Source organism: Niveispirillum sp. FG156, from assembly GCF_057809555.1.
This window is the reverse complement of the sequence record NZ_JBMDKE010000045.1, coordinates 1-56,958: the sequence shown is the minus strand read 5'-3', so window position 1 is coordinate 56,958 and position 56,958 is coordinate 1. Positions and strand designations below refer to the sequence as shown.

The 56,958-nt window shown below is 64.0% G+C and carries 48 protein-coding genes; 35 read left to right on the top strand and 13 right to left on the bottom strand.

The annotated features are described in order from the left end of the window. From ACODSP_RS23620 to ACODSP_RS23595, 6 genes are all read left to right on the top strand, one after another. A partial coding sequence (locus tag ACODSP_RS23620) for a sensor histidine kinase (RefSeq protein ID WP_488967993.1) occupies positions 1-1,110 on the top strand: 1,110 nt, incomplete at its 5' end. Further along, positions 1,103-1,762: a LuxR C-terminal-related transcriptional regulator gene (locus ACODSP_RS23615; RefSeq protein WP_488967992.1), complete on the top strand. Its 660-nt coding sequence runs from the start codon at positions 1,103-1,105 to the stop codon at positions 1,760-1,762. The genes ACODSP_RS23620 and ACODSP_RS23615, both read left to right, overlap by 8 nt. 357 nt (positions 1,763-2,119) lie before the next feature. Then, positions 2,120-3,160, top strand: coding sequence for an efflux RND transporter periplasmic adaptor subunit (locus ACODSP_RS23610; RefSeq protein WP_488967991.1), 1,041 nt, complete (start codon positions 2,120-2,122; stop codon positions 3,158-3,160). Next, positions 3,157-4,434 (top strand): efflux RND transporter permease subunit, encoded by a 1,278-nt coding sequence (locus tag ACODSP_RS23605; protein ID WP_488967990.1) that lies wholly within the window; start codon positions 3,157-3,159, stop codon positions 4,432-4,434. Before ACODSP_RS23610 ends, ACODSP_RS23605 begins: the two co-directional genes overlap by 4 nt. Continuing rightward, positions 4,370-6,241: an efflux RND transporter permease subunit gene (locus tag ACODSP_RS23600; RefSeq protein ID WP_488967989.1), complete on the top strand. Its 1,872-nt coding sequence runs from the start codon at positions 4,370-4,372 to the stop codon at positions 6,239-6,241. Before ACODSP_RS23605 ends, ACODSP_RS23600 begins: the two co-directional genes overlap by 65 nt. Before the next feature lie 65 nt (positions 6,242-6,306). After that, positions 6,307-6,624: a GlcG/HbpS family heme-binding protein gene (locus tag ACODSP_RS23595; protein WP_488967988.1), complete on the top strand. Its 318-nt coding sequence runs from the start codon at positions 6,307-6,309 to the stop codon at positions 6,622-6,624. 35 nt (positions 6,625-6,659) lie between these two features. Here ACODSP_RS23595 and ACODSP_RS23590 read toward each other — a convergent pair whose 3' ends face one another. After that, a complete protein-coding gene (locus ACODSP_RS23590; RefSeq protein ID WP_488967987.1) occupies positions 6,660-7,271 on the bottom strand; it encodes a TetR/AcrR family transcriptional regulator in 612 nt (203 codons plus the stop codon). Between the two features lie 60 nt (positions 7,272-7,331). Here ACODSP_RS23590 and ACODSP_RS23585 point away from each other — a divergent pair, with 60 nt between their 5' ends. Together ACODSP_RS23585 and ACODSP_RS23580 are read left to right on the top strand one after the other, a co-directional pair. Next, positions 7,332-8,120, top strand: a complete 789-nt coding sequence (locus ACODSP_RS23585; protein ID WP_488967986.1) for an SDR family NAD(P)-dependent oxidoreductase — start codon at positions 7,332-7,334, stop codon at positions 8,118-8,120. 80 nt (positions 8,121-8,200) lie between these two features. Continuing rightward, a complete protein-coding gene (locus tag ACODSP_RS23580; RefSeq protein ID WP_488967985.1) occupies positions 8,201-9,202 on the top strand; it encodes an NADP-dependent oxidoreductase in 1,002 nt (333 codons plus the stop codon). Between the two features lie 290 nt (positions 9,203-9,492). On the opposite strand, the gene ACODSP_RS23575 is transcribed toward ACODSP_RS23580, so the two are convergent. The 3 genes from ACODSP_RS23575 to ACODSP_RS23565 form a co-directional block, all read right to left on the bottom strand. Continuing rightward, on the bottom strand, positions 9,493-9,975 hold the full coding sequence (locus tag ACODSP_RS23575) for a MaoC family dehydratase (RefSeq protein WP_488967984.1): 483 nt from the start codon (positions 9,973-9,975) through the stop codon (positions 9,493-9,495). A gap of 30 nt (positions 9,976-10,005) precedes the next feature. Continuing rightward, positions 10,006-10,569, bottom strand: coding sequence for a MaoC family dehydratase (locus ACODSP_RS23570; RefSeq protein ID WP_488967983.1), 564 nt, complete (start codon positions 10,567-10,569; stop codon positions 10,006-10,008). Between the two features lie 88 nt (positions 10,570-10,657). Then, positions 10,658-12,478 (bottom strand): AMP-dependent synthetase/ligase, encoded by a 1,821-nt coding sequence (locus ACODSP_RS23565; protein WP_488967982.1) that lies wholly within the window; start codon positions 12,476-12,478, stop codon positions 10,658-10,660. Positions 12,479-12,694: 216 nt separating this feature from the next. Here ACODSP_RS23565 and ACODSP_RS23560 point away from each other — a divergent pair, with 216 nt between their 5' ends. Together ACODSP_RS23560 and ACODSP_RS23555 are read left to right on the top strand one after the other, a co-directional pair. Then, positions 12,695-13,378, top strand: a complete 684-nt coding sequence (locus ACODSP_RS23560; RefSeq protein WP_488967981.1) for a TetR/AcrR family transcriptional regulator — start codon at positions 12,695-12,697, stop codon at positions 13,376-13,378. 278 nt (positions 13,379-13,656) lie between these two features. Further along, a complete protein-coding gene (locus ACODSP_RS23555; RefSeq protein ID WP_488967980.1) occupies positions 13,657-16,422 on the top strand; it encodes an ATP-binding protein in 2,766 nt (921 codons plus the stop codon). Between the two features lie 22 nt (positions 16,423-16,444). On the opposite strand, the gene ACODSP_RS23550 is transcribed toward ACODSP_RS23555, so the two are convergent. From ACODSP_RS23550 to ACODSP_RS23535, 4 genes are all read right to left on the bottom strand, one after another. Then, positions 16,445-17,236, bottom strand: coding sequence for a hypothetical protein (locus ACODSP_RS23550; RefSeq protein WP_488967979.1), 792 nt, complete (start codon positions 17,234-17,236; stop codon positions 16,445-16,447). 184 nt (positions 17,237-17,420) lie between these two features. Beyond that, positions 17,421-18,551, bottom strand: coding sequence for an ABC transporter permease (locus ACODSP_RS23545; RefSeq protein ID WP_488967978.1), 1,131 nt, complete (start codon positions 18,549-18,551; stop codon positions 17,421-17,423). Between the two features lies 1 nt (position 18,552). After that, positions 18,553-19,740: an ABC transporter permease gene (locus ACODSP_RS23540; protein WP_488967977.1), complete on the bottom strand. Its 1,188-nt coding sequence runs from the start codon at positions 19,738-19,740 to the stop codon at positions 18,553-18,555. Between the two features lies 1 nt (position 19,741). Beyond that, the gene (locus ACODSP_RS23535) at positions 19,742-20,710 is read right to left on the bottom strand and encodes an HlyD family secretion protein (RefSeq protein ID WP_488967976.1); all 969 of its coding nucleotides are present in this window, start codon (positions 20,708-20,710) and stop codon (positions 19,742-19,744) included. A gap of 234 nt (positions 20,711-20,944) precedes the next feature. Between ACODSP_RS23535 and dld the strand changes: the two genes are divergently transcribed. Together dld and ACODSP_RS23525 are read left to right on the top strand one after the other, a co-directional pair. Next, a complete protein-coding gene (dld, locus tag ACODSP_RS23530; protein ID WP_488967975.1) occupies positions 20,945-22,708 on the top strand; it encodes a D-lactate dehydrogenase in 1,764 nt (587 codons plus the stop codon). 47 nt (positions 22,709-22,755) lie between these two features. Then, complete coding sequence (locus tag ACODSP_RS23525; RefSeq protein WP_488967974.1) at positions 22,756-24,399, top strand: aspartate:alanine exchanger family transporter; 1,644 nt, start codon at positions 22,756-22,758, stop codon at positions 24,397-24,399. Positions 24,400-24,666: 267 nt separating this feature from the next. Here the strand turns inward: ACODSP_RS23525 and ACODSP_RS23520 are convergent, their stop codons facing one another. Beyond that, positions 24,667-25,311, bottom strand: coding sequence for a TetR/AcrR family transcriptional regulator (locus tag ACODSP_RS23520; protein WP_488967973.1), 645 nt, complete (start codon positions 25,309-25,311; stop codon positions 24,667-24,669). A gap of 72 nt (positions 25,312-25,383) precedes the next feature. Further along, a complete protein-coding gene (locus tag ACODSP_RS23515) occupies positions 25,384-25,857 on the bottom strand; it encodes an antibiotic biosynthesis monooxygenase family protein (protein ID WP_488967972.1) in 474 nt (157 codons plus the stop codon). 215 nt (positions 25,858-26,072) lie between these two features. Here ACODSP_RS23515 and ACODSP_RS23510 point away from each other — a divergent pair, with 215 nt between their 5' ends. The 3 genes from ACODSP_RS23510 to ACODSP_RS23500 are packed head-to-tail and all read left to right on the top strand — an operon-like array spanning position 26,073 to position 28,153. Further along, complete coding sequence (locus ACODSP_RS23510; RefSeq protein ID WP_488967971.1) at positions 26,073-26,537, top strand: hypothetical protein; 465 nt, start codon at positions 26,073-26,075, stop codon at positions 26,535-26,537. Between the two features lie 42 nt (positions 26,538-26,579). Continuing rightward, entirely contained in the window at positions 26,580-26,951 is a 372-nt protein-coding gene (locus tag ACODSP_RS23505; protein ID WP_488967970.1) for a YciI family protein, read from the top strand. Beyond that, a complete protein-coding gene (locus ACODSP_RS23500) occupies positions 26,948-28,153 on the top strand; it encodes an RNA polymerase sigma factor (protein ID WP_488967969.1) in 1,206 nt (401 codons plus the stop codon). Before ACODSP_RS23505 ends, ACODSP_RS23500 begins: the two co-directional genes overlap by 4 nt. A 44-nt stretch (positions 28,154-28,197) precedes the next feature. Here the strand turns inward: ACODSP_RS23500 and ACODSP_RS23495 are convergent, their stop codons facing one another. Next, positions 28,198-30,162, bottom strand: a complete 1,965-nt coding sequence (locus ACODSP_RS23495) for a putative bifunctional diguanylate cyclase/phosphodiesterase (protein WP_488967968.1) — start codon at positions 30,160-30,162, stop codon at positions 28,198-28,200. A gap of 516 nt (positions 30,163-30,678) precedes the next feature. After that, on the bottom strand, positions 30,679-32,748 hold the full coding sequence (locus ACODSP_RS23490) for a PhoX family protein (RefSeq protein ID WP_488967967.1): 2,070 nt from the start codon (positions 32,746-32,748) through the stop codon (positions 30,679-30,681). A gap of 360 nt (positions 32,749-33,108) precedes the next feature. On the opposite strand from ACODSP_RS23490, the gene ACODSP_RS23485 reads away from it, so the two are divergent. Together ACODSP_RS23485 and ACODSP_RS23480 are read left to right on the top strand one after the other, a co-directional pair. Continuing rightward, entirely contained in the window at positions 33,109-34,815 is a 1,707-nt protein-coding gene (locus ACODSP_RS23485) for a ShlB/FhaC/HecB family hemolysin secretion/activation protein (RefSeq protein ID WP_488967966.1), read from the top strand. Positions 34,816-34,848: 33 nt separating this feature from the next. Further along, positions 34,849-38,940 (top strand): beta strand repeat-containing protein, encoded by a 4,092-nt coding sequence (locus ACODSP_RS23480; protein ID WP_488967965.1) that lies wholly within the window; start codon positions 34,849-34,851, stop codon positions 38,938-38,940. A gap of 61 nt (positions 38,941-39,001) precedes the next feature. Here the strand turns inward: ACODSP_RS23480 and gspD are convergent, their stop codons facing one another. Continuing rightward, complete coding sequence (gene gspD, locus ACODSP_RS23475) at positions 39,002-41,110, bottom strand: type II secretion system secretin GspD (RefSeq protein ID WP_488967964.1); 2,109 nt, start codon at positions 41,108-41,110, stop codon at positions 39,002-39,004. A 198-nt stretch (positions 41,111-41,308) separates the two neighbouring features. Between gspD and ACODSP_RS23470 the strand changes: the two genes are divergently transcribed. The 18 genes from ACODSP_RS23470 (at position 41,309) to ACODSP_RS23385 (ending at position 56,925) form a co-directional block, all read left to right on the top strand. Next, positions 41,309-42,994: a GspE/PulE family protein gene (locus tag ACODSP_RS23470; RefSeq protein WP_488967963.1), complete on the top strand. Its 1,686-nt coding sequence runs from the start codon at positions 41,309-41,311 to the stop codon at positions 42,992-42,994. Between the two features lie 7 nt (positions 42,995-43,001). Next, positions 43,002-44,192 (top strand): type II secretion system F family protein, encoded by a 1,191-nt coding sequence (locus ACODSP_RS23465; RefSeq protein ID WP_488967962.1) that lies wholly within the window; start codon positions 43,002-43,004, stop codon positions 44,190-44,192. Further along, positions 44,176-44,619: a GspH/FimT family pseudopilin gene (locus ACODSP_RS23460; protein ID WP_488967961.1), complete on the top strand. Its 444-nt coding sequence runs from the start codon at positions 44,176-44,178 to the stop codon at positions 44,617-44,619. Before ACODSP_RS23465 ends, ACODSP_RS23460 begins: the two co-directional genes overlap by 17 nt. After that, entirely contained in the window at positions 44,606-45,004 is a 399-nt protein-coding gene (locus ACODSP_RS23455; protein ID WP_488967960.1) for a prepilin-type N-terminal cleavage/methylation domain-containing protein, read from the top strand. The genes ACODSP_RS23460 and ACODSP_RS23455 overlap by 14 nt, the downstream gene beginning before the upstream one ends. Next, entirely contained in the window at positions 45,001-45,621 is a 621-nt protein-coding gene (locus ACODSP_RS23450) for a prepilin-type N-terminal cleavage/methylation domain-containing protein (RefSeq protein ID WP_488967959.1), read from the top strand. Before ACODSP_RS23455 ends, ACODSP_RS23450 begins: the two co-directional genes overlap by 4 nt. After that, positions 45,605-46,411, top strand: a complete 807-nt coding sequence (locus tag ACODSP_RS23445) for a hypothetical protein (RefSeq protein ID WP_488967958.1) — start codon at positions 45,605-45,607, stop codon at positions 46,409-46,411. Before ACODSP_RS23450 ends, ACODSP_RS23445 begins: the two co-directional genes overlap by 17 nt. Further along, a complete protein-coding gene (locus ACODSP_RS23440) occupies positions 46,408-47,343 on the top strand; it encodes a PilN domain-containing protein (RefSeq protein WP_488967957.1) in 936 nt (311 codons plus the stop codon). Before ACODSP_RS23445 ends, ACODSP_RS23440 begins: the two co-directional genes overlap by 4 nt. Beyond that, positions 47,330-47,902, top strand: coding sequence for a type II secretion system protein GspM (gene gspM / locus ACODSP_RS23435; RefSeq protein ID WP_488967956.1), 573 nt, complete (start codon positions 47,330-47,332; stop codon positions 47,900-47,902). The genes ACODSP_RS23440 and gspM overlap by 14 nt, the downstream gene beginning before the upstream one ends. Continuing rightward, entirely contained in the window at positions 47,899-48,300 is a 402-nt protein-coding gene (locus ACODSP_RS23430; protein ID WP_488967955.1) for a hypothetical protein, read from the top strand. Before gspM ends, ACODSP_RS23430 begins: the two co-directional genes overlap by 4 nt. 20 nt (positions 48,301-48,320) lie before the next feature. Further along, positions 48,321-48,782: a type II secretion system major pseudopilin GspG gene (gene gspG, locus ACODSP_RS23425; RefSeq protein WP_488967954.1), complete on the top strand. Its 462-nt coding sequence runs from the start codon at positions 48,321-48,323 to the stop codon at positions 48,780-48,782. A 24-nt stretch (positions 48,783-48,806) separates the two neighbouring features. Next, the gene (locus ACODSP_RS23420; protein WP_488967953.1) at positions 48,807-49,550 is read left to right on the top strand and encodes a prepilin peptidase; all 744 of its coding nucleotides are present in this window, start codon (positions 48,807-48,809) and stop codon (positions 49,548-49,550) included. A gap of 428 nt (positions 49,551-49,978) precedes the next feature. Beyond that, positions 49,979-50,611: a hypothetical protein gene (locus ACODSP_RS23415; protein WP_488967952.1), complete on the top strand. Its 633-nt coding sequence runs from the start codon at positions 49,979-49,981 to the stop codon at positions 50,609-50,611. Positions 50,612-51,149: 538 nt separating this feature from the next. After that, on the top strand, positions 51,150-51,611 hold the full coding sequence (locus ACODSP_RS23410) for a nucleotidyl cyclase domain-containing protein (protein ID WP_488967951.1): 462 nt from the start codon (positions 51,150-51,152) through the stop codon (positions 51,609-51,611). A gap of 596 nt (positions 51,612-52,207) precedes the next feature. Further along, positions 52,208-52,546 carry a DUF736 domain-containing protein gene (locus ACODSP_RS23405; RefSeq protein ID WP_102114266.1) on the top strand — a complete coding sequence of 113 codons (339 nt, stop codon included), beginning with the start codon at positions 52,208-52,210 and terminating at the stop codon, positions 52,544-52,546. A gap of 747 nt (positions 52,547-53,293) precedes the next feature. Next, entirely contained in the window at positions 53,294-53,536 is a 243-nt protein-coding gene (locus ACODSP_RS23400; RefSeq protein WP_488967950.1) for a S26 family signal peptidase, read from the top strand. Then, positions 53,524-54,078, top strand: a complete 555-nt coding sequence (locus ACODSP_RS23395; protein WP_488967949.1) for a lytic transglycosylase domain-containing protein — start codon at positions 53,524-53,526, stop codon at positions 54,076-54,078. Before ACODSP_RS23400 ends, ACODSP_RS23395 begins: the two co-directional genes overlap by 13 nt. Before the next feature lie 706 nt (positions 54,079-54,784). After that, positions 54,785-55,150, top strand: a complete 366-nt coding sequence (locus tag ACODSP_RS23390) for a hypothetical protein (protein WP_488967948.1) — start codon at positions 54,785-54,787, stop codon at positions 55,148-55,150. A 263-nt stretch (positions 55,151-55,413) separates the two neighbouring features. Continuing rightward, complete coding sequence (locus ACODSP_RS23385; protein ID WP_488967947.1) at positions 55,414-56,925, top strand: DUF3363 domain-containing protein; 1,512 nt, start codon at positions 55,414-55,416, stop codon at positions 56,923-56,925. Positions 56,926-56,958 lie beyond the last annotated feature (33 nt).

Here is a 56,958-nt window from a genome sequence, read left to right as displayed (position 1 = left end):
TTCAATAAGGGCAAACCAAGCTTACCAAACTGTCCGCTCACCGGGGACCAGCTCTCGGATGAGGTGGCCCCCCTGTTCGAGGCGCTGAAGAAATCGGCGCCCCCCAAACCGGGGGCCAGATGGCTGGCGGAGAAGGGGCCGATCTGGGTGGATATGCCGGTCATGGACGGCAATGGCGTGATCGTGGGGCATCTGCACCTGCTGTTCGTCGCCGAATTCAATCTTTGGATACAAATAAAGACCATCGTGGAATTCCTGCTCAGTTTCATGAGCGCCGTCATCCTGCTGTCCATTCCCATCGGCCTTGCCTGCGGGCTTGTGGCGTCCCGCTATGTGAAGAACCAGCTGCGGAAAATGAACGAGGTCACGGAAAGCTGGCGACAGGGCAGCTTCGCGGCCCGCATCGCCTTGCCGAATGACGATGTCCTCACCCTGCACAGCCGGCATCTGAACGACATGGCGCAGGACCTGGAACTGTATCTGGGCCTGAAGCAGAACCTGGCGGTCAGCGAGGAACGCAACCGCATGGCGCGGGAACTGCACGATACGGTGAAGCAGAAACTGTTCGCGCTGGGCCTGCAATTGGCGGCGGCCAAATCCCGGCCCGCCGTGCTGGCGGCGGCGGGCGAGCATATCCGGGAAGCGGAAGCCATCAACCGCGAGGCACAATATGATCTGATCGAAATCATCACCCAGCTGCGCCCGGCGGAAACGGACGCCATTGCATTCCATGATCGCATCAACGTGATCGCCGGTGATTTCCGGCGGCGCTTCGATCTGGGCATCGAGGTGAACTGGCCTGAAACAGTCCGGTTCAATGCGCGGGTCGACCATCATGTCCTGCGGATCGTCCAGGAAGCGTTGATGAATGCGGTACGTCATGGCGGCGCGCAAAGGATCGTCGTCACCGGCAAGGCGGATGGCGACAGGGTGGTGTTGACGATCGCCGATGATGGAAGCGGTTTTGATACGGGCCGGAAAACGGGAGGGTTCGGCATCATTTCGATGCGGGACCGGGTGCGGGATTTGCCGGGCGGCACCTTGGAGATCGAAAGCGCTGTCGGCGTCGGGACCCTGATCACGCTTGCATGGGAAAAGCAGCATGACTGAGAAGATCACCCTGGTCCTGGCCGATGATCACCCCATGGTGCGCAAGGGCCTGACCGCCTTCCTGGCCACGGCTGCGGATATCGAGGTGACGGCCGTGGCCACCTGCGGTGTGGAAGCGGTGTCCGCCGCCCGGAAATTCGCGCCCGACGTGGTGCTGCTGGACCTGTTCATGCCCGACCAGCCCGCCGTCGACACCGTGCGCCAGATCAAAAGGGTCAGCCCGCGCAGCCAGATCATCATGGTCACCTCGCATGAAGGCGACGAATATGTCGTGCCCACGACGCAGGCCGACGCCATCTCCTATATCCTGAAGGACACGATGCCGGAGGACCTTGTCCGTGCCGTACGCAAGGCGGCGGCAGGGGAAAGCGTGTTCAGTCCGCGCATCGCCAAGGCGCTGGTGACGATCATGTCCCGCACGCGGGGCGCCCGGGGGCGGGAGGATCAGCTGCATGCCGACCTGACCGAGCGGGAGATGGAAGTGCTGCACTGTCTGGCCGAAGGGCTGTCCAACATGGACATCGCGGCGCGCCTGTCGATATCGGAAAAGACCGTGAAATCCCATGTCAGCAATATCCTGGGCAAGCTCTACCTGACCGATCGCACGCAGGCCGCCGTCTATGCCTGGCGCGAGGGCATCGTCAAGGAATAGCGCTGCCATCATCCTTAAGGCCGATGTGGGCCAGGAGCGCCTGATTACACTGGATATATCGCGGTGCCGCCCGTCCTCGCACGATGTGGGAACGGGCATTGCCGCGCCCATGTCGGTGGAGGGATCAGATGCCCGGCTTTCCCTGTTCGCTTCCACGGTTCCAGCACCAGGCCGGCCATGCACCCCCAACGGCGGACGCGTGCGCCGGCGACCGAAAGGACCTATGTCCGACCTACGGCTGGCCGGCGAAGCCGCCGCACCGGCATGTTCCGGCGGATGGTCCGGTCCCGCCACGGGTGCCGTTCGACTGGGGATGAACCACCCGGAAACCATGCGTTCCTTGAATTGGGAAGACCCATGAACAAGCGTGTCCTGCTTCCGGCAATGGCCGGAATGCTGCTTTGTGGCCTTGTCGCCCTGACCGGGGGGAAGGATGTACCCGCCCCCAGCACCGGTACCGCCCTCAGTGTCACCGTCACCAGGCCGTGGCAAGGCCGCATCGCGCAGACCGTTGCCGCCACGGGCATGACCATCCCGCGGGAAGAAATCCAGATCATGACGGAACTGGTGGGCGTGCGGGTCCGCGACGTGCTGGCCGATGTCGGCGACACGGTGGAGAAGGGGCAGGTACTGGCCCGGCTGGACGGCCAGTCCATCGCCAACCAGGTGGAGCAATTGCACAGCGAGCATGAGCGGACGCTCGATGCCTTCAACCGCGTGGACGCGATCAAGGACAGCGGCGCGGTGAGCCGCCAGTTGGTCGTGGAAAGACGCACCCAGATGCAGGCGGCCAAGGCCAGGCTGGACGATGCGGCGCTGAGCCTGAAACGTACGGCCATCCTGGCGCCAGAGGCCGGGATGCTGTTCGAGCGCAAGGCGGTGATCGGCGGTCTGGTCAGTGCCAGCGAACCGCTGTTCCGCATCGCCCGGCATCAGGAGATCGAGGTGGAGGCGCTGGTGCCGGAAGCCGCCCTGTCCGGGCTGCGGCCGGGCCAGTCGGCCACCGTCACGCTGACGGGCAATGACGGGACCATCGAGGGGGCGGTCCGCCTTGTCGCCCCGCGCGTCGATGCCGCGACCCGCATGGCGGCGGTCCGCATCCGGCTTTCGGGCGCGGACCCGGTCCCCGTCGGCCTGTTCGCCATGGTCCGCATCGTGCAATCCCACCGCGAAGGCACGATCCTGCCCCGGACCGCCCTTCAGCAGGACAGTATCGGCACCTTCGTCTGGGACCTGGGTGCCGGGAACAGGGCGGTGCGGCTGCCCGTGATTGTGGTCCTGTCCGATGACGAACAGGTGATGGTGGATGCCGTTCCATCGGATGCGAGCGTGGTCGCCCGTGCCGGTGCCTTCGTCAGGGAAGGCGATATTGTGCGCGTGGTGGGGGCCAATCGATGACCGGTTCCCCGCGTTTCAGCTTTTCCACCTGGGCCATCGGCAACCCGACCCCACCCATCGTGCTTTTCCTGCTGCTGACGGTCGCCGGGTTGTTCGCCTATGGCAAGCTGCCGGTCAACAGCATGCCCGCCATCGTCGTGCCGGTGGTCAGCGTCCAGGTCAGCCAGCCGGGCGCCACCGCCACGGAGATGGAAACGCAGGTCACTCAACGGGTGGAAGGCGCGCTGGCGGGCCTGCAGGGGGTGAAGCACATCACCTCGTCCATCTCCGAGGGCGTGTCCAGCAGCACGGTCGAATTCGACCTGGAAACCGATTTCGACCGTGCCGTCAACGATGCGCGCGATGCCGTCGCCAGCATCCGTGACCAGTTGCCGCGATCGATCCGTGATCCGCAGGTACAGCGGCAGGGCATGGATGGTGGTGCCATCCTGGTCTATGCGCTGGAGGCCCCGGAACTGCGCCCGGAAGAGGCAAGCTGGTACATCGACGATGTCCTGAACCGCGAGTTGATGGGCATCCGGGGCGTGGCCGCCGTGCGGCGCCAAGGCGGTATCGACCATGAGATTACCTTGACGCTGGACCTGGCCCGGTTGATGGCGCTGGGCGTTTCCGCCGCCGATATCAGCCTGGCCCTGGCGCGGACCAATATCGATATGCCCGGCGGACGCATCACCCTGTCCGGCACCGAATATGCCCTGCGGACATTGGGCAGCGCCGGAACGGTGGCACGGCTGGCCGAAACCCGCGTCGCGCTGGCGGCCGGACGCGAGGTGCGGTTGGGCGATCTCGGCACCATCACCGATGGCGGTGCCGAAGCGCGCACCATCACGACATTGGATGGAAAACCGGCTGTCACCTTCCAGATATTCCGCGCCAAAGGGGCCAGCGAGGTCGATGTGGCCCGCCGGGTGGAGGACAGGTTGGCGGCGCTGGAGGGGAGCCGCGACGATCTGCGGTTCCGCCTGATCTTTTCCCTCGTCACCTTCACCGAGAACAGCTTTCACGCCACCCTTTCCAATTTTGTCGAAAGGGCGGCGCTGACGATCCTGGTGGTCTTCCTGTTCATGCGCGACGGGCGGGCGACGCTGATCGCGGCCATCGCCATTCCGCTATCGATCATTCCCACCTTCCTGGTGATGGTTTGGTTGGGCTTTTCCCTGAACAGGGTCACCCTGCTGGCCATCTCGCTGGTCACCGGGGTGCTGGTGGATGACGCGATCGTGGAGATCGAGAATATCCACCGGCACATGCGGGCAGGACGCCCCCCCCCGTGACGCGGCCCTTGTCGCCGCCGAGGAGATCGGGCTGGCGGTGATCGCCACGACGCTGGTGATCTGCGGCGTCTTCGTGCCGGTCAGCTTCATGCCGGGGATGGCGGGGCAGTTCTTCCTTCAGTTCGGCCTGACCGTGGCTATCGCCGCCTTCTTCTCGCTGGTCGTCGCCCGGCTGCTGACGCCCATGCTGGCAGCCTATCTGCTGCAGCCGCCCGCCAGGCATGAAGCCCCGTCGCCATGGATCGCATCCTATCGCCGCCTCATCGGCTGGACGCTGGACAACCGGTTGAAGACCATGGGGCTGGCATTGCTCAGCCTGGTCCTGTCCTTCGGGTTGATCCCGTTCCTTTCCCCCGACTTCATCCCCTATGAGGACGTGTCCCAGTCCCGCCTGACGCTGGAAATGCCCCGCGGCACCACGCTGGCCCGGATGGGGGAGGCGGCCCGGCAGGCGGAGGCGATCCTCATGAAGCGGCCGGAGGTGGCGTATATCCTGACCTCGGTCGGCGGTGCTGCGATCAGCGTGGAGGATCCCCACGGGCCGGAGGGTGTTGCCCCGAGTGGTGTCAATGTGGCCGTCCTGGATATCAAACTGGTGCCGCCGGCCCGGCGCGACCTTGACCAGCGGTCCTTCGAAAGGCACCTGCTGCTGGAATTGCTGGCGTTACCGGACATGCGGATCGGCTTCGGGAATTCCGCCCGGGGAAAGGATGTGTCCATCGTCCTGGTAAGCGACAATGGCGACGCCCTGGTCCGGACGGCCGAAGCGCTGGAACGCCAGATGCGCGCCCTTCCCGAACTGAACAGCGTCAGCAGTTCAGCCCCGCTCAGCCAACCCGAACTGATCATCACCCCCGACGTCGCCAAGGCAGCCCTATTGGGCATTTCGGTGCAGACGATCAGCGGGGCGGTGACCATCGGCACCATCGGGGATATCGAGGCGAACCTGGCCCGATTCAATTACGGAAACCGGCAGATACCGATCCGCGTGCGTTTGCCGGCAGCGCCCCTCCATTCCCTGGACCTGCTGCGGAACCTGCCTTTGCCAACCGGCAGCGGCGGCAGCGTGCCGCTTTCCGCTGTGGCCGATATCCAATTCACCAGCGGCCCGACCAGTATCCAGCGCCATGATTGGCAACGCCAGATCGCACTGGAAGCCAATCTCAACGGCGTGGCGCTGGGCATGGCGCTGGAGAAGGTCCACGCGCTTCCGGCCCTGCGGCAGATGCCGGCCGATGTCCGGATGCAGAGTACGGGGGATGCCGAGATCATGGAGGAACTGTTCGCCAGTTTCGGGCAGGCCATGGGGGCGGGCCTGCTGATGGTCTATGCCATCCAGGTCCTGCTGTACCGGGACTGGATACAGCCCTTTACGCGGATGGCGGCCTTGCCGCTGTCCATTGGCGGGGCGTTCGTGCTGCTGCTCCTCACCGGCACTTCCTTTTCGATGCCGGCCCTGATCGGCATGCTGATGCTGATGGGCATCGCCGACAAGAACGCCATCCTGCTGGTGGATCATATGCTGGAACTGATCAAGCAAGGCCGTCCCCGGCGCGATGCCATCGTCGATGCCTGCATGGTGCGCGCCCGCCCCATCGTGATGACCTCGCTCGCCATGCTGGCCGGCATGCTGCCGGTCGCGCTGCAGCTGGGCTATGACACGGCCTTCCGCGCGCCGATGGCCATTGCGGTGATGGGGGGACTGATCTCTTCCACCGCCCTCAGCCTGATCTTCGTGCCGGTCATGTTCAGCTATGTGCGGGATATTGAGGATTGGCTGCTGCCGAAATTGAGGCGCCTCGTCTGACATCGCCACCGCGGCGACATGCCACCATGCTGAACCGGATCTGATCTTAAGCTATCTGCGTTCCTATGGTCTATGATGACGGCGCCAACCTGAGGGCCTTCACCCGCATGGACGGGGCGCTGCTCGGCTCCGCCGACATCGCCATGACCAAGGCTTGGACCGCCGCTCTGTTCGGCTTCAACACGGAGGTGATCGGCGAGTTCGCCAAGCCCGGCGGCACGTCGCCCGGACTGGAGAATACCAACCGCGGCGACCTGCTCCAGCCGTCCAAGGCCATGGTGTGGCGCGATGCGACCACGAAGAGAACCGTGAGCCCGGCGGAGATGTCTCTCAGGGAAAACGCTTTCGTCCAGAATCTCACCCCGTGGAAAAGCCGCCCTTGATATCACCAATTAGAGAACCGCCAGGGACGTGATCATCAAGAGATCGGCACTTGGTTTATCCCGGTATCGATCCATGCCCGCGTCTGGTCCAGGATTTCGTCAGAAAGGACGGGGTCATCAATCGCGCGGGCCAGGATGACGGCTCCTATCATCGCGGCCCAACTTCCTATGGCCGTGCGCCGGCTTTCGGCCGGGTCCAGAGCCGGCAAAGCCTGTTGGATACGGGCGATCTGCGAGCGAAGGCCTTCCGTCATGGCAGCACGCGCCACGGGCGTCTGGTGGCGGACAGAGGCGGCCAGTCCCGCTGTCGGACACCCACTGGCTGGGTTGTCGCGATGGCGTGGCGACAGATAGGCATCGACATAGTGCCGGAAGTCGCCGCCTTCACTTGAGTTTGCCCCAAGGACATGTGCCAGAGTCTTCGCGACCAGATCGTCCTTCGAGTTGAAATGACCATAGAAGCCGCCATGCGTCAGGCCGGCTGCCTTCATCACTTCAGACACGCTGACGGCATCGAACCCCTTCTCGCGGAACAGCCGGCTGGCAACGTCCAGAATCCGACGACGGTTTTCCGCCATCTGCTCTCGGCTGACATTCATTCCAAATTTCTCCACGAGCCACATTGACATAATCATGACGATCATCATATTTAGTCAATCATGATGGTCGTCATGATTATAGACATCAACAGAGCAGAGAGCAATCCCATGGCTGCCCTTCCTTCAGTGCTGGTTACCGGCGCTTCCACCGGCATTGGTGCCACCTATGCCGACCGCTTCGCACGCCGTGGCCATGACCTTGTGCTGGTGGCGCGGGACCGCAAGCGCATGGAGGCGGTTGCTGATCGCCTGCGGCAGGAGACTGGTGTGGCGGTCGATATCATCCAGACCGATCTGACGCAGGCCGCCGATCTGGCGGTGGTGGAAGCGCGGCTGCGCGACGATGCGCGCATCGGCATCCTGATCAATAATGCCGGCACGGCCCTGGGGGGCAGCTTCATCGAGCAGTCGACGGATGATGTGGCGCGGCTGGTTGCGCTGAACACCACGGCCCCGCTGCGGCTGGCCAGCGCCGTTGCACCGCGTTTCGCCGCGACGGGTGAAGGGGCCATCATCAATATCGGCTCCGTGGTCGGGCTGGCTCCTGAATTCGCCATGACGGTCTATGGTGCGACCAAGGCGTTCGTGCTGTTCCTGTCGCAGGGCCTCCATCTGGAACTGGGGCCGAAGGGCGTCTATGTCCAGGCCGTACTCCCCGCTGCCACGCGCACCGAAATCTGGGGTCATGCCGGCGCCGACGTCAGCACCATGAGCGGCGTGATGGAGGTTGATGAACTGGTTGACGCAGCACTGGTCGGGTTTGACCGCCGCGAGGCCGTCACGATCCCGCCGCTGCCCGATGTGGAACAGTGGAACGCCTTTCAGGCTGCGCGTCAGGCCATGCTGCCCAACGTGGGCCAGGAACATGCCGCAGCGCGCTATCGGCAGGCCGTCTGACCCTGCGCGCCAACATTGTCCGGCCGGATGGCCGCCATTGTACGGCAGGTCGCTAACAATCATCTGAAGGGCAGATCATCATGAAGGCCTTCATCGTCGATAAATACAAGAAGGGTCGCGCTCTTCGCCTGGGCGAGATGCCGGACCCCGTGTTGACGGATAAGGATGTCCTGGTCCAGATCCACGCGGCCGGGCTCAACCCCCTGGATGCAAAAATCCGCGATGGGGCCTTCAAACCCCTGCTGCCCTATCGACCGCCGTTCATCCTGGGACATGACATGTCAGGGGTCGTCACCCGTGTCGGGTCCAAAGTCCACGGTTTCAAGGTGGGGGATGCGGTCTTTGCCCGCCCGCGCGATGGCCGCATCGGAACCCTGGCGGAAGCGATCGCCATTCATGAGGCCGATCTTGCCCTGAAGCCGAAGAACCTGAGCATGGCCGAAGCCGCCGCCATTCCCCTGGTGGGGCTGACGGCCTGGCAGGCATTGGTCGAGCGTGCCGGCCTGCAAAAAGGGCAGAAAATTCTCATCCATGCAGGCTCGGGCGGCGTCGGGACATTCGCCATTCAACTGGCCAAGCATCTGGGCGCAACAGTGGCCACGACGACCGGCACAGCCAATGTCCAACTCGTCACCAGCCTCGGCGCTGATGTCGTGATCGACTACAAGAAGCAGGATTTCGCGAAGGTCCTGTCGGGTTACGATGTCGTCTTGAACAGCCTGGAAGGCGACACGCTTGAAAAGTCCCTGGACGTGTTGAAGCCGGGTGGCAAGCTGATCTCCATCTCCGGTCCGCCCGACCCGGATTTCGCCCGGCAACAAGGGCTGAACTGGCTGTTCCATCAACTGATGCGCCTGCTGAGTTTCAGCATTCGACGCAAGGCGAAGAGCCGGGGGATCGACTATTCCTTTCTGTTCATGCGGGCCGATGGCGGCCAGTTGCACCAGATCGCATCGCTGATCGAAGCCGGGATCATCCGCCCGGTCATGGATCAGGTCTTCCCGTTTGGCGCGACCAATGAAGCCCTAGCCTATATTGAAACGGGGCGATCAAAGGGCAAGGTCGTCGTCGCCTTGCGCTGACAACGGTGACGCGCTTACGCCGCCACGGCACCGCGCCAACAATTGCGCTATCCCGTCGGCAAAGTGTGGCAAAGCAGGTCAGCCTGCTGCGCCGCCTCACGCCCGCACGGATGTTCGACAAGACCTTGCGCCAGGAGTTTGGATTGCCGGGCTGTCGGTCGCTCCAGCTCCGTATTTAAGGCTTATCGCCCAAGCCCCGGCAAGATTGAATCTTGCTGGGGTTTTCGTTTTGGCAGTAAGGCAAATATTGATAATGTTACCAGTGAAGACAACAACTCTTCGTCGCTGGTTCAAATTGGGCTTCCCGGTCGGCGCGGCAGACGGACCTGGATGTCGCTGACGCCGACCACGTCGCCATCCTGGTCCATGGCCTCCACGGTTACGGTGGCGTAATCCTTGCCATTACCTAGCACGTGGAGGTCACGGACCTTGCCCCGGCAGGTGATGGTGGCGCCTACGGGGCCGATCTTGGTGAATTTGGAATCGATGCTGACGATCTCCGCCAGCGGCCCGAAGCCGCGCAGCACCACCGAACTCATGTAGGACATGCTCATCATCCCGTGCTGCACGGGTTTCGGCGTGCCGAAGACCTGAGCCCGTTCGCACCAGTCCGGGTTCATATGCACCGGGTTCAGGTCCAGGCTGGCCACGCCATAGGCGTCGATCACATCCTGCGTGACGTTATAGGTGATGGGGGCCAGGGCATCGCCGGTGCGCAGATCATCCAGATAGGGCAGGGGCGGCATGATGGCTTCAACGGTCGTGTTCGTCATGGGGCGGTTCCTTTGGCTGGGTATATGGCGTCAGGCGATGGCGAAGGCACGGACGGCATCCTTTGTGGGCGGCAGGATCAGGGTGCCCAGGCACGATGCCTTTTCCCGGTCGTCGGCGTCCAGCAAGGTCAGGCGGGTGGTGACATAGGCCTTGCCCCGCCGCCAGAACCGGTCGTGATTCTCCTGAACCAGGGACAGCCGGTCACCGACATGGATACGTTCCTTGTAGTCGATGCGCTGGAACGGGTTGCGCGAACCCGGCGTGCGGATCCAGGAACCTTGCGTGTCGGGCTGGGCGAACCAGAAGCCGATGGTGGTGGTGAAGACCGGATGGACCAGAATAGTGCCGCGCGGCGCGTGCCGGCGGGCGAATTCCCGGTCGATGAACAAAGGATGCGTCTCACCGACGGCGAGATTGTAGCTCAGTACATCCTCTTCCTCGACCAGGAAAGTCGCGGGATGCCGCCGCTTCTCGCCCACCATCAGGCTGTCCCAGAATTCTATGGCATCCCAACGGGCCAGGAAATCCCGGTCATAGGCTTTCTGTTTTGCAGTGGTCAGCAGGTGCTCGAACCGTTGTGTATCGTCTGTCATCAGTTCCTCCTTATATTTTCTCCGAACGGAGAATATTTTGAGCGCAGTTATCCGCCCGGTCCTTCGCCCCGGGTAGTGCACCCTCACATCACATCGCCGGTGTCAGGCAGGGATGTACGGGCTGTTCCTCATAGAGATTGTCGATCACGGCGGCATATTTCGCGGCGATGCGGGTACGCCTGATCTTCAACGTCTGGGTCAGTTCCTCCCCGCCGGGCTGCCACTCTTCGGCCAGGATGACGAAGCGTTTGATCTGCTCCACCCGTGCCAGCCGGACATTGCCGGCAGCCACGCCGCGTGCCACTTCCATTTCCAGGAATGGATGGCGTGCCAGCAGGATCGGATCGGGGGGCAGCCCGTACCGGACAGCCAAGGCACGGGCATGGTCGCCATCAAGGCTGATCAGGGCGGTGTTGAAAGGTCGTGCCTCCCCGATCACACAGACATGGCCGATGAGGGGGCTGCCGGATTTGATCATCGCCTCGATATAGGCAGGCGCCATGTTCTGGCCGCTGGCATTGATCATCAACTCTTTCTTGCGGCCGGTGATCCACAGATAGCCATCGGCATCCAGCCGGCCCAGGTCACCGGTGCGGTACCAGCCATCGGCGGTGAAGACCTCGGCGTCCTTCTCCGGCTCCTTGTGATAGCCCTGCATGATGGCGTCGCCACGCAGCAAAACCTCGCCATCGGCCGCCACGGCCAGTTCCAGGCCCGGCACGCTTGTGCCTGTGCTTCCCGGGCGGATACCATCGGGCGCTGTCAACGCGCCGTAGGTGCAGGTTTCCGACGCGCCATACATTTCCGACAGCGGCAGGCCGATGGCGGCGAAGAATTGCAGCGTGGGCAGGGGCGTGGGCGCCGATCCGGTGATCAGCGACTTGGCGCGGTGCAGGCCCAACGAATGCCGGATGGGGGCGAACAGGGCCGTGTCGGCCGCCGCGATCCTTGCCGTCAGGGCAGCGGGGACGGGCTTGTCGTCCGCTGTCAAATCGGCCTGTTCCAGTGCATCGGCCACGGCCTGTTTCGCCGCCGGGTGGGCAGCAAGACGCGCCTCGACCATTTGCTTCAGTTTCTCCCATAGGCGTGGAAATCCGCCGAACCAGGCAGGCTGCACCTTGGGCAGCAGTTCCGGCAGGTCCTTGGCGTCGCGGCAGATGGTGATGTCCAGACCGAACAGCAGGCCGCAGGCATAATGGCAGGTGCGTTCGGCCACATGCGCGTGCGGCAGCCAGGAGATGATCCGGTCCCCCTCCGCCAGCCCCACCCGTTCCCCGATGCCCCGGGCCGCGGTCAGGAAGTTGCGGTGGGTCAGGCGCACACCCTTGGGATTGCCCGTGGTGCCGGACGTGTAGATGAGGGTCATCAGATCGTCCGGGCTGGTCCGGGCGGCGACCGCCGCGATGGAGGGCCCGTCACTCCTGGGTAGATCAGCAAGTGCGATGACGGGAATGTCGCTGCCCACACTCTCCGGCAGGCCAGCCTCCGGCGGGTCAACGATGATGACCGCCACGACCCGGTAACCGTCCATCAGGGCCGTCGCCAGGGCGGGCAGTCGCGCCATCTCCACGAATAGCAATGAGATGTCGGCATGATTGATGACATAGCGCAACTGCTCGGCGGAGGCCGTGGGATAAAGCGACACCGGCACGCCGCCTGACAGCAGGACCGCTGCGTCGGTGACGAAGAATTCCGGCCGGTTGCCCATCAGCAGGCCCGCCTGATACGGGCCGTCGACAATGTCCAGCAACGCACCGGCCAATTGCCGGACCTCCTGTCCGAATGCGGCGCGCGTCCAGGTGCCGCTCGTAGCCGGGTCGCGCAGAAGCACCTGTTCCGGATTTCTGCCAACCAGCCGGTCGAGCACCGTCAGGAAATTGTCAGGCCGTGTCGGGTCGGCAGGTTTCATGGTGCTTCCTCCCGTGACGCTTGTAGCGCTTTATTTTCTCCGATTGGAGAAATATGTGATCATATATGGTGCTGTCAATGCCGGTTTTGTGGCGGAGGTCCGGGACGTCGCCGTCTGCTGCCGGTTGGCGTGGTGGTTAAAGTTCTTGACCCGCATCAGGGGGCCTTGCGTGATGCAGCCCATGTTCGGGTTGAACGAGGGAACGGGGCGGGGCAGATGACGGGAAACGTCAAGGACGATGGAGTATCGGCAAAGCCGGTGGGCGACCTGACGGCGCGCGGCACCCGGCGGCGTGAAGCCCTGCTGGATGCTGCCTTGCGGATTATCGTTCGGGACGGGCCGGGTGCCGTCACCCTGCGTTCCGTCGTTACCGAGGCGAAGGCCAGCCACGGATCCATCGTCTACTATTTTGGCACGCGGGAAGAACTGGTCCGCGAGGCGCTGACGCTGGTCGCCAACAAGAATATCGAGGCCCTGGCGGCGGCGTGGAACGGGTTCGAGCGCCACGCCGGCGATCCACGCCGGCTGGCGGAACTGATTGCCCGGCATTCGGTGCGGCAGATGGTCGATGATCCCCAGATGGGCATCACCATCATAGAGTTCCACCTGGCCGCCGCCCGCTATCCGGAACTGGCCCCATCGCTGCGGGAATGGGGGCGCGCCTATGCGCGGATCACCCACGAGACCTTCAGACGTATGGGTTCGGCTAATCCCGAGGCTGACGCCGCACTGCTGACCAACATGATCAGCGGTCTGGTGATGCGGCAACTGGCCCTGCATCGGCCCGATTTCGAGACGGCGGTACTGCGCCCAGCGATCGAGCGGGTGCTGCGCTCCATCGCGGCCGCTCCGACCACGGTCGATGGCGCCTCTATTGACAGGGTGAGGGGTGTGATATAATTCTCCAATTGGATATAATTTAGTGCTGTGAGCCGCATCGGAAAGCATCGTGGGGCCAAGTCCACACAGGGGGAAAGGCGATGAGGCCGCAGGAAGGGACCATGATGCGGGACATGGGGCTTGTGCAGGCAGTGAGGAGGCGTGAGGCGCAGGTTCGGCCGTGCCGCTAACGTCGCCCTTCGCCTGGAATGTGGGGACAGGGAAGGAACCCAAGGGTGGCTTCAGGCGCGCAAAGGGGACGGCCCCGGCTCCCGGATCTGGCGTTCGGCTCCTTCACCTTGTTGCAACAGGGTGAAGCGCTCTACCGCGACGGGCTGCTGGTGAAGCTGGGCAGCCGCGCCCGCCATATCCTGATCGTCCTGCTGGCGCAGGCCGGGGAAGTGGTCAGCCGGGCGGACCTGATGCGGGCCGTCTGGCCCGACACCAATGTGGTCGAGGCCAACCTGACCGTGCATGTCGCCGCATTGCGTCAGGCATTGGGCAAGGGGGTCGACGGACGGGACTATATCGTCAATGTCACCGGGCGCGGCTACCTGTTCGCCGAGACGCCACGCCCCCTTCTCCAGCCAGCGGCCCCGCTGCCGGTCGCGCGAGCGAGCGCCGGTAATCTGCCGGCCCGTCTGACCAGCCCGGTGGGGCGCGAACAGGCGGGACGGGAGATCGACGCCCGTCTGGCAGGCCGGCATCGTCTGGTGACGCTCACCGGCTCGGCCGGCGTGGGCAAGACCACCATGGCCTTGACGGTGGCGGAGATGCGACAGGGCCGCTACGACGACGGCATCTGGTTCGTGGACCTGTCGCCCATCGCGGAGGCCGAGCATGTGCCAACGACGTTGGCTGCGATCCTGGGGCTGGAACTGGGGGGCGATGATCCGCTGAATGCGGTGGTGACGGCGCTGCGGCCTTATGAAGCGCTGTTCATCATCGATAATTGCGAACATCAGGCCGAGGCGGTGGCAGCCCTGGTCACCGCCATCTGCGCCGCCTGCCCGAAGGTTGCGATCATGGCGACCAGCCGTGAGCCGCTGAACCTGGTGGGTGAACTGGTCTACCAGTTGCCTCCCCTGCCGGTGCCGCCGACCGCAGCCCAGACGACGGGCGCTGCGGCCGCCCTGGCCTATCCGTCCGTTCAGCTTCTGGCCGAACGGGCCATGGCTTGCGTGTCCGACTTCGTGCTGACGGACCAGGACGCGGCCAGCGCCGTGGAAATATGCCGTCGGCTGGACGGGCTGCCTTTGGCCATCGAGTTCGCGGCTGCCCTGGTCGGTACCTTCGGCTTAGGCGGCATTGCCCGGCTCCTGGACGAGCATCTGCATCTGCTGGACAGAAGCCGCCGCCGGGGCATCGCCCGGCACCGCACGCTGGAGGCCGCCCTGGGCTGGAGCTACCGCCTGCTGGATGAGGATGAGCGCACGGTGCTGCGCCGCCTGTCCATCTTCGCCGGCGGCTTCACCATGGAGGCGGCGCAGGCCGTTGTGGCGGACGCGGGTGATGCGACGGATATCGGCGCCGTCCTGGCGGCACTGACAGCCAAGTCGCTGGTGATCAGCGACATTTCCGGCCCCGACCTGCGTTTCCGCCTGCTGGAGACGACGCGTGCCTTCGCGCTGGGGCGGCTTGAGGAGGCGGGGGAACGGCACCGGCTGGCCGACGGCCACGCCCGCCATTACCGCGACTATCTGCGTGCCCAGCACCTGACCTTGGAGCAGCGACACGTGGCTGCCGACGAGCTGGAACTGGACAATATCCGGGCCGCCCTGCGCCATGCCCTGGGGCCGGACGGCGATATCGAGGTGGCGCTAGGTCTGGCGGCGGGCGCGCTGCCCCTCTGGTTCGGCCTGTCGCTGCTGCGCGAATGCCATGCCAAGCTGAAGGAGGTCGGCACAAGGCTGACGCCCGAGCAGTGGGCCACGACGGAGGGCTGGAACATCGCCGTGGCCGTCCGGACGGCTGAGATGTTTACGCGCGGCACCACCCGCCCCGCCGTTTCGACCTGGACCCCGCCACCGGCCGGCGCGGGAAGCCGGGCGAATTCCGTACCCTCGGTGGCCGATCTCCTGACCAATTGGACATGGAATCTGCGCCTGCCGAATTATGCGGAGATGATGCGGCTGGCGACCATCCACGCCTCCATCGCGCGGCGCAGCGGGGAGTTGCATGACCGGACCATGTCGGCCTGGGTCCTGGGGCTCAGTTTGCACCATATCGGCGATCTGGTGGCCGCCCGCGGGCATCTGGCGCAGTTCCTGGCCATCGAGACAGTGGAGGACCGGCGCCTGTTCCTGGGTCATACCGGTTTCGACCGCACGCCGGGGGCACAGGCCATGCTGGGTGCCACGCTTTGCCAGTTGGGATCGCTGCGCGAGGGACTGCGGCAAGCTGCATTGGCAGAGGCCGAAGCGCGGGCGGCGGCCAAGTCGCTGCCCCTGTGCGAGGCGCTGATATGGGTTTGCGCGGCGAGATTGATCGCGCGAATGCCGGCAGTGGAGGAGACGCTGGACGAACTGATCCGTGTGGCCGGGGAGCATGCGCTGGAAAGCCATCTGGGCGTCGCCACCGGGCTGCGGGGCATCTGCGATGCCCGCGCCGGTCGGTTCGAGGCGGCGGAGGCGCGGTTGGCAGGTGCCATCGGCAAGCTGACCGCCAGCCATTACGGGCCCTTCATCCCCTGGTTCACCGGTGTGCGCGCGGCGTCCCTGGCCCGGCTGGGTCATCCGTCGGTCGGGCGCGACGTGATCGCCCTGTTCCGGCAGCACGACATCAATGGGGATTGCTGGTGTTCACCGGAATTACTGCGCCATGAGGCGCTGGTGGAGGAGTTGGCCGGCGCATCGGTCGAGGCTGTGCTGTGCAAGCTGGATGCCGCCGCCGATCTGGCCCGTGGACAATCGTCGCTCACTTGGGAGGTCATGGTGGAAGGGGTGCGCGCCCGGCTCTCGCACAATGGTGGCCGGCTGCGGCATCTGCTCGCTCATCTGGGAAGCCGGGAACTGGAGGTCGCGCCCGACCGCCTGCCGCGCGAGGCGGCCCGTCTTGTGTCGTGAGGAAAAGCCCGACCTGTCTCGGTCAAGGTGCGGGTGCCGCCACGGGTGCAGCGAGCAGCCAGGAGGGCATGCGGGTGACGATCTCGTCCGCGATCCGTTCCTGCAAGCCCATGGGTTCGCCCCTGCTGTCGCCGTCGAACCGGGCTGACCAGGTGACGAAGCCCTGCGGATCGGAAAGCTCCACCGTCACGCGGCTGCGGTTGCCTTCCCGCCGCAGCGTTCCGTGCAGCATGGCCGAGACGCCCAGGTCGCGTGCCGCGTCGCGCAGCGTGTAGGCACGGTTCTTGTACTGGAACACCACCAGTCTGGGGGCGAGGCGCAGGGCCGACTTGATCCCCAAGGCAAAGATCACCTCATCGGTCAGCCCGTCGGCGAAGCGGTCATGGCCCTCGTCCGCTGAAAGGGCGCGGAAGGGCATGATGGCCAGGTCGATCAGCCGTGCTTGCGGGACGTGAGGGGACGGGGGTGAGGCGCTCCTTGTGAAAACCGGGCGGTAGGTGCCGACGGGCAGGTCGATATGGACGGGATCATGGCGCCCCGGTCCTTCGTAATAGGCGGACAGCTTGCGGCGCAGACGCCTTGCCTCGACCCGCACGGTACTGTCGATACGCGGGTCATAAGGAGCGCCACCGCTGTACAGCATGTCGCCGATGATCAGTTCCTTCAGCGTATCGCCTTGGCCAGCCAGGGTTTCCCCCACCAGATAACGCAAAAGCGCGAACAGTTTCGTGCTGCGGCTGAAGCTGGGGCTTTGCCCCAGCCGTTCCAATTGCGCGACGATGACGTCGTGCCCGAGCTGTCCATGCCCGCCCATGGGATCCTCCCGAACTTATGCGCCCCTCAATCGCCGGCGCCAGCATCCGCTGGCTTGGCTACGCCGCATGTGCGGCGCGGCGGCAGTCGCCGCCGATATCAACGGTCAAACATTCGACCGTTGATATTACATCCCTTTTATTCGGATGCGGGGCAGGGCAGGTGTTAAGAGATGCAAAGCGTTACTAAATGTTAGCCGGTCGCCTGGCGGCCAGAAGCATGGCGGCCGCGCCGTAAGCCAGGGCCAAGGCCCAGAGGATGGCTAAGTGCCAGCGGATATCGGCAAGCGGTGCCCCCATCTGGGCTACCGCCACCAGCGCTTCGATCGCCGTGCTGCTGGGGACAAGGCGGCCCGGCAGGCGCACGATGTTTGGGATGGCTTCCTGCGGCCAGGCGAAGCCGGCCATGAAGAAGAAGGGCAGGCCCACGGCGGCCGTGACCAACTGTACCGTCAGTGGCTTGCGGAACAGGGCGGCGATCACCTGTCCCAGCCCCGCCACCGCCAGCACGAACGGCAGGGCAGTGAACAGGATCAGCCACCATGAGCCCAGGCGCGGGATGTCCAGCAGCCAGGGCATGGCGACCAGATAGAAGCTGATGGTCAAGGCCTGCAGCGGCAGCACGGCCAGCAGCCGACCCAGCACCAGGACAGCGGGTCTTGCTGCCATTGCAACGGGTCCGCGCGGCAGGGTGCAGAGCAGGCTGGTGCCGATCAGCAGAATTTGCTGGAGGATCAGCACGAAGGCGGCCGGCAACAGGTATGTGGCGTAGCCGCTCTGCGGGTTGAACAAGGGCACGGCGGTCAGCGGCAGGGGATCGGTCGCCGCCGCCGCCAAGGCGGGATCGACACCTGTGGCCACCAGCCGGCTCGCCTCCACCTCGGCCCCGAAGGCGCGGGCCACGCCCGTGACGCCGCCCGACAGGCGCGAATATATCAGGAAATAGGAGGCGTCGGCATATAGAGCGACGGGCGACGCCCGTCCGTGCAGCAGGTCGCGCTCGAAATTGCGCGGGATCAACAGCACACCGTTCAACTGCCGGGCCAGTACCTCGCGTTCCGCCATTGCCAGATCGGGCAGGACGGCCGCCACGGCCACGTCGGCCGACGCATCGACCCGGCGGGTGAATTCCCGGCTTGCCACGCTGCCATCCTGGTCCACCACGGCCAGCGGCACGTCGCGCAGCGCCTCGTTCAGATAGGGCTGCGGATAGAAGGCGGCATAGATCAGCGGTGCCATAACCAGGACGGAGAAGACGGGGCGCAGCCGGAAGATGCGGCCCAGTTCCTCGCGCGCGACGGCCAGCAGTTCCCGCATCTCACGCCTCCCGCGCGTCGGCCTGCCGGCGCAGGCGTTGCAGGCGCAGCACCGACAAAAGCGCCAGGGCCAGGACGAAGGCCGCCAGGATGGCGACCGGCTGCCAGGAGAGCGCCGGCGGGGCCGCGCGCAGCGTCTGGTCGATGCGGGCTGTCAGATACCAGGTGCCGGGCAAGAGCGCACCCCAGCCATGGGCGAAGTCGTTCATGCCGATACGGGGAAAGCCGATGCCCATATAGCCGAAGGCGGGGGCCGTCAGGATGGTGGCGATACTGACGGCTATGGCAACGGGTCGCAGCAACAGGGCCAGCAGCAGCCCCGCGCACTGGCAGGCCAGGATGAACAGCAGGCTGGCCAGCAGCAGCAACCAGCCCTGGCCGCGTAGCGGCAGGCCCAGCAGATCGAACAGCACGGCGTCGGCCAGCCCCAGCACCCCCAGATAGATCAGGGTGTAGGGCAGCAGCTTGCCCGCCAATGCCGGAAACAGCCCGCCGCCCAGCCGACGCAGGATGCGCAGCCGGTGCGTGGTCTCCAGGTCCAGGCCGGCAGCATAGGCCATACCCGTGACGATGGCCACCTGCAGCAGGCTGGGGATCAGGGCCGCCAGCAGGAAATGGGCATAGTTCAGGGTGGGGTTGAACAGGGCGTGGTTCTGCACCGGAATGGGCGCCAGGGCGGCTCGCGCCCCCTCCATCGGCTGACCCTGGGCGGTGCGCAGCGAGATGCGGATGCCGGCGGCGACGGTGGACAGGGCGCCGTTCACCCCGCGCAGCACCAGACCGCCGCTGGTCATGGTCTGGTTGTTGTAGAAGAACACCACCTCCGGCCGGCGTCCGGCGAGAGCGTCGCGCTCCAGGTCGCGCGGCAGCATCAGCAGCCCGTGGATGCGGCCCGACAGGATCATCCGCCGGCCCTCCGCAAGGTCGGCGACGCGCAGGGCCACTTCCGTTTCCGGTGCGGCATCGACAGTACGGACGATGGTGCGCGACAGGTCGGTGCCGTCCAGGTCCAGCACGCCGATGGCAAGCCGCGTGGCCAGACCCTGGCTGAAGATCAGGACCAGCACCGCCATCAGGCCCAATGGCACCGGCGTGGTCAGCGCCAGCAGCAGCGGCCGGCGGGAGAGGCGTGCCAGTTCCCGCCGGAAGACCAGGCCGAAGCCGGGATGATGACCACCAAATCCATGCATCTCAGCGATCCCGCGCGGTCCAGTCGGCGATGGCGCTCATGCCTGGCCGCAGGCCGGCTGCGGGCTCCACCGGCCTGGCGCGGACCTCGAAGGTGCGCAGGTCGAAATCGCCTGTGGCGCGGGTGGCGCGCCAGGTGGCGTACTGGCCCTGGACATTGATCATCGTGACGCGCACCTGGATGGGCCTGTCGACGATGGCCGGCACGGTGACGGTGAAACCGTCACCAACCTTCAGCCCCTTCAGCAAATCCTCGCGCAGGTTGAAGGTGAACCAGACATTGCCCAGGTCGACCAGGGAGAAGATGGGCGCGCCAGGGCTGAAATTCTCGCCCAGTTCGGCAACGCGGGTGGTGACCTGTGCATCCACGGGCGCGCGGATGGTCAGTTCGGCCATGTCCACCTCCCGCTGGTGCAGGGCGGCTTCGGCCTGCTTCACCTGGGCCTCGGCCAGGGCCTTCTCCTCCGGGCTGGCACCGTCGGTCGCCAGTTTCACGGCGGCGCCCGTCGCCTCACGCTTGCGCAGTGCCGCTTCCAGGTTGCGGGAGGCTTCATCCAGCCGGGCCTGGGCGCTGACGCCGGAACTGATCAGCTTGGCCTGGCGGTCATAGCTTTCCTGGTAGAGCTTGACGTCCGCCGCCGCTGCCGCCATTTCGGCCCGCCGCGCCGCGATGGTCTCCGGCCGCGTGCTGTTGACGCGGGCCAGGTCGGCGCCAGCCACGTTCAACGCCGCGCGTGCGGCCAGCAGGTTGGCGGCCAGTTGCGGGCTTTCCAACTCGGCCAGGACGGCGCCCTTCTTCACATTGTCGCCGACCTCCGCGGACAGCGTGAGAATCCGGCCGGCCACGCGCGGGCTGATATCGTAACGGTCGGCCGACACTTCGCCCTGCACCGTCAGGGGTGGTGGGCGCGTAGCCAGCCAAAGGATGACGAACAGCGCCAGCAGCGCTCCGACCGCGGCAATCTTGCGCATCGACTTCACGTTTCCATCCTTTGCTGACAGACGCCCGGCCCTGGTCGCGGTTACACCCGCCCGCCAAGTTTATTCTACCAATTCGCCTCCGGGGCCGTAAGCGCCCGTTAGGACGGGAAGGTAACCTGAATGTCCCTTGGATGGGTTTGCCAGTCCCTTCAGCATGTGCGCCGACTGAACCTTTCCCGCAATGGCGCGCCCTTGGCTCCTGGCCGGGCAGCGTGGAGGAACCCCATGTCCCTGGCCCGGTCGACTGAACCGTCACCCCCTGTCCGCCTTGTTCCACCCGATGATGGGGGCTTCCTGGACCGGTTGCGGCAGATCGTGGGCAGGCGCCATGTCCTGACCGACAATGCCGGCACGAGACGCTACCGCATGGGCTACAGATTCGGCGGCGGGCGGGTGCTGGCGGTGGTCCGCCCGGGAAGCCTGGTGGAACAATGGCGGGTGGCACAGGCGGCGGTGGCCGCCGGCAAGATCATCATCATGCAGGCGGCAAATACCGGCCTGACGGGAGGGTCTACGCCCGACGGCGAGGATTACGACCGCGACATCGTCCTGATCAACATGCTGCGCCTGAAGAAGGTGCAACTGATCGATGGCGGTCGGCAGGTGATCTGCTTGCCTGGTGCCACGCTTGACCAGTTGGAGAAGCTGCTGAAGCCGCTGGGCCGTGAGCCGCATTCGGTCATCGGCTCCTCCTGCATCGGCGCCTCCGTTTTTGGCGGCATCGCCAACAATTCCGGTGGGTCCCTCGTGCAGCGCGGGCCGGCCTATACCGAATTGTCGCTGTTCGCCTGGGTGGCGCCCGACGGTACGTTGCGCCTGGTCAACCACCTGGGCGTGAAGCTGCCGGAGGATCCCGAACAGATGCTGGCGCGGCTGGAGGCGGGTGCCTATGCGCCGTCGGACATCGATCCCGACGCGGGCGCGGCGTCGGACGCCTCCTACAAGGATCATGTTCGCGACGTGGATGCCGACAGCCCCGCTCGCTTCAACGCCGACCCTGCGCGCCTACGCGAAGTGGCGGGCTGCGCCGGCAAGCTGGTGATATTCGCCGTGCGTCTGGACACGTTCCCGGCGGAAAAGGAGACGAAAGTCTTCTATGTCGGCACGAACGAGCCCCAGACCCTGAACGGTATCCGCCGGCATATCCTGTCGGCCTTCCAGCACCTGCCGGTGGCGGGCGAATACATGCACCGCGACGCCTATGACATTGCCGAGCGCTACGGCAAGGATACGTTCCTGGCCATCAGCTTCTTCGGCACGGCGCGGATGCCGTTCCTGTTCGGGCTCAAAAGCCGGTTTGATGCCCTGGCCGACAGGCTGCGTTTCCTGCCGTCCCATCTCAGCGACCGGGTTCTGCAAGCGGCCAGTCACCTGTTTCCCCGCCATCTGCCGCGGCGGATGGCAGAGTTCCGTGACCAGTATGAGCATCACCTGGTGTTGAAGGTGGCCGGACCCTGCATCGGGGAGACACATGCTTTCCTGAACGACTTCTTCAAGATGGCGGAGGGTGGTTATTTCGAATGCACGCCGGAGGAGGGGGCGAAGGCCTTCCTGCACCGGTTCGCCGCCGCCGGCGCGGCCATCCGCTATCGCGCCGTGCACGGCAAGACGACGGGCGGCATGGTGGCGCTTGACGTGGCGCTGCGCCGCAATGACCCGCACTGGTTCGAGACATTGCCGGAGGACCTGGATCGGGTGTTGCCGGTCAAGCTCTATTACGGGCATTTCCTCTGTCATGTTTTCCACCAGGATTACATTGTGGCGCCCGGCCATGATCCGCTGGAGATCGAGCACCGGATGTGGAAGCTGCTGGACGCGCGGCGGGCTGAATATCCGGCGGAGCATAATCTCGGCCACCTCTATGTCGCCAAACCGGCCTTGCGCGAATTCTACAAGGCGCTGGACCCCTGCAACTGCCTCAATCCCGGCATTGGACAGACGACCAAGGCCGCCCATTGGGCCGGCGACCGGGTGAATGCCGCTTTCTGAGGGGGTGGCCAACCCCTTCCGCGACCAGTACCGCCAAGGATGAAGAGATGAGCGACCTGATGCTGTGGGCCGTCGACGCGGCCACGGCCCTGCCCGACCTTGTCGAAATAGCGGCCCATCTGCGCACCGGCCTGGAGAAGGCGCCGGTACTGGCCCTGTTCCTGGTCATCGGGTTGGGCTATGCCGCCGGCAAGGTGAACCTGTTCGGCTTTTCCCTGGGCGTAGGGGCGGTTCTGTTCGCCGGACTGGCCATGGGGGCCTTCGCGCCGGGCGCGGTGCCGCCCGGCATGGTGGGCAGCGTCGGGCTGCTGATGTTCCTCTATGGTATCGGCATCCACTATGGTCCCCAATTCTTCGCGGGTTTGCGGGGGCCGGAGCGTTGGTACAATCTGGTGGCGCTGCTGGCAGTGCTGGGCGGATTGGCCACCACGATCATCATCGGAGCATGGCTTGGGATCGGACCGGCAAAGCAAGCGGGCCTGTTCGCCGGTGCCATGACCAATACGGCGGCCCTGCAGGCGGCCCTTGAGGCGGCCGGCAATCGTGATCCTGCCACGGGCTATTCCATCGCCTATCCCGTGGGGGTGATCGTTCCCATCCTGTGTTTGCAGGTATTGGGCATGGTCTTGCGGCCAAAGGTGCCGGCAGCACCGCCGGCCCTGACGGTAGCGGAGATCACCATCGATCCCAAGGCCCCGGCCACGGGCATGGCCAGCATCGATCCGGCATCCGTGCTGCCACCGGACGTCCGGGTTCTGGCCATCCGCCGGCAGCACAGGAACCTGCTGCCGACACCCGGCATGCGGCTGTCGGTCGGCGATGCCGTCATGGTGGTGGGCGCCACGGAGGCAGTACAGGCGGCGGGGAGGGCGCTGGGCCATGCCGATACCGGCCGTCTGGCCAAGGATCGCAGCGATTTCGACGCCCATGAGGTGTTCGTGTCCAGTTCCCGGCTGATCGGCCTGCCGGTCGGCGGCCTGCCGGCGCCCGACTTTCCCATGCATGTCGCCTTCATCCGGCGCGGCGACGCCATGCTGCTGCCCGGCCCTTCACTGACACTGGAATTCGGCGACCGGGTGACGGTTGCCGCCCCGTCCGACCAGCGGGAAGCGGTGCGCGCCCTGTTCGGCGACAGCATCACCGCCACGGCGGAGTTCAGCTATGTCTCATTGGCGCTGGGCATGGTGTTGGGGGTATTGCTGGGGCTGCTGCCCGTTCCGATGCCCGGTATCGGTAGCTTCAGCCTGGGATTGGCCGGGGGTCCGCTGGTCATGGCCTTGATCCTGGGCAAGGTGGGGCGTTGGGGCAGGTTCGTCTGGCGTCTGCCGCTGTCGGCCAATCTGGTAATGCGCAATTTCGGCCTCACCCTGTTCCTGGCGACCGTCGGCATGTCCTCCGGGCCGGCGTTCATTGGCGAACTGACGGCTGATGGTCTCCCGCTTTTGGGGGGCGCCGCCCTGTCGGTGACGGCCGTGGTGGCCATCGCCTTCCTGATGGGGCTGTGGGTGATGCGGCTGTCTTATGACGAGGTCCTGGGCATCGTCGCTGGCGCCACAGGCAATCCGGCGATCCTGGCCTTTGCCGGTCGGCAGATCGTATCGGACAAGATTACCGTCGGCTATGCGATCATCTTTCCCAGTATGACCATCGCCAAGGTCGTTGCGGTTCAGTTTCTGCTGAAGCTGGTATGATTTTATAGAGGACCGCAAACGGTCGGCTGGCAAAAATGCGTTCGAGATTTGGTTGAATTTATTGATTAGATGTTCGTTTCAAGATTGTCATACCATCGGTCAAATCCTGCCTCCGCATCCAACATGACACACAAAAAGCCTCGTAACCTCAACAGGTTACGGGGCTTTTGTTTTTGGCTCTGGCTTTTTGCAATAGCCCGCTATCTAACGAAATCAACAAGTTAGCTTCGCAGGTTCAAATCGAGGGTACCGACACCCGCATCCAACCTACCGAGGCCCATTGGTCATGAGTTTGACCTTCCGGCAAACCTGGGGCGGTTCACCTGTCTGCTTTGGTTCAGCCCGGGTAACCCCCATAGCCTGACCGATCCGGCCCAGCAGATGCGCCGGGGCTTGTCCTAGAATGTCGGAGGAAAGCCTCAGGGTCTTAACGGCACAGCCGCCCCTAATGCCCGCCAGGCCATGCAGCGCGGACCAGATGAATAGGGCATCCAGTGTGACAAGCTCTGCAGTACATGGTTGCCCCTGGGCCACCCGCGTACGCGCCACCCCCTGCTCCAGCAGTGTAAAGGCGTGCCGCGCCGACTGCATCATGCCGGGATGAACAGCCGGGTCGGGAAGGGGTGTCGCGAACATCAGCCGATACTGCAGCGGATGTTCACCGGCATAGGAAAGATAGGCCAGCCCCATGCCACACAGATCCCGGGCGGGGTCGTCCGGCGCCCGCTGACGGTTGTCAAGATATCCGGCGAAATGGTCGAAGGCGCGGGCGGCGACAGCGGCCAGGATATGATCGCGACTGGGAAAGTGCCGATAGGGGGCTTGGTGTGACACGCTCAGCCGGCGGGCCACTTCCCGCAGGCTTAGCTTCTCTAGTCCCGCAGCCGCGATGATGGCCAACGCTTCCGTCACGCAGGCTTCCTTGAGGTCCTCTGGTCGTCCGCGATCCCCCGGCATCCTGCCAATCCGTGTCGTTCACCCTCGTCACTGGTAGGAATAGCCTTCACGCTCCAAAATCGCCAGCGCCGCATCCCAATCGATCGGGATGGCGGAGCGGGGAAGGGTCTTGCGGGCGAACACGGCGCTGTCCACCCCCTCCATGGCGGTCCTCACCGCGTTACGGTGCGCCTCGCTGCGCAGGGCCGCCTCATCCTGCCAGACCGTCATGGTCCAGACCATCGATCCGTCCAGGGTACGCCGCAGCGCATAGCCGACCAGGCCGGGCTGCGCGTCCAGCTCCGCATGAATGCGACCGGTCTGTTCCCAGAACAGGCGGAGCCCTGCGGTCCCCGGCTTCAAGGCCGCCTGGGTAAGGGACAGCACGACCGAGCTGTCACCTGCCAGCGTCACCCCGGTTCCCCGCATATAGCCCGGCCCCTTAAACCCCGTACCGAAGGTGCAGCCGCCCAGCCCCGGACCCAAAAGCGCCGCCAGCAGCAGCTTTCCAATCCGGATCATTGCCCCATCTCCCAAGCCAGCATTTCCCGCCCGTCTCCATCCGCCATGTTGACGCTGTCTACAAGCTTGGGCCAAAGTAGACACTGTCAACTGCGTTACACATGAAATTTCGGTTTCACATCGATTATTTTTTGGGACATGTCGAAATGGAGATTGTCGGGGTGTCATTGCGATGACCGGTGCCAGACGCGGCGCCGCGATAAGGAGAAGCAGGCATGAGCATCCTCGATCTTTCCCACCCCCTGACACCACCCGCCCGAGCCGGCCTTTTGCGCTTGCGCCTTCTGGCCCTGTTCGGTGTCGCCTGGAACATTTTTGGCATCGTGCAGTTCCTGGCGACCGTCACCGCCTCCACGGATCGGCTGGTGACCATGGGCATGGATAACGCACAGGCCGCCCTCTATCTCAGCCTGCCATTCTGGATGGACATTGCCTTCGCCATCGGCGTGTTCGGTGGTCTGGCGGGCAGCGCGTTGCTGCTGGCTGGGCGGCGTCTGGCGGTGCTGATACTGGCCACCTCGCTGGCGGCTTATCTCGTACTCTATGCGGGTGATATCGCCCTGGGCGTCTTTGCGGCTTTCGGCCTGCAGCAGGTGCTGATCCTGAGCTTCGTGGTCGCGGTTGCCATTACCCTGCTGCTGACCGCGCGCTGCGCGGTGCATCACGGTCTGGTCCGTTGATCCCTTCGCCCTATCTTCAATATCGATGAACCGGAGACCGTCATGCAGTACATGCTGATCTTGAATGAAACAGCCGACGAATTCGCCAAGCGCAACGATCCAACGCAGGCGGGTGAATACTGGGGCGGCTGGAACGCCTTTATCGGCGCCATGGCCGCCGCCGGTGTCATTGTGAAGGGTGACGGGCTGCTGGGTCCCGCCATGGCGACGACGATCCGTGTGCGCGATGGACAGCGCCAGATACAAGACGGCCCCTTCGCTGACACCAAGGAACAGTTGGGCGGGTATTTCGTGATCGAGGTGCCGGATCTGGACGCGGCCATCGACTGGGCCGCGCAGGCGCCGTCCGCCTCCTATGCCTCGGTGGAGGTGCGGCCCGTCATGCCGCCCATGGCCCCTCCTGCTGCCCCGTGACCCTGGCGCAATCCACGGCCGGGGCGGTGGCCCGCACCGCCTATGGCCGCCTGCTGTCGATCCTGGCGGCGGGAACGCGCGATATCGCGGCAGCGGAGGATGCATTGGCCGATGCCTTCGCTGCTGCGCTTGCCAGTTGGCCCGCATCGGGCGTACCGGACAGGCCGGAGGCCTGGCTGCTGACAGCGGCCCGCAATGCCGCCGCCAATGGCCGCCGGTCGCAAAATGTGCGGGACTTGGCCGCCACGGAGGTTGAAAACCGCCTTTACGGCCCGATGTCCGACGGGAACGGTTTCCCGGATGAGCGCCTGAAACTTCTGTTCGTCTGCGCCCATCCCGCCATTGCCCCCGGCATGCGCACGCCCTTGATGCTGCAAACCGTGCTGGGGCTGGATGCGGTGCGCATCGGACAGGCCTTTGCGGTGGAGCCGGCGACCATGGGTCAGCGGCTGGTCCGCGCCAAGGCGAAAATACGCGATGCCGGCATCCGCTTCGACATTCCCGATCCCGGCGCCCTGGCCGAACGCTTGACCGATGTGCTGGATGCTGTTTACGGCGCCTTCGGTACCGGCTGGGACGGGCTGGCACAGCAGGGGGCGGAGGATCTGGCGGAGGAGGCGATCTATCTGGGCCGCCTGCTGGTCGCCCTGCTGCCGGCGGAACCGGAAGCCAAGGGACTTCTGGCGTTGATGCTTTACTGCCATGCCCGCCAGGCTGCCCGTTTCACGGCGAATGGCCGCTTCGTGCCTTTGGCTGAACAGGACGCGCGCCTGTGGAACCGCTCTTTGATCGTCGAGGCGGAAGGGCTGTTGACGGTCGCATCACGGGCCGGGCGTTTCGGGCGCTATCAATGCGAGGCGGCGATCCAGTCGGTACATGTGCAACGCCCCGTTACCGGCCGCACAAACCATGAGGCCATCACGCTCCTGTACCGCATGCTGGCGGCATCCAGCCCCACCCTGGGCGTGCTGGTGGCGCAGGCAGCGGCCATGCTGGATGCCGGTCAGCCCGCCGAGGCCCTGCTGGCGTTGGATGCCATCACGGCACCGCGCAAGGAACAGTACCAGCCCTACTGGGTGGTCCGCAGCCTGTGCCTGCTCCGGGGCGGTGGGCAAGCGGATGCCGCCGAGCAGGCGCGCGCGAGGGCCATTACCCTGACCCGTGATCCGCGTCTTCTGGCTCATCTCGCCACGATGGGCTGAATTGAACCCCGCTAGACATTCTCAAAGGCTCAGCGTTGTGAATGTTATCCTGCCTCAACCATTTCTATAAGGAACTGCCGTTCAAAGAGGTGTGCCGGCATGGGTTTGGCCAGAAGGTAGCCTTGTGCAAGCATGCATCCCTCTTGCTGAAGCCAATGGAGTTGGTCGGCGGTCTCGACACCTTCGGCGATTGTCGTCAAACCAAGTCTTTTCCCAAGTTCAACGACGGTCGCTGCGATGGCCGGGTCGTTCGGAAGGTCGTTTACGAAGCTTCTGTCGATTTTCAGCATTGTGACCGGAAGCTGCCGCAGATACGCCAAAGACGAGTAGCCGGTGCCGAAGTCATCGATGGCAATACCGAACCCAAATCCGCGTAGCGCTTGCAAAATCCCGAGTTGCTTGGCGATATCGCGCATGACGACAGTTTCGGTGATCTCCAGGATAATTTGCCTGGGCATGATCCCTGCCTCTGATACGATGCGCACAGCTCGTTCTGGAAATTCAGGGTCCGCAAGCTGCCGAGCCGAGACATTAACCGCCACCGTAACAGGGCTGCGAAGACTCCGCCATTTTGCGGCGTCGCGGCTGGCACGGCGGAGGACCCATTCTCCTAGCTCAACGATCAAACCCGTCTCTTCGGCCACTGGGATGAATTCAGCCGGCGATATCATGCGGTCCCCGTGCGGCCATCGCACGAGAGCCTCGACGCCGGCAAGTTGCCCCGTGGCCAGATTGATCTTCGGTTGATAGTGGAGGATCAGTTGGTCGCCAGCCAGCGCATCCCTCAAGCTGGCTTCTGTTCGAAGCATGACTAAGGCGCGTTCTGTCATCGCCCTGTCGAAAAACTTGAAGACACCGCCGCCGGTGGCCTTCGCGGCATACATCGCCACGTCAGCGTATCTCATCAGCGTTACGGCATCGGCGCCATCCTGGGGGTGCATGGCGATGCCGATGCTCGCCCCGGCATGCACGACCTGCCCCCCCAGTTCAAAGGGGCGCGACAGCGCCGCCAGGAGGCGGGCTGCCGCTTGGCCGACCTCCTCCACAGTGACGGCATTCTCGAGCATTACGAGGAACTCGTCTCCACCCAGCCGGCCGACGACGTTGCTATGCCTTAGTGCGCTCCTCAGACGCGCGCCGATATATCGTAATAACTCGTCGCCGGCGCCGTGGCTGAGGCTGTCGTTGACATGTTTGAACCGGTCGAGATCAAGAAACAGGACGGCCAAATGTGTGCCTTCACGGGCCGCACGTTCCAGTGCGACATTCAGTGTTTCAGTCATCAGGACCCGATTGGGCAGGTCCGTCAAAGAATCTCGGGTTGCCAGCCGCCGAAGCTCGGTCTGCGATCGGTGCAACTGCGCTAGAAGCTCATTGATTCGCGATGCGACATACCCAAGCTCATCGTTCAGATGGCCACGTGGAACCTTGATGGGGTTGGCCAGCGGCTCGGCCGGCCTGATTTTGATTAGGTCCCTGCCCAGTGCGATCAGGGGGCGTGTCAGGAAGAAATGAAAGATAACGGACAGCAGGGCGCCCAGCAGGATGTTTCGCAGCAGTCCACCAGCCATTGATCCCAGGACAAACGTCTTGAGGTCTTCGCCAAGCGCCCGGGGGTTGAGGTAGAGAACAAGTGTCCCGATCTCTCTGTATTTTCCATCATTACCAATAATGGAAAGCCTTCGTTTGATCGAAAGCATGTCTTTAAAAACATATCGTTCCCAGGCGCTGCCATATCCGACTTCGCCCTCGGCAGCAAAATCCGCGAAATTCTGGTCGCGTATCTCGATTCGGTCGACAATATCCAAGTCGAGGACTGGAGCGAATAGGTTTCGTGCAAGACTATCGTCGAAGTTCCACAGGGCCGTCGCGGCTGAACCAGCGATTAGGTTCAGTACCTGATCACCTCGTCTTGCAGCCTTCTCGCGTTCGCGTGCAACGGCTAATCCACCCTCAGCAATCGTAATAAGTAAGCCAACCACCAAGGCACCTGTGACCGTGACGAGCACCTGCCTCACCGTCAAGCTTCGAAGGGTGCCTTGCGCCACGTTTCACCACGAGTTAGCCGTATTATGAGGGGGTTCTGTATTCAGTCACTTTCAGTTGTCTATTATTACCCCCAACGATGACTCCCTGATGACGGTAAGCGGCTGACCTTACGAGGAGCTACTATGCAGGCAGCGTCAGCCGGATATCTTGCAAGGGTCCGTTGATGGCCAGGGTCAAGACGGGTCGTTGGATATTCATGGCCAGGGCAGCGGCATTGCGGGATCGCCACCTTGGCGTGCCATGACCAGCAGTTCGTCAAGGTCCCCAGCAAAAAGGCCCGCCACAATTGTGGCGGGCCTGAGCTTAATCTCAAAGCACATGTCCGATGACCTTAGATACCCTCTCGATTTCAGTTCCCAAATACCGGTACTTCATCAACAGTTTGGCTTCGCAGGCCTACCAGCCCGAAGTTGGCAGTCACCATCTGAGAGGTCTCCCGTTCAAAAGAAGAACCCCTCAGATACGTCGGCAGATGATCAGGAGCCGATGCGGCCACCATCGGTACGGCGGATGGTCACCACCGAGGGGCGCGGATAGTCGCCGTCCGGCCACTTGGACTGGCTGTTGCTGAACAGGCCGCTCACATCCTCACCGGGGTGCTGAACGGCGATGAAGAAGGTGGTGTTGTCCGGCGACAGCAGCGGGCCGCAGCATTCGGCACCGGCCGGAACGGACAGGAACCGCTTTACCGGTACCGGCTGCCCCGGCGTGACCGAAAGCGGCATGGCATAGATGCCGTCATTGAAGGGATAGTTCGACGGGGTGCCGTCGGTGGCGATCCACATATTTCCGCTATTGTCGAAGGTGACATTGTCCGGCGAACCGAAACGATCACCGGTGAAGCTCGACGCGCCGTTAAGGGACACGTTGTCAGCAGCGGTGGCGGCGGCAGCCGGATCGCCGGCCAGCAGGAAAATGCGCCAGTTGAAGGTCTTGGCAGTGTGGTCATTGCCGGTTTCGGTGACTTCGATGATGTGGCCGGTACGGTTCGGGCCGCGCGGGTTTGCAGCATCGGCCTTGGCCGGGACGGCGCGACCGGCACCGGCACGCGACCCGCTGGTGACGTTGGCCGTGCTGGTGGTTGCCTGACGTGAGGTGTTGTTGGTCAGGATGATGTACATCTTGCCGTTGCCGTAGAAATCGGCATCGACGGTGGCTTCCAGGTCTTCCGGACGGTCCATCGGCGTGGCGCCCACGGCGTCACCGGCGCGCCGGCTGTTGATCAGCACATCGGCCTGGGTCTGGAAACGGCGGGTACCATCGGGATAGGTGGAGGCGGCCAGCAACGGGCCCGTGACCGGATCGGCCAGATCCAGCGGTAGCCACACGCCCGTGCCATCGGCATTGAAGCGGGCGGCATAGAGAGTGCCGGCGTCCAGCAGATCCATGTTGGCCGCGCGGCTGGCCGGATTGTAGGTGCCGGAGGACACGAACTTGTAGACATATTCGAACACGGTATCGCAGCCGGAATAGGCTGTAACCTTGTTGCTGCCACGCGTCAGGGCGATGGTGGCCCCTTCATGCTTGAAGCGGCCCAGGGCGGTGCGCTTCTTGGGCATCGAGGTCGGGTCATAGGGATCGATTTCGACCATCCAGCCGAAACGGTACGGCTCGTTCACGCCTTCCGGCTTGCCGCAATCGAAGCGGGGGACATAGTTCTCCCACTTGCGGGCCGATGCGCCGGAGGTGACCGTGTAATCGGTATGGTCCAGCGCGACCTTGGCATCCGTAACCTTGGAGCGGTTGGCGAAATACTGGTCGAAATTCTCTTCGGCCGCCAGATAGGTGCCCCAGGGTGTGAAGCCGCCAGCGCAGTTGTTAAAGGTACCCAGCACCAACGTGCCGGCCGGGTCGGCCGGGGTTTTCAGCTTGGCATGGCCGGCGGCAGGGCCGGTAATTCGCATCGGGGTCGTGCCTGTTACCCGCCGGTTGAAGGGCGACGTGACGTCGTAGCTCCAACGACCATTCAGGATGCGGGCGTTCACGACGGAAACGCCATGCGCCTCGATCTCGGTCAGGGCCTCGTTCTCGCTGCCGGTGTAACCCTCGAACATGTTCGGACCCGAGGTATACTCGTGGTTCACGCACATGATGTAGGACGGGTAAGGCAGGCGACCGATCTTGGCCGGTGCGCCGAAACGCTCGGGGAACATCGCGACCATGTCGCAGTTGAAGCCGAAGCGCTTGGCTTGGTCGGCGGGCGACTGCTTGGTAGGATCGAACGGGGCCATGCCGGGGAACAGCGGGTCACCCCAACGGATCAGGGTTTGTGCCTCGTAACCCGCCGGCACCGTGACGCGGTCTGCTTTGGTCTCCGCAACCGACGCAAAGCTCAGCGGCAGGGTGGCGGCCTGGGCCTCACGTCCCGTCAGGAAAATGCCTGGTGCCGACAGGGCTGCCGTGGCCGCAGCTGTCGCGGCGGATCCCCGCAGGAAGTGGCGACGCCCAACGCTGGCTTCCAGCACCTTGTCGAAGGTCTTGTCCGCGCCAATGCCACGTTCTTCAAGGTCTTCGCGGTCGATTTCGGGGACGTCGATCTGGCTCACGGACTTGCTCCCTGGATATGAGGTGCCCAACAAAGGCGGGGTGATCTGGTCGGCACCTCAACTACACCAGTGAACAAGACGGTAATTTTTGGAATGTGTGAATATTATGCGTCAATTTCTTGAATGTCAGCGAGTTACATCGAAATGATACGAAGCACAATATTGATAATGATAATCAATATCAATATTGTGTGTCTGTCTATACGTCTATAAACTTCCATCAATCCGTAACAAATTCCGTTTAGAAGCCAGGGCAGTTCTTCTGTCCGTTCCATACATGGATCGGCGGGCCATTTCTTTCATCCCGATCTCACGTCGCGGCGCCATCGGCGCTGTAAGCAGGGAAGGTTGACAGCGACCATGGGCATTCCTTCGATTCCGCTTCATACCCGCCGGCTGGGCAGGAAATTCGCGGCGGGGACGGCTATGCTGCTGTTGCTGACCGGGCCGACACTGGCACAACAGACGCTGCCGTCAGTGGCGGAACCGAAACGGCCCGACCTGCCGGCCCCGGCCCGGCACAGTGCTCCGGCTGTCGGGGGGATCGAGATTGCACCCGCGACGGGTGCCGCTCCCGTCGCGGGTGCCGCCACCACGCCGCTCACCTTGTCGCGGATAGTTGTGGAAGGGGTTGGCATCCTGCCGGCCAACAGCTTTGATGATCTGACGGCGGCCATTACGGGCAAGCCGGTCACGCTGGCCGACCTGTATGCCACTGCCGATGCCATCACGGCGCGTTATCGCGATGCAGGCTGGGTGCTGACCCGTGCCTTGGTGCCGGCCCAGCGCATCGGCGACGGTGTGGCCACCATCCGCGTGGTTGAAGGGTTCATCGCCAAGACAGTGATCGATGGTGACGCCGGCGCGCATGCCGGTCGCATCCAGTCCTACCTGGATCACCTGACGACGACGAAGGGCGCGTTGAACATTCAGGATTTGGAACGCTGGCTTTTGCTGGTGAACGACCTGCCGGGTGTTACGGCCCGCGCCATTCTGTCGCCAGCAGCCGGGCAGACGGGTGGTGCGGTCCTGACCTTGAAGGTCGAACAGCAGACGGTACAGGCCTATGCTGCCTTCGATAACCGTGGCTCCGTTTATACCGGTCCTTGGCGCTTGCTGGCTGGCGCTTCCTTCAACGGTGCCGCTAATGGCGGGCGGTTCACGCTGTCCGGTGTGACTGCGCTGGAGGAACCGAAAGAACAGCAAGGGCTGACCCTGTCCTGGGATCAGCAGGTGGGATCGGAAGGCACCCTGCTTGGTGTACGCGGCAGCGTGCAGCGTGGAGAACCAGGTGACAGCCTGGAAGCGCTTGAGGTGACGACGCGCTATAACGGCTTGACGCTACGGGCGGCCCACCCGGTGCTACGCACCCGATCCCGCAACCTGATGATCGATGCTGAATTCACGGCCTATGAGACGCGCACAGCCTTCTTCGGCCAGCGTTTCGCGCAGGATGTGGTGCGGACCCTGTCGTTGAGGGCAGACTTCACCGTTATTGACGGGGCAGGGGGTGCGAACCGCTTTGCCGCCCGGGTGGTGCAGGGGCTTGATCTGTTCGCGGCCACCCGTGACGGTGCCACCGACAAATCGCGTGCCGCCGGCTCAGCCGAATTTACCCGTATGACGTTCGATGCCGAACGGGTGCAGGCGCTGGGCAACGGCCTTTCGCTGCGGGTTGCCGCATCGGCACAGATCGCCGACCGCGCCTTGCTGGCGCAGGAGGAATTCAAGCTGGGGGGAGGCGCCTTTGGCCGCGCCTTCGATGATGGTGAGCTGTCTGGCGACCAGGGCATCGTCGGCCTGATTGAACTGCGCTACGCCTTGCCGGTTGGGGATGCCGTCGGTGTCCAACTCTATGGTTTCTATGATCATGGCAAGGTTTGGAACGATGATCCTGTGACCGCCATGGATGGCGTGGAATTGGCATCGGTCGGAGCGGGGTTGCGCGCCAATCTGGATACGATGATGTCGGTCGACCTTCAGGTGGCGAAGCCCCTACGCCGCGATGTGGCGACAAAGGGTGACCGCGACGCCCGCTTCTTCGTCGCCGTCACCACCCGTTTTTGATCCGCGCACCCGACGCACAAGGGGAATGATCCCATGGCCCGTGAACTGCACTCCCGCCGCCGCCTTCTGGCTGGCACCGCTCTGGCCGGTGTCGCCATGGCTCTTGGCGGCGGCGCCCTTGCCAATCCGGTAAATCCCACAGTGGTCCATGGCGTTGCTGGTATCACCAGCAGTGGTTCGGTGCTGGAAGTCACCCAGAGCACGGACAAGGCCATCATTGACTGGCGTGGCTTCGATATCGCAGCAGGCGAGGTGACGCGTTTCATACAGCCGGGTAGCGGCTCCATCGCCCTGAACCGGGTCGGCAGCAGCACCGCTTCAACCATTAATGGTTCGCTGACTGGCAATGGCCGCATCTTCCTGATCAATCCCAACGGCATCCTGTTTGGTGCCGGGGCCAATGTCGATTTCGGCGCCCTGGTCGCGACGACCGCCGATATCGCGAATGACCGTTTCCTGGCTGGCGATTATCGTTTCGATAAGTCATCCACCGTCGCAGGTGCCGCCATCGCCAATGGCGGCACCATCAAGGCCGGCATGGCGGCGCTGGTGGCGCCGCAGGTGCGTAATACCGGGACGATCCAGGCCAGTCTGGGTTCTGTCACCCTGGGTGCCGCCCAGCGTTTCACGCTCGACCTTTCCGGTGATGGACTGATCAGTTTCGATGCCAGTTCTGCCGTAGATGGCGCGCGTTTGCAGCAGGCGGGGCTGGTGCAGGGCAGCCGGGTCGTGCTGTCAGCTGCCACTGCCGCCCGAGTTGTGGATAGCGTCGTCGACATGACCGGCGTGGTCGAGGCCCGTACTGTTCGCCAGGATGGCGCTGATATCGTTCTGGATGGCGGGCAGGGCGGCGTTGCCGTTTCCGGTACTCTAAACGCCAATGGCGGCGGCGTGCGGATCAGCGGCGGCCAAGCAACCGTGGCCGCCGGGCTCACTGTGAATGGTTCACTCAACACCCAAGCCGGTACGATCAGTGTTGTCAGCGGCGCCACGGTCAGCAGCACCGGCGCCCAGACCTACATGGGCGATCTGTCGCTCGCCGGTAATCTGGTGGGAACGCAGGCCGGCACCATCACTGTGACCGGCGGGGTAAGCGTCGGGGAACTTTCCACCATCGTCACCGGCGGCAATACCAGCGACGCCATTACGCTGGGCAGTGTCAATGGTCCGGGCTTCCTTATGCTTGATGCAGGCAATGGCGCCGTGTCGCTCGGTCGTGTCGGGTCCAGCCGGGCATTGGCTGGCCTGTCGGCTAAGGGCAGTGTCATTGCGCTTTCCGGCGTGACGACGGCGGGGCAACAGGATTATGCCGGTGCTGTTACCCTGTCCGGTGATATGGTCAGCACGGTCGGCGGCGCCATCCGCGTCGCGGGTCCGCTGACCCTGACAGGCGACAGCACAATGGTGACCGCTGGCAGCGCCAGTGATGATATTGCCCTAACCGGAACCGTGAACGGCCCCTACGCCCTCCAACTCGACGCTGGCACTGGCCGGGTGACGCTGGGTGGTGCTGTTGGTGGGACCAGCTCTTTGAAGCTCTTGGCGGCTGGCGGTTCGCGTGTCAGCCTGGGTGACGTTACGACCACGGGCCTCCAGGATTACGCCGGCGCCGTCACGCTGAACGGTGCTCTGGTCTCGACCGTTGGCGGCGCAATCCGCCTTGCGGGACCCCTGACCCTGACCGGCAACAGCACAATGGTGACTGCCGGCAGCACTGGTGACAACATTGCAGTGACCGGCGCTGTAAACGGTCCTTATGCGTTGCAGCTTGATGCGGGCAGTGGACACGTGACACTGGCTGGTGCCGTCGGTGCCACCAGTGCATTGAAGCTTCTGGCGGCTGGTGGTTCGCGTGTCGGTCTGGGCGACGTCACCACAACGGGTCTCCAGGATTACGCCGGTGCCGTTACGCTGAACGGTACTCTGGTCTCGACCGTCGGTGGCGCTGTCCACATCGCTGGCGATGTTTCATTGACCGGTGGTAGCGCCATCGTGACCGCCGGCAATGGCGGGGACGATGTTCACATCGGCGGAACCATCAACGGTGCCCAGGGCCTGCTGGTCGATGCTGGGCAAGGTGCCGTGACTCTCGCCGGGTCGGTGGGCGGGCGCCAGGCCTTGAGCCTGCTGTCCATCGGTGGTCGCACCATTAGCCTGCGCGATGTAACGACGACGGGGCAGCAGGATTATGCCGGCGCCATCACCCTGGCTGGTGATCTGGTCAGCAATGTTGGCGGTGCCATCCGCGTGGGTGGCCCGCTGACCCTGGCTGGTAACAGCGCCATCGTCACTGCCGGTTACACCGGCGACGACATCCGCCTGGGTGGCTCCGTCAATGGTGCCTACAGCCTGATGGTTGATGCTGGTGCAGCGACGGTCAGTGCTGGCGGCGCCATTGGCGCATCGCGCGCCCTGACCCTGTTCTCCGCCGCCGGCAGCCGGATCACCTTGGGCGACGTGACGACGACGGGCCGGCAGGATTATGCTGGCGCCCTGTCATTGGGTGGCAATCTGGTCAGCACGGTCGGGGGCGCGGTCCGCATCGCCGGGCCGGTGACCCTGACCGGCGACAGCACCATCGTCACTGCCGGCTTTGCTGGTGACGACATCAACCTTACGGGGACATTGAACGGGTCCCATGCCATGTCGCTGGATGCAGGTGCGGGCCGCGTCAGTGTGGCCGGTGCCGTCGGTGCGACCAGCGCCCTGAAGCTGTTTGCTGCCGGCGGGTCCAGCCTTTCCGTGCGCGATGTGCACACCACGGGCCTTCAGGACTATGCCGGTTCTGTCATGCTGAACGGTAATCTGGTCAGTCTCACGGGCGGTGCGATCCGGGTGGCTGGCCCGCTGACCCTGGCGGGTGACAGCACCATCGTCACCGCCGGCCACGGGAATGACGATATTCGCCTGACCGGGACTGTGGACGGCGCCTATGCCCTGCTCATTGACGCAGGGCGGGGTGCTGTGGGCCTTGGCAGTGCCGTTGGTGGTGTCAGCGCCTTGAAGCTTCTGTCGGTCGGTGGCTCTACCCTGTCCTTGCGCGGGGTGCGCACCATGGGGCAGCAGGATTATGCCGGTGCCGTCACACTGAATGGGGACCTGACCAGCATTACGGGTGGCGGCATCCGTCTGGGCGGGCCGGTGACCCTGGCAGCCGACAGCACCATCACAACGGCGGGGGCCGCCGCCGATGGCGTGATTTTCACCGATGTCCTGAGCGGTCCCTATCGCATGAATGTCCGTGCCGGCACCGGCGCAGTGGACATGGCCGGTGCTGTAACCGGGCTGACGGGTCTGGATGTGAAGGCTGGACGTATCGATGCGGCTTCGCCGCTGACGGTTGCCGGTGCCCTGGCGCTGGAGGGGACGCGGCTTACGACCAGCGGCCTCAATGCCACCGCCGTTACGCTGAAGGCTTCCGATACGCTGACCGCCGGTTCCGTCATGGCCACGCCGGATGTCAGTATCACGGGTGCGAAAGCTGTCACGCTGGGCACGGTCGCTGCACGCACCCTGGTGGCCAGCGCCGCCGGAGAGATGCGTATGGGTGCTGTCACCGCAAACAATGTCAGCCTGACGGGCACGGACGCGCTGACGAGCGGTCCGGTTACCGCCACACAGGACGTGAGCGTTACAGGAGCAAAGGCCGTTGCCCTGGGTGCTGTCACCGCCCGTAATTTGACGGTCAGCGCTGGCACCAATCTGCGTCTGGCTGGTGTGACGGCGGATGCTGGTACACTGTCGGGTGTCGCCTCCATCGCCAGCACCGGACCGCTGACCCTTTCGCGGACCCTGTTGCTGAGCACGTCTGGCACGGCGACGGGTCTGGATATACGCACTGGCGCGCTGACCTATCGTGGCACAGGCCGCTTCAATGCCAGCGGCAGCGTGGCGGGTATCAGCGGCCAGAACGCCGCCGATCTGGTGCAGGTGGTGGGCGATCGGTCCGGCACCTACCTGTTCGCCGACCGTCCGGTCTTTGGTGTCGCGGCCCTGGTTGATCGTCACCGCCTGGACATCGCCCCGACCATGACCACGCCCACCGGCGATGGCGATGTGCGCAATGGCCCGCTGGTCCTTGATTCCGCCACGGAAAAGGACGACCTGATTACCTTCCAGGATTGATATAGCCATAAAAAGGGGGGCGGTGCCTGGATGGCGCCGCCCCCCTTTTTATGGTTGCGGCCTATCGTGCCGGCGGCTGGATCGCCTTCAGGCGGGAGACCATTTCTGCCGTCACCGCCTCGGCCTCCCGCTCGTCGCGGATGACACGGGGTGTGATGAAGACGATCAGTTCGGTGCGCACGCTGCTGTTGCGCCGTTCGCCGAACAGCGCACCGACACCCGGCAGGCCTGACAGGATAGGGATACCGTCCCGCCCCTGCTGCTGTGTTTCAGAGATCAGACCCCCCAGCACTACCGTCTGGCCATTGTCGATGGCCACATTGGAGGTGATCTGCCGCTGGCTGATGGTCGGGGTCAGGTTGCCGCTGTCGCGGGTCGATGACACGTTGGAGATCTCCTGATAGACCTCCATGCTGACCTTGCCGCTCTGGCTGATGCGGGGGACCACGCGCAGCATGACGCCGGTATTCACATATTCCACCTGGGACACGATGGGCGCGTCGGGATTGTCCACCGACTGTGCCGAGCGGGTCAGGATGGGTACGCGGTCACCGACCAGGAGCTGTGCGACTTGGCTGTCCAGCACCACCACCTGCGGCGAGGAAACGACCCGCACATCCGTCACTTCGTCCAGCGCGGACAGCACCACGCGCGGATCGCCGTTGCGCGACAGCAGCAGATTGAAGCCTGGAACCTGTGTCACGGGGCGAAGACTGTTGGTGGTGCTGTTGCGTGTGATACCGCCTTGGATGTCGCCGCCATCGCCGCGCAGGAAGCTCTGCACGCCATAGCGCAGGGCATCGTTCAGGGTCACTTCGGCAATCGTCGCCTCAATCAGTACCTGTGAGGGGGCGACATCCAGCTTGCGTACAGCCTCGCCGACAATCTCTGCCTGCCGGGGGCTGGCATGGACCAGCACGCTGTTGTTGGCCGGATCGGCGGCGATGCGGATGCCATCCGCCGCAACCGGCTGCACTTCTTCGCGAGGGGAGGCACCCCCGGCATCGGCGGCGACGGCGGCCAGTCGAGTCTGACTGTCGCTTGTCCCGGCAGCGCTGCCACCGGTGGGCGTGGACAGGCTGGCGACGGGGCGCCCGGCAGGCACTGGGCTGTCATTGCTATTGCTGGCGCCAAACAGGCGGTTCAGCAGCCGAGTGACCTTGGTGGCATCGGCATTGGCAAGGCTGAACACATGCAGGCGCGGGGTGACGGCATCGCCCATGTCCAGCCGCTGAACCCAACTGGCCGCTATGTCCAACTGGGTAGGATCGGCGGCGATGACCAGGATGGCGTTCATCCGCTCCAGCGGTAGGACGCGTGTGGCGCCTGCATCCTGCTGCGAACCCGCATCGCCCAGGATCGCCTGTATTTCCCTCACAATGGAGGCGGGAGCCGCCTGGGACAAGGGGAACAGCCCGACCGAACGGCCCGCCATCCAGTCGACATCGAAACCACGCAGAAGCTCCGACGCTGCCAGCCGTTCCGGACCCGGTCCCCCGACAATCAGGACCTTCAGCCGTGGATCGGCAGTGACGGTGCCGTTCTTGACCAACGGTTCCACCAGGGCGCGGGCGACATCCGGGGCGATATGGCGCAGCGGCAGGACAGAGATCGCATGCCCCGGTGCCGTCGGGGACGCCAGACCCAGTGTTCGCGCCGCCAGCTCCGATGATGGTACCACGGCAATGGTGCCGTCGGCGGCGCGTAACATCGCCGCCCCGTTGCTGGCGAGTACGGATTCCAGCAGTCGAACCGCCTCACGCGGGGACAGTTCCCGACCGCTATCGATGCTGACCAGCCCCTGCAGGGACGTGTCCACCGAATGCGGCTGACCCAGCATGTCCCCCAGGATCGTCTCCACCAACGCGGCCAGCGGCGCATCGGTGAAACGCAGATGCAGGGTGGGCCCCGGCGGCAGGGCCAGCATGTCCCCTGTGACCGGTGCGCGCGCATCTGGTGCCTTGATGATGACCGGCGCCGGCGTGGCCGATGATCGTGCAGGTCCCGACGCCGGGGTGCTGCCACTGCGGGCCGCGATGGAAAGGCCCAGATTTTCCAACGGCAGCGGCTTCTTCTCGTCCGGCATGGCATGCTGCCCGGCACAGCCTGACAGAAGAACCAGGGCCGCCGTTGCACAGGCATGGGTCCGGAAGACAACTGGGGTGTTCATTTTCATTCCGGTGGCTGAAATGCGCTGGAAGTTGCAACCGCCACTCTGGCAAACACAAGTGTTATCTTTGATTGTCATTAATCTGTAATCAATATCCGGACTGTCATAATAATGAAGTAATTAGGTCATGATACTATTACGAAAATAAGTCATAGGGATTGTCATCCTGCCGAAGCGCGGCCTTTAGCGACCTAAGCCATGACGATATTAGACAACCTATCGACGGAACACCGTATCAGCGTTGTTGACCTTCGGCAGGCAGAGGCCACCGCCCAGGCGGAGGGCAAGTCTGTTGGGCAGGTGCTGGTCGATCTTGGCCTGATCACGCCACTGGACCGGGCAATGGCCTTGGCGCGTCATCATGGGATGCCGTTGCTGCGTCTGGCCGACCTGGGTGAAGGGCCGGTGGCTTTGCCCCCGCTGTCCCCGGATTGGCTGCGGGCCAAACGTGTGCTGCCCGTCGCAGTGGAGGAGGGTGCCGTCCTGTTGGCGGCCTGCGACCCGATCACAGACGATGTCGTGGAACTGGCGGCATTGAGCTTGGGTGCACCCGTCCGGTTGGGTTTCATGCCAGCGCCTGAATGGGAGGCCCTGTTTCAGGAGCGGTTCGGCGGTGGCGTCAGCACGCTGGACCGCATCGTCGGCGATGCTGGCGAGAATCTCGGCGCGGATGATGACGCGGTTGACCGGCTGAAGGATCAGGCCAGCGAGGCGCCGGTGGTCCGGCTCGTTGTTCATGTCATTGAAGAAGCCGTGAAGGCACGGGCGTCTGATATCCATATTGAGCCGTTCGCCGATACGCTGGTCCTACGCTACCGCATTGATGGCGTGCTGCATAACCGCCCACCGCCGCCTTTGTCGCTGGCTCGTGCCATGGTCAGCCGGATCAAGATTCTGGCTGGCCTGGATATTGCGGAACGGCGGCTGCCGCAAGATGGCCGTATCCGCCATCGCCTGGGCACACGCTCCATTGATCTGCGTGTATCGACACTGCCCACGGTTCATGGGGAAAGTGTGGTAATCCGCGTGCTGGACGGGTCAGTCGGTGCCAAAGACCTGCCGGCGCTGGGCCTGTCGTCCGGGGATGAAATCGCGCTGCGCCGGATGATGGCCAGTCCGCATGGGCTGGTCCTGGTTACCGGACCTACCGGCAGCGGCAAGACGACGTCGCTTTATGCGGCCTTGCGCCTGATCGATGCCCAGACCCGCAAGGTTCTGACCGTGGAAGACCCGGTCGAATATCAGATGGCGCGGGTCAATCAGGTGCAGGTGCATCCAGCCATCGGGTTGGGCTTCGCCGCCGTTCTGCGCTCCATGCTGCGTCAGAATCCCGATGTGATCCTGGTGGGCGAAACCCGCGACGCGGAAACGGCGGACATTGCCGTGCAGGCCGCCCTGACCGGGCATCTCGTCCTCTCAACCCTGCATACGAACAGCGCCGCAGGGGCCGTAACCCGTCTGATTGAAATGGGTGTGGAGCCGTTTCTCATCGCTTCCACCCTGCGCGGGGTCGTGGGACAGCGGCTGGTGCGGTTGCTGTGTCCACGCTGCAAGCAGCCGGAACCGGCGGATACAGCAGCGCTGACGGCCCTGTGCGACGCGGGACTGCTGCTGCCGGGCACGTCTGCGCCGCTGCTGATGACACCTGCGGGCTGTGACCATTGCGGTGGCACAGGCTACACCGGTCGGGCGGGCATTTTCGAAACACTGCGCCTGGATGACGTGATGCGACAGCTGGTGGTGGCGCGGGCTGCGAGCGGTTCCATCGAGGCTGCGGCCCATACCGCCGGCATGCGCACGATGCGCCAGGATGGGCTGTCGCGCGTGCTGGCGGGTCTCACCAGTTTCGCCGAGGTCGCGCGTGTGACCGAAATGGGGGAGTGACGGCCCCATGCCCCAATTCACCTATATCGCCCTGGATCCTGCCGGCGGCGAACATGGTGGCCGGATGGAGGCCGCCGGTCAGCAGGCGGTGCTCGACTGGTTGCGGGCGCAGGGCTGGCATCCGGTGCGTGTGTCGGCGGTGGGAGGCCGTGCCCTGGTTCCTGCCTTGGCCCGCACTAGCGACCTGCTGCTGGTGACAAAGGAACTGCGTCTGCTGCTGCGCGCCGGGTTGCCGCTGGAAAGGGCGTTAGCCTTGCTGGCCGATGGTTTGGCCCCACCCTCGCTTCGTCCCCGCCTGGCTGTGGCGTTGGAGCGGTTGCGCGCTGGTCGTGGGCTGGGCGATGCCGTGGCCCATGCTGGTGGGTTTCCCCCGCTCTATAGCGCCATGCTGCGGGCAGGAGAGGGAGCAGGCGCGCTTGACCTTGTCCTGGAACAATTGTGCCTGCTGCTGGACCGGCAGGGGCGGGTTGCCCGCGCCGTGACATCGGCCCTGATCTACCCCACCGTGCTGACCTGCGTGGCGATTTCATCTCTGCTGCTGCTGCTGCTTTATGTCGTGCCGCAATTTGCACCTTTATTCGCCAACACAAAGAAGGCGTTGCCTGCCAGTACGGAACTGGTCCTGGCCTTGTCGGGGTTCGTGGCGGCATGGGGCGATCTGTTGCTGGCAGGTGGTTTGTGCTGCGGGCTTCTGATCTGGCTGGTGCTGCGTCGACCGGGTATGGCTTCGGTCCGCGACCGGATGCTGCTGGCCATGCCGTTGCTGGGCCGCATGGCGGTTATGGCCGGTACGGCGCGGGTGGCGCGCGGCATGTCGGTGCTGCTTCGGGCCGGCATGGGTTTACCACGCGCGTTGGAACTGGCGTCGGGCATGGCTGGCAACGGTGTGCTGGCGGCCGCTTTCATCGCCATGCGCGACAATGTCCGCGATGGCCGTCCCCTGACCGCCGGTCTGTCCGGGGATCAGCCGCTGCCGGACCTTGCCATCACCATGATCAGCGTGGGGGAACAGAGCGCCCGGCTGGCCGAGGTCGTTGGCCAGTTGGCCGAACTCTATGAGGAGAAGCTGGAAACGTCCATCAAGCGCTTCCTGGCCTTGCTGGAGCCCGCCTTGATCCTGCTGCTGGCCCTGCTGGTGGGCGGGATCGTGATCTCCATCCTGATGGCACTGGTGTCGATCAATGACCTGGCCCTGTAAGCCCCATCGCTGCCGGCAGGCGGGCTTCACGCTGCTGGAAATGCTTGTGGTCCTGCTGCTGCTGGGCGTGGCCACGGCACTGGTGGCACCGCGCCTGTCGGTGGGGGGTGCCGCCCTGAATGCCGACACAAGATCGCTTGCCGCCGCGTTGGAACAGGCGCGGTGGAGCGCCGTGCGGAGCGGCCGCCCGGTTTTACTGCGCCTGGATTTGGAAAACTCCCGTTGGGACGGAGGACGTCTGCCGGGAACGGCGGCGCTGCGCGTTACAGGTGATGCGTCCTTGATGGCGGGGGGGATGGCGGCGATCCGGTTCCTGCCGGACGGCAGCGCCAGTGGCGCCGATATTCGCCTGTCGGGGCACCGGGGGGGAGAGCGGGTGATCCGCGTGGACTGGCTGACAGGACGGGTACGCCATGACGCAGGCTGACCCCGGCCGCTGCCAACAGGCTGGATTTACATTGCTGGAGGCGATGGTGGCCCTGGTGCTGCTGGCCCTGGTCCTGGTACCCGCCTATCAGTTGTTAAGTGCGGGCAGCCGGGCCGCCATGCATGTGGACCGTCAGGCCATGGCATTGGCCATCGCCGAGGCCCAAATGGCGGCACTGGGCGTGGAAACCCGGCTGGCGCCTGGTTCCTATCGCGGTGCCAGCGGCGGCTATAGCTGGGTGTTGACGGTGGACCCGCGCAGAGACGGTCCGTTTGACGGGGCGTCCGTGCGGGGCATGGCTGCCTATCGCGTCACCGTGGCCGTGGCCGATGCGGCCGGTCCCGTACTGGACCTGACCAGCACACGACTGGTTGCGGCGCCATGAGATCGCGGCAGGCACAAGGCGGCTTCACCTTGCTGGAGGCCATGGTGGCGCTTGTGGTCCTGGGGCTGGTCCTGGGGCTGGCGGCGTCGGCCATGGGGACCTTTGGCACTGCCAGGGCACGCGTGAACATGGCCGCAGATCGGGCCGGACAGTTGGCCCTGGTCGGTGACGTGCTGCGCCGGCAGGTATCGCGGGCACTGCCTCTGACCCATGCCAATGGGATCGGGGATACATATCTGCTGACGGCGACGGCGGATCGACTGGCCTTCCCCGTGGCGGATGCCCCCTTACCGGGGCGCGGCGGGCTGGCCATGGCCGCCTTGATGATCCGCGATGGTCAATTGATCTGGCGGCAGGAACGGATGGGAAATCCGCCCTATGAGACCATTCTGGCGGAGGGTGATTTCCAGTTCCGCCTGTCCTATCGCGGGGATGATCCGCGACTGGGCTGGGTGGAGCAATGGGACCAGCCCCGGCGCTGGCCGCGTCTGGTCCGCCTGTCCATCCAGGCGGTAGGACGGGAAATGCCCGCCATCATCATCCCCGTCCGTGTGGACACGGATCGCGGCTGTGCGCTCTCGCTGGGGGAGGGGTTCTGCCGTGACCGCGAAGGCTGATCGCCCCGGGGAACGCGGGGTGGCGTTGCCCATGGCGCTGTGGGCCGCCATGGCCCTGGCGCTGCTGGCTGCCGGCATTGCCGCGACCGCCGACCTGTCCCTGCGCCGACAATCCCTGGCCGCTGAACTGGCTGCCGCCCGTACGCTGCGGGAAACGGGGCTCAATCTCGGGGTGATGTTGGCGGTTCATCCCGACCCGGCCCGCCGCCTGCCGCCCAATGGCACGCAGATGGTGCTGACGGAACCTGAAGGCACTATCAGTCTGCGCCTGTGGGATGAGGCGGGCCGTATGGACCTGAACCTGACGCCGCCCGACCGGATACTGCCCGTGGCGGGACGGCTGCTGCCCGCCGGGGAGGGGGCCACCCTGGCGGCAGCCCTGGACCGGCGGCGGGCAGTGGGGGAGAGCTGGCACTCGGTGCTGGAACTGGGTGCCATCCTGTCGCCCGACAGCTTTGCCGGCCTCTACCCGCTGCTGACGGTGCATGGTCCCGCGATGCAGGAAGGGCAGGTGTCGTTAAGGTCCATGCCGCCCACGTTGCGCACCCTGTGGCCGGGCCTGTCAGCGGTGGAAGCCGATGATGTAGTGGCACTGGCGGCGCGCGGCGTGACGCCTGGCGGGCCTCCTTCCAACCTGTTCACCTTGCGGATTGAAGCCCGAACCGTATCCGGGGCGGTATCCAGTGCCGAAGCCGTGGTCTGGATCACTGTCCAGGGTCCGCAGGCCTTTCGTATCCTGGAATGGCGCGATCCCGCCCCCGACCTCTACAGCCTGGAACCCGGAACATGACCCGTTTTACGGATAATCTGCGCCGTCTGGCGGATTGGTGGCTGGATCGGACACTGGCCACCCTGCCACCCTGGCTGACCGCAACCGGGCCTGAACCCGCACGCTGGCGCTGGACCGGGGAGACCTTGGTCTCGCTGGGGCAGCCAAGGGCGAAGGGGCCCTGGTGTCTGGTGCTGGACGATGCCCGCCCGCTGGTCCTGTTTCAGGACCTGCCCGCAGCCGCGATCATGCACCTTCGTCGTATCGTGGGCTTGCAACTGGGGCACTGGACGCCGTTGACGCCGGAGAACGCGTTCTACGCCGCCAGTGTGGACGGACCGGCAGCAACGGGCATCCGCGTCAGGCTGACCGTGCTGCCGCGTACTGCCGCCTCACCGGCGCTTGCAGTGGCGACGGCCATGGGGATGGCGCCCCCCCAACAGGTACAGATGCCTGGTGCCATACTACCGGTGGCGGAGCCGCCATCGGCCCGACGCCTGCCACCCCGCCTCTTGCTGTCGGCCCTGCTGCTCATGGCGCCCCCGCTAACCATGGGTGTGGTTCAGCAAAACTATATCGCGCAGCTGCGCCTGGAAGAGGACGCCACCAACATGCTGGCCACGCAGGCTCGTAATCTGGGCCTGCGCGTCGAGCGTCTGCGCGCCCGGACGCTGGAGGCGGTGACGGCGCGACAGCAGGCCCCCAGCCTGCTGCTGTTGCTGGACCGGTTGAGCCAGATCTTGCCCGACGGCAGCTATCTGACCGACCTGCGGTGGGAGGACGGGCGTTTGCACCTGACCGGCTATTCCCGCGATGGCGCGGGTCTTCCGGCTCTGCTTGATGCCTCCCCCTATTTGGAGGATGTGCGGTTCGAGGCGGCATTGCTACGGGCCGGACCTCAGGGGGATCGTTTCCAACTCTCATTGAAGGCGACGGCCCATGTCACCAATTGAGGCGATCCTGGCCGATGCGGGAAAGGCACGCCGCCTGTACCTGTCGATCAATCTGGGGCTGGCGCTGCTGGTCCTGACGCTGGTGGTCTGGCCGCTGCTGGGCCTTCTGCTGGATCAGCGGTCGGAGATCGCTGCGGCGGAGGCGCAACTGAAGGCCGCCTCTGTCCTTGCCCAGCGCGCGGATGCCCTGCTGGCGGAGCAGGCGCAACTGTCGGCCCTGGGCGGTTTATCGGCGGACTACCTGTCTGGCGAAAACCATGGTCTGGCTGCCGCCAATCTGCAGGGCCTGCTGGGCCAGCGTCTGACGTCGGTCGGCGGTCAGATGGTCAGCACCCGTATCCTGTCGGCGGATGATGACGGGGACAGGCGCGTGGTGGCGCGGCTGGATGCCGTGGTCAGCCATGCCCAACTCCGTCTTCTGCTGCACGCAATGGAAAGTGGCCAGCCACGGCTGGTCATCACCGCCATGGGTTTGGCGTCGGCGGGAGAGGGGATGGATCGCCTGACTCTGACCCTCACCGTGGTCGGCCAGCGCCTGCCAGAAGGGGGGGAGGGATGAGGGCCATCGCTTCGCTTCTGATCGCTGTCGTCTTCTGGGTCGGAAGCAGTGTCGCGTGGGCGGAAGGGACCGCTGACTTTGCCCTGCCGCCCTTGTCCAGTGTGACCGCCATCGTCGAACGCCCGCTGTTCACACCTGAGCGTCGGGGCGCTGTCCCATCGGCCCTTGCGGCCCCGGCGGTGCAGGGGCTGGATGGGCGACTGCTGGGAATCGCGCTGCGGCAGGGCCGTGCCCATGCCCTTCTGTCCACTGGCACCACCACCCGTACCCTGGTTCCAGGTCAGGAAGCCGGCGGCTGGTTGTTTGTTTCCGCTGACCGGCGGGCCGCGCAGTTCAAGGCACCAGATGGCCGTGTGTTGCGCCTTGCCATCGGTGACCGCCTTCCCCCCCTTCAATGATTTGCCCAAGGATACGGACCATGCCGACCCAACCCCATCACCGGCGACTGCCGCCGCACCGCCGTCGTCAGGCTGGCTTTACCCTGCTGGAACTGCTGGTGGTGCTGGTCATCATTGGCTTGCTGCTCGGCCTGGTCGGCATGCGCCTGCTGTCCAATGTTGACCGTGGCAAGGTCACGGCAGCGACAGCGCAGGCGCGGGTGCTGAAGACGGCCCTGGATACGATGAATTTGGATTTGGGCCGATATCCCACAAAATCAGAAGGCCTGTCGCTGCTTGTGACCCCGCCCAAGGATGCGGCGGGTCGGCGCTGGATGGGGCCTTATCTGGAGGCCGGGGTACCCAACGATCCTTGGGATCGGCCCTACCAGTTTGAGGTTGATGAGGGCGGGCGGCAGGTCCGGGTCTTCACCCTGGGTGCCGATGGCAAACCGGGCGGCACCGGTGCCGATGCCGATATCACCGTGCCGGAGCGTCCATGACGGCGAGGGTTGGGCAGAACTGACATGATGGATGAAATGGTTGCCTATTTTGCCTTGGTGGGCGCCTGCATGGGCAGCTTTGTCGCGGCGATGGCCTGGCGTCTGCCCCGGTCGATCTCCGTCTGGGGGCGATCAACCTGTGTCGATTGTGGCCACGTCCTTGGCGTCGCGGACCTTGTCCCCATCTTGTCTTGGTTATGGTTACGGGGGCGCTGTCGATATTGCGGTGCGACTGTCAGCCCACGATACCCTCTTGTGGAAATGACATCAGCTCTGTTTTGGGCGACGTGCGCATCATTGTTTGCAGACCCGTTGGAGGCCGCAAGCGTCGCTCTATTGGGAAGCTCTCTGCTCTACCTGTCGCTTGTGGATATTGACTGGCACTACTTGCCCGACGGTGGGGTTTTGCTTGTCGCTGTATTGGGTATGGCAAGACTTTATTACGTTGCGGACCCATGGCTGCATTTTATCGGCGCGGCGCTGATGGGGGGCGGAGCCTTGTCTGTCAGGTTTGCGGTGAGCAGATGGTTGGGTCGGGAGGCGCTGGGCCTGGGCGATGTCAAACTAATGTCTGCTGCTGCTTTGTGGCTAGGGGTTGACGGTCTGTCGGACTTCCTGTTCCTTTCTGGTGTGTTTGGCATTGTGCAGCATTGGCTGGCGCGTCAGATGGAAGAGGCTTTGGAAGTGCGGGAATTACCCTTTGGTCCCGCATTGTCGTTAGCTTTAGTTGTTGCTCTTGTCTTGTTTTCCGTTCGGGGTGGGTATTAGTAGTTGAGATATCTAATTCTGTTTATTCGGCTTTTTTGATCTTAATTTATTCGAGAGTAATAAGAGTAGTTTTCAAAAATATGGCTTTGCCCCTGAGTTCTACAATAGTGAAAGGTGGGAAGAAGGTCATTTCAATGGGGGGCGTTGTGCCGACTGAAAATTGACAAGTTTTTTGCAAATGACAGTCACGTGGGGTTGGCGTTCTGGCTTCATATCATTTTCACAATGAATAATATACTGGCGATCCCGACAATTATATGAAATGAGAAAAGACGTTGCAACTCTGTTTTGTCATCTCCTTTATATTTTGTACGTCCCTGTGTCTGTGGGCGGTTAAGAAGTCTTCATGGATGGGACTAATTTGTGGATTTCTATCACTCGTCTTGACTGCTGTTGTTCTATATCCGGTGAAGTACGGGTTAGCTGCCATGATCACTGCCTTGACCGCGGGGCAGTATGCCACGGAAATCCGGGCAGGCGTGGGCGGGCTTGTGGAAGAGTTTGGCCGGATGGCGGTCGTGGCTTTTTGGGCCAGACGCGCCATCCAAGCAGGTAATCCCCTGACGACATTTACAGGGGCTGCGGCCGTGGGAAGCATATATGCCATCGTTGAGAATACCATGTCATTCCTGCCACCGTTTGTAATGGCGATGGCGACGCTTTTCCTGGTCGATACGGTGCGAATCAACGTCAACCAATCCGTGCCCATGACGGCCCTATTCAGCTACGAGGCCTGGGTCGTCGCCTTGGCTACGGTCAGCCAGTTTGCAAGGGCGTTGTTCCATGTAGCATCCACGCTGCTGATCGGGTTCCTAATCCTGGATCGATCATACCGCCTTCTCTTGCTGGTACCGTTGGCGCATTTCGGCCTGAACTTCTTTATTGCGCCCTATATACGTTCCTTCCGGATGGTCGAAACATTGGCGGCCTCCATCCTTCTTCCTTTGGCAATCCTCGCCATTTATGCGGTGGTGCTGTCCATACTTCACTTTTCGAGGCGCAGGGCTGGTGGCCTAAGCGGTTCCCTTTCCGGTAATGGTGCCACAATCAACAGGGATTGATTGACCATCCGCCCGACATGGACACCATCGCTGGAGAGCCGGTCCCCCGCGACCGGACAGTTTGCTAAACTTGGTTCGCCCCTATTGAAGGACGGCCGACATGACGGGACAGAGCAAGCGGTATTCAGCGGATTTCAAGGCGAAGGTGGCATGGCCCGGCAAGGCAAGCCGAAAATCTTCAACATCGAAAGTCAGTATAACGAGGTCAGCTATCGGATTGGTCTCACTCCTGCTGCGATAGTCCTAGGGTTGCTTGCGCCGAGGTATGATCCACTCAACCCGGGTACATGGGCACATGACGAAACCAGTTCTCTACCGCTTTAACCGGAATCAAGAAGGGTCTGTCGCAGGCTGCTGACTGACGCCTCTGCAATGGCTGAACATGCTCGATATGGCCCAGGCATGACTGTACGGTCTTGGTGCGGGGCAGTGATGGCGGTAAAACCATCTTCGCCCATTCCTGTCCCGCCAGCCGGGCCGTGGACCGTCCGGTGACGTGCCTGGACCGGCACAACCTGACCTTCCGCGACCTGACCCTTTGGACCGGAAACGGAAATATCTAAGTCGGCTACCTTCCATAGATAATACAGCCGCTTCCCTGCGGCTGCCCATCGAGGCCCTGGACCTGCGCCATGAGGGCAACGCCGAATGCGGTGGCGTGGTCACTGCGAGCCTCGGTATCACCACCATCGTGCCGGCGCGGGCGAAGGAGATCGAGCAGCAGATCCTGGCGCTGATGGGGCTGGCCGATACGGGGCTGTACGAAGCCAATTCCCTGCGTCTGGCCATTGAGGCACTGGAGCTCCGCCATGAGGGCAACGCCGAATGCGGTGGCGTGGTCACTGCGAGCCTCGGTATCGCCACCATCGTGCCAGCGCGGGCGAAGGAGATCGAGCAGCAGATTCTGGCGCTGATGGGCCTAGCCGATACGGGGCTCTTCGAAGCCAAGGCCAGGGGGCGCAACCGGGTTTCGCGGGTTCCGGCCTTCGTCGCGGCTTGACATCGGGGTCACGACATAGAAGGGACGAAAAACCATGCTAACGGGACAAATCAAGAACAGTGCTCCCCTGTCCATCAAACCTCCTTTCGACGGACAGGACGGCGGCGGAGGGCCGCTTAGAGGCGCTAAGCGGTCGGCGAAACACCGGGATCATCTGACCGTGCGGCGCAGAAACGCACGCCGTCGGGCCTGGCGAGTTCTATGGCGCAGTCGGCCGTTTCAACAGCGCTATATTAGGGTCTCAGCAAGTCCCAATGCCGTACTTTGAGCGGCGGATTGCACCTTTGGAGACGGCCACACCTCTCCATATCGCCGTGCAATCACAGCCCCATCCCCGCTGTCCTCCTGTTGGCGTAGAGCCCGCGGTGCCCGCGCCAACCCTGGGGATGGGAGAAAATTTCCCCTGCCGGAACCACCCCGCCTATGGGGCGGGACCCCGGTTCGGCATTCCGCGCGGAACAAATTTTCTCCACCCCAGGGTCCTCCACGTTGTTCCGGCCCTTCGCTTTGCTCGGGTGGCGCTGGTCACCTTTGCGGTCTCTGACGCCGGGGACATCGCGGGGATGGTCCCGCGACCGCAGCGTAGGAGACAGATCATGGCCATCACCCTCGGCACTTTCACCAAGCTCGACGACGGCAGCTTCTCGGGCATCCTCAAGACCCTGAACGTCACCGCTTCGCTCACCATCGTTCCGGTGACCAAGCTGTCCGACAATGCACCCGACCACCGCGTCTTTGCCGGCAACGGCCAGCGCTACGAGGTCGGTGCCGGCTGGTCGCAGATCGCCAAATCCAGCGGCGAAACCTACCTGAATCTCAAGATAGGCGCCCCGGAATTCGGTCCCCACTGGGTCCGTGCCCGCCTCGTAAAGCTGGAACATCCGGCCGATGACGGCACCACCCACATCGCCTTGTGGGAGCCCCGCGACCGCTGATCCCGCCTTTTCAGCCCCGTTCCGGCACCGCCAGGACGGGGCTTTTCGCCTGTTCAGGCGCGGGGGGATCGAAATCGCGTGGGGCCGGTTTCCGAGCGTCCGCAGCCACGCTCCCGTTCGCCATGCTCGCCCCATCTGCGGCGATCCCCGCCGCTGTCACCCGAGGAGCGGTGAAATAGAGGATGAGGTCAATCGGGCGGCAAAAGCCCGCAAAGGCAGCCCGTTTCTCAACACGGCGCAGGCTGCCTTCTATATCGGCCTGTCGCATCGGACCCTGGAAAAGATGCGCCTGACTGGCGAAAGATGCGCCTGACTGGCGGTGGCCCGCGCTTTCGCAAGCACGGGCGCTATGTCCGCTACCACATTGATGACCTGGATGCCTGGTCATTGGGGGAGCGGCGGGACAGCACCTCGGACAAGGGGGATGCGTCATGAGTTGTGCCCCGATGTCGCAACAAAAATCGGCCCGTCGGCCTTTGCGCCGCCGATTGTCGCGGGCTTCACGCCGCCGGGCGCTCTGGGTTGCAGGTGTTGCCCTGGCGGCGCTGGGCTTTTCGGCATTGGCTCGCCCCGTGCCGATCCTGGTCTGGAACAGCAGCGCCTCGGCTCCCCTTGGGCTCTATCTGGTGCTGCCGGAGACCCGCCTGCGCCCGGGCGATATGGCCCTGGTAAGACCGCCGACGAGCATTGCCGACCTAGCGGCGCTATCTGCCGCGCGGTGTGCCGTTTATCAAGCAGGTAGCGGCCATGGGCGGGGATCATGTTTGTGCCCAAGGCGATGTCATCAACGTCAATGGTGATACGGTCGCCGTGCGCCAGAAGGCGGACAGCGCGGGCCGTCCGTTGCCCTGGTGGCAGGGCTGTCGGGTGCTGTCGCCGGCAGAAATCCTGTTCCTGATGCCAGCAGCGCAGTCCCTGGATGGCCGCTATTTCGGGCCGCTGTCGTCGGTGCATGTCATCGGTCGGCTGGTGCCATTATGGCTGCGCTGAGGATAGCTCTGCTGGTCGTGGTGCTGACCATTACGCCGGCAGTTGGGGCGGCGGATATCCCGGCCTACGATGCCGATATCGCCATCGCTGCCCGTCGTTTCGACCTGCCGCAGGCCTGGATCAAGGCCGTCATCGACGGGGAAAGCGGCGGCGATGCCAATGCCGTATCGGTCAAGGGCGCGCTGGGCCTGATGCAATTGATGCCGGATACTTGGGCGGAAATGCGCGACCGATATGGCATCCAGGGTGATGTCCTGGACCCTGCCGCCAACGTGATGGCGGGCAGCGCGTACCTTGCCGAAATGCGGAAGCGCTTCGGCGATCCCGGCCTCTTCGCCGCCTATAATGCCGGGCCTGCGCGCTATGAGGCACATCTCCGGGATGGTGTGCCATTGCCAGCCGAGACCCAGGCCTATCTGGCAAAAATCGACGCCGGATTGGAATTACCAGCAGGCAGCCCCGGCGTGCTGTTCGTGCTGCTGAACAGCTCTGACAGCCGATTGTTTGCGCCCTTGTCCAAGGCTGGGAGCACGGGGCGATAGACGTTTGAGCAGGGGGACTTCATCTCAGTCCGCCCATCGTACCAGCCGGGCGGCGGAACCTGTCAAGGATGCGCGGTCCCCCCAAAATGCCTGGCATTTTGGCTCCCCCGCGCCCCGCTTCGCGGCGCCTCCGGCGTCCTTGACCGGCCCCGCCTCGGCTGATGGCAGGCGCTGTCCTCGATCCGTGGAACCGATGCCTACTGGCGTCAGCGCCGTATGGCCATCGCCCTTATCCAGAACCTGGAGCAGGCCATCCGCATCCGCAATCAGGCACCGATCTATGTCGGATCAGCCGATGATCCTATCGAGAATGTCGGGCCGTGGGACCGGGTGTGTCAGCTCCAGGATCGGGCCTGTCAGAACCCTTTGGTCCTGGAGACCTTGACTGCACAGAAGCGGCTGATGCTTGCTGACGGCATAGCATGGCGGGAGCGGTGTCGATCGGATGCCGCTCCCTTTTTTTGGGGCCTCCGGCACCCCTGATCTGGCCCCAGCATGGGCGGGGGAGGGGTTTCTCATCTCGGTCTGCCTATCGTACCAGCCGGGCAGCGGGGCCCGTCAAGGATGCGCGGTCCCCCCAAAATGCTGCGCATTTTGGCTCCCCCGCGCCCCGCTTTGCGGCGCCTGCTGCGTCCTTGACCGGCCCCTCTCCGGCTGGACGGGAACCTTGTCCTCGATCAGGAGGACGCCAGCCAAGGAGGTTCCCATGTCGTTCATTGCAGCGCATCCCCAAGCCGCGATCGACCGTTTCGACGCCCTTGTCGATGACGTCCGGACCGAGTTCGGCAGCGACGGATTGATGGCCAATGTCGAGCGTTTCATCAGTGCCGAACGTCCCGAATTCATCTGGGATGGCCGCTTCCAGGAGCATTATCTGGGCGAATGGATGGGCGATGATGATGGTGCTGAAGGCCTCTACTGCATCCTCATCCTGAGCCATTTCCGCAGCGAATTCATCGTCGCCAGCTGCGTTGTTGATGGCGATGAGCGTCTGCATTCCATGACCCGCCAGCGTGCCTATGCCACGCGTGGCGCTGCCGAGACGGCCTTCCACAGCGCCATCGGTCGATAGGCGGCGCTGATCCGGGAGCGGCGGTTCAGTCCGTCGCTCCCACTTTTTCCAGCATGAGGGCGTAGAAGGGCGTGGATAAGCGCGGGTGCTGACCAGGGGCGCTGTAGGGCAAGATAAAACGGTGGCGCCAGCGCCCCCGTAACCCCCTGTCTGCACATCCTTTTTGGGGTCTTACGGTGGTGCCAGGGCGGCAGGATCGGCACCATTCTGGCACCAACCCTGCCCAGGGCCGCTTTGCCAGCCTCGGATCGGGAGAGACCGCGATGTTCGGCGATGATCATGATTTCCGCCCCCGTCTGGGCCGCATGCGCAGCGCCTCGGGGCGACGCGGCAAACGGTTCCTGAATCGGGTGCTGGCGGCCACCGTTCTGGCCAGGGGCGGGCCGCTGAGTTTCACCCGCCGGTCCGGCCGCTTCGATGGCAGCCGCATTGGGCGCGGTACTGGCGTTGGCCGGGTGCTGGCCTCGCGCGACCAGTTTGCCGCTTGGCGGCAGCGGCGTGTGATTATCAAATCCCGCATCGTCAAGCTGGCCGGCAAAGGCATGCAGGGTGCCCGTGCCCATCTGCGCTATATCCAGCGCGACGGCGTCACCCGTGAAGGACAGGCGGGTCAGCTCTATGGTGCCGACCAGGACAAACTGGACGGACGGGCATTCCTCGACCGTGCCGAGGGCGACCGCCACCAGTTCCGCTTCATCGTCTCGGCGGAGGATGGCGACCAGTATGATGACCTGAAGCCCCTGGTTCGCCGCCTCATGGCGCAGATGGAACAAGACCTGGACACGCGGCTCGATTGGGTAGCGGTCGATCATCACAATACTGGCCATCCGCATAGCCACATCATCCTGCGTGGTAAAGATGACCGCGGCAAGGACCTGATCATCGCGCGGGAATATCTGTCCCAGGGCATGCGCGAACGCGCCGCCGAGATCGTCAGCCTGGATCTGGGCCCCCGCACCGACCTGGAAGTCCAAGAAAAACTGCGCCGGGAGGTGGAACAGGAACGGTTCACCAGCCTGGACCGACGTCTGCTGCGCGACCGGACGCCGGATCAGCTGGTATTGGGTAGTGACCAGGACCCGTTTCAGCAGGCCTTGCGGACAGGCCGTCTGCGCAAGCTGGAACGGTTGGGCCTAGCCGAGGACCTGGGCGCTGGTCAATGGCGGCTCGCCGATGACCTGGAAACCACCCTGCGCCGCATGGGTGAGCGCGGTGATATCATCAAGACCCTGCATCGGGAACTGGCGGGACAGAACTTGGTCCGCACGCCAAGCGACTTGATCATCCATGATTCCGCTGCCGCCAACGCTCTGCCCATCACCGGCCGTGTCATCGCGCGCGGCCTGTCGAACGAGGTGAATGACCGCCACTACCTGATCATCGACGCCACCGATGGCCGAACCCACTATGTCGATATCGGCAAGGGTGAAGCCACGGAGCCAACACCACCGGGCAGCATCCTGCGCGTGGAGCCGCATGCCACGGCCCCGCGCCCGATGGACCGACGCATCATGGGCATCGCCGCAGCCCATGATGGCCGCTACAGCATCGACATCCACCTGCGCCACGATCCCACGGCCAGCGAAGCCTTTGCCGACACCCATGTCCGACGGCTGGAGGCAATGCGCCGCCTGACCAACGCCGTCACCCGCGAACCGGACGGCACCTGGATCATCCAACCCGACCACCTGGACCGCGTCGCCGACTATGAACGCACCCAGGCCCGCTTAAACCCGGTCACCGTTCGGGTCCTCAGGGGAATCGCTTCAGATTAACGGCCCTGAATTTCGAATGATATTTTCGAGATA

Coding starts and splice junctions, on each gene's coding strand:
- ACODSP_RS23615 (WP_488967992.1), top strand. CDS start 1,103: ATGACTGAGAAGATCACCCTGGTCCTGGCCGATGATCACCCCATGGTG.
- ACODSP_RS23610 (WP_488967991.1), top strand. CDS start 2,120: ATGAACAAGCGTGTCCTGCTTCCGGCAATGGCCGGAATGCTGCTTTGT.
- ACODSP_RS23605 (WP_488967990.1), top strand. CDS start 3,157: ATGACCGGTTCCCCGCGTTTCAGCTTTTCCACCTGGGCCATCGGCAAC.
- ACODSP_RS23600 (WP_488967989.1), top strand. CDS start 4,370: ATGACGCGATCGTGGAGATCGAGAATATCCACCGGCACATGCGGGCAG.
- ACODSP_RS23595 (WP_488967988.1), top strand. CDS start 6,307: ATGGTCTATGATGACGGCGCCAACCTGAGGGCCTTCACCCGCATGGAC.
- ACODSP_RS23590 (WP_488967987.1), bottom strand. CDS start 7,271: ATGATGATCGTCATGATTATGTCAATGTGGCTCGTGGAGAAATTTGGA.
- ACODSP_RS23585 (WP_488967986.1), top strand. CDS start 7,332: ATGGCTGCCCTTCCTTCAGTGCTGGTTACCGGCGCTTCCACCGGCATT.
- ACODSP_RS23580 (WP_488967985.1), top strand. CDS start 8,201: ATGAAGGCCTTCATCGTCGATAAATACAAGAAGGGTCGCGCTCTTCGC.
- ACODSP_RS23575 (WP_488967984.1), bottom strand. CDS start 9,975: ATGACGAACACGACCGTTGAAGCCATCATGCCGCCCCTGCCCTATCTG.
- ACODSP_RS23570 (WP_488967983.1), bottom strand. CDS start 10,569: ATGACAGACGATACACAACGGTTCGAGCACCTGCTGACCACTGCAAAA.
- ACODSP_RS23565 (WP_488967982.1), bottom strand. CDS start 12,478: ATGAAACCTGCCGACCCGACACGGCCTGACAATTTCCTGACGGTGCTC.
- ACODSP_RS23560 (WP_488967981.1), top strand. CDS start 12,695: ATGACGGGAAACGTCAAGGACGATGGAGTATCGGCAAAGCCGGTGGGC.
- ACODSP_RS23550 (WP_488967979.1), bottom strand. CDS start 17,236: ATGGGCGGGCATGGACAGCTCGGGCACGACGTCATCGTCGCGCAATTG.
- ACODSP_RS23545 (WP_488967978.1), bottom strand. CDS start 18,551: ATGCGGGAACTGCTGGCCGTCGCGCGCGAGGAACTGGGCCGCATCTTC.
- ACODSP_RS23540 (WP_488967977.1), bottom strand. CDS start 19,740: ATGCATGGATTTGGTGGTCATCATCCCGGCTTCGGCCTGGTCTTCCGG.
- ACODSP_RS23535 (WP_488967976.1), bottom strand. CDS start 20,710: ATGCGCAAGATTGCCGCGGTCGGAGCGCTGCTGGCGCTGTTCGTCATC.
- dld (WP_488967975.1), top strand. CDS start 20,945: ATGTCCCTGGCCCGGTCGACTGAACCGTCACCCCCTGTCCGCCTTGTT.
- ACODSP_RS23525 (WP_488967974.1), top strand. CDS start 22,756: ATGAGCGACCTGATGCTGTGGGCCGTCGACGCGGCCACGGCCCTGCCC.
- ACODSP_RS23515 (WP_488967972.1), bottom strand. CDS start 25,857: ATGATCCGGATTGGAAAGCTGCTGCTGGCGGCGCTTTTGGGTCCGGGG.
- ACODSP_RS23510 (WP_488967971.1), top strand. CDS start 26,073: ATGAGCATCCTCGATCTTTCCCACCCCCTGACACCACCCGCCCGAGCC.
- ACODSP_RS23505 (WP_488967970.1), top strand. CDS start 26,580: ATGCAGTACATGCTGATCTTGAATGAAACAGCCGACGAATTCGCCAAG.
- ACODSP_RS23485 (WP_488967966.1), top strand. CDS start 33,109: ATGGGCATTCCTTCGATTCCGCTTCATACCCGCCGGCTGGGCAGGAAA.
- ACODSP_RS23480 (WP_488967965.1), top strand. CDS start 34,849: ATGGCCCGTGAACTGCACTCCCGCCGCCGCCTTCTGGCTGGCACCGCT.
- gspD (WP_488967964.1), bottom strand. CDS start 41,110: ATGAACACCCCAGTTGTCTTCCGGACCCATGCCTGTGCAACGGCGGCC.
- ACODSP_RS23470 (WP_488967963.1), top strand. CDS start 41,309: ATGACGATATTAGACAACCTATCGACGGAACACCGTATCAGCGTTGTT.
- ACODSP_RS23465 (WP_488967962.1), top strand. CDS start 43,002: ATGCCCCAATTCACCTATATCGCCCTGGATCCTGCCGGCGGCGAACAT.
- ACODSP_RS23460 (WP_488967961.1), top strand. CDS start 44,176: ATGACCTGGCCCTGTAAGCCCCATCGCTGCCGGCAGGCGGGCTTCACG.
- ACODSP_RS23455 (WP_488967960.1), top strand. CDS start 44,606: ATGACGCAGGCTGACCCCGGCCGCTGCCAACAGGCTGGATTTACATTG.
- ACODSP_RS23450 (WP_488967959.1), top strand. CDS start 45,001: ATGAGATCGCGGCAGGCACAAGGCGGCTTCACCTTGCTGGAGGCCATG.
- ACODSP_RS23440 (WP_488967957.1), top strand. CDS start 46,408: ATGACCCGTTTTACGGATAATCTGCGCCGTCTGGCGGATTGGTGGCTG.
- gspM (WP_488967956.1), top strand. CDS start 47,330: ATGTCACCAATTGAGGCGATCCTGGCCGATGCGGGAAAGGCACGCCGC.
- ACODSP_RS23430 (WP_488967955.1), top strand. CDS start 47,899: ATGAGGGCCATCGCTTCGCTTCTGATCGCTGTCGTCTTCTGGGTCGGA.
- gspG (WP_488967954.1), top strand. CDS start 48,321: ATGCCGACCCAACCCCATCACCGGCGACTGCCGCCGCACCGCCGTCGT.
- ACODSP_RS23420 (WP_488967953.1), top strand. CDS start 48,807: ATGATGGATGAAATGGTTGCCTATTTTGCCTTGGTGGGCGCCTGCATG.
- ACODSP_RS23415 (WP_488967952.1), top strand. CDS start 49,979: ATGATCACTGCCTTGACCGCGGGGCAGTATGCCACGGAAATCCGGGCA.
- ACODSP_RS23405 (WP_102114266.1), top strand. CDS start 52,208: ATGGCCATCACCCTCGGCACTTTCACCAAGCTCGACGACGGCAGCTTC.
- ACODSP_RS23400 (WP_488967950.1), top strand. CDS start 53,294: ATGGGCGGGGATCATGTTTGTGCCCAAGGCGATGTCATCAACGTCAAT.
- ACODSP_RS23395 (WP_488967949.1), top strand. CDS start 53,524: ATGGCTGCGCTGAGGATAGCTCTGCTGGTCGTGGTGCTGACCATTACG.
- ACODSP_RS23390 (WP_488967948.1), top strand. CDS start 54,785: ATGTCGTTCATTGCAGCGCATCCCCAAGCCGCGATCGACCGTTTCGAC.
- ACODSP_RS23385 (WP_488967947.1), top strand. CDS start 55,414: ATGTTCGGCGATGATCATGATTTCCGCCCCCGTCTGGGCCGCATGCGC.